Raw genomic sequence first — 55,171 nt, forward strand, 5'->3', positions numbered from 1 at the left:
CGGCGTGGATGAACTGCATCACCGCCGGGGCGCCCACCGAGGCCACATCCAGCCGGCCGGCCAGCAGGTCGGTGAGCTGCGGGCCGGTGCCGCGGTAGGGCACATGCAGCATGAAGGTCTCGCTGGCCATCTTCAGGTATTCCATCGCCAGATGGCCGGCGCTGCCGTTGCCGGCCGAGCCATAGTTGAGCTTGCCCGGGTTCTTTCTGGCAAAGGCGATCAGCTCGCGCAGGTTCTTCACCGGCAGGTCGGGGCGCACCAGGTACAGGCTGGGCACCTTGGCCAGCAGCGAGATCGGGCGGAAGTCCTTGTTCGGGTCGTAGGGCAGCTTGTCGAAGATGTACGGGTTGACCGCCAGCGTGCCGATGTGGCCCAGGATCAGCGTGTGCTGGTCGTCGGCGCGCGCCACCTCCTGCATGGCCACGTTGCCGGCGGCGCCGGGCTTGTTCTCGACGTACACGCTCTGGCCCAGCTGGCGGCCCAGCTCGAGCGCGGTGCTGCGCGCCACGATCTCCGAGCTGCCGCCCGGCGCAAAGGGCACCACAAGGCGGACGGGCTTGGCGGGCCAGGCCTGGGCACGCGCCAGGCCCGGCAGCGCCAGGCCGGCGCCGGTGGCCGTCACATGGGCCAGCCACTGGCGGCGTGAGCTGATCGGATGGGCGGGCTTCATGGGCAGGTCTCCTTGGGTCAGGGGTCTTGGGTCAACGGTAGAGCGCGGCGGCGCCCTGGTGCAGCACACGGTGGGCGGCCAGGGGGCCCAGGGCCGCGCGCAGCGGATCGAGCACCGCGGCATAGGCCGGCAGACGATCAGGGGCAAAGCTGGTGTGCGGCCAGTCGGAGCCCCACACCAGGCGCGGGCCGAACAGCGCGGCGGCGCGGCGGATGGCCGGCCACAACAGGGCATAGGGCGCGTGGGGCGCGGTGGATGGCGGCACGGGCGCCTCAGGCTGCGCGGGTGCCACGGGCTGCGCCGGCCCGGCGGCGGCGGCGCCCAGGCGATACCAGCCCGACAGCTTGAGCCAGGCGCCGCCCTCGGCCAGGGCCTGCGCGGCGGCCCAGGCCGGGTGCTCGTCGGCCAGGCCGGCATGCAGGCCGGCCAGGTGGTCGAGCACGAAGCACAGGCCGGTATCGGCCTGCCAGCGCGGCAGCATGGGCAGGGTGTCGGCCGTGACGTACCACTGCACATGCCAGCCGCGCGCGCGCAGGCGCGGCGCCAGGTGCTGCAGCTCGGCCGCCAGGGCCTGCGGCGCAGCGCCGTGGCCGGCCGGCGACACGCAGTTGAAGCGCACGCCGCGCACGCCGGCGGCGTGAAGCTGGTCGAGCGCCGCATCGCCGACATCGGGCGCCACCACCGCCACACCGCGGTGGCGGCCACCACCGGCCTGCAGCGCGCGCAGCATCAGCGTGTTGTCACAGCCGTAGACGCTGGGCTGCACCAGCACCAGGTGGCCCACACCATGCTGCGCGGCCAGCGCCTCGATCTGCGGCAGCGGCCGGTGCACCGGCTGGTAGTGGCCGGGGCGCACCGGCTGTGCGGCATCGAACACGTGCACATGGCAGTCCCAGCCGCCGGGCAGGGCGTTGCCGGCCCCGCCGTGGGCCCCATCGGCCATGGCGGGCAGATCGGGCGCGGTGGCCTGCGGCGACGGCGGCGCAGGCACCTCACTCACGGGTGATGCGCCGCTCGCGCACCACGCGCGCCCACAGCGCCTGCTGCTGCTTCAAAAACCCGCCGGCCTCGGCCTCGCCGCCGCCAAACACCTCGCCGCCCAGCGCACGCACGCGGCCCAGCAGCTCTGGCTCGGCCATGGCCTTGCGCAGCGCCGCGGCCAGCCGCGCGCGCACCGGCGCCGGCACGCCGGCGGGCGCCAGCAGCGGGTTCCATTCCAGCACCTCGTAGCCCTTCAGGCCGGCCTCGTCCAGCGAGGGCAGATCGGGCAGCACACGCGAGCGCAGCCGCGAGCTCACCGCCAGCGCGCGCAGGCGGCCCGACTGGATGTGGCCCAGCGACGAGGCCAGGTTGGCGAAGAACAGCGGCACCTGGCCGCCCATCACGTCGTTGAGCGCCGGGCCGCCGCCGCGGTAGGGGATGTGCAGCATCTCCACCCGCGCCATGGCCTCGAACAGCGCGCCGGCCAGGTGCTGGGCCGAGCCATTGCCCGACGAGGCATAGGCCAGCTTGCCCGGCTGGGCACGCGCCAGGCGCAGCACATCGGCCAGCGTGCGCGCCTCGAAGCCGGGCGTGCAGACCAGCACATTGGGAAACAGCGCCAGCACGCCCAGCGGCGCAAAGGCCGTGGCCGGCTCGTACGGCAGCTTGTCGAACAGCGCCGGGTTGACCGCGTACGACGAGGCATCCAGCAGCAGCAGCGAGCCATCGACCGGCCCGCGCGCCACCTGGGCGGCGGCCAGCGTGCCGCTGGCACCGGGCTTGTTCTCCACCACCACCGGCTGGCCCAGCGCCTCGGCCATGCGCGGGGCGATCAGGCGCGCCATCACATCGGCACCACCGCCGGCCGGGTAGCTCACCAGCAGCGTGATCGGCTTGCCGGCGGCGATGTCGCCAGCGGCCAGCACGGGCGCCGCCGGCGCGGCCAGCAGGCCGGCGCCGGCCGCCAGCAGCGCGCGGCGAGTGGGGGCATGGGCTCGGGTCATGGGGGTCCTCAGGTGATGGCCACGGTGTAGTGGAAGGCGTTGGCATCGCCCAGCGAGGCGCGCCATTCAACGCAGCGGCCGGCCAGATCAAAGGCCTGGCGCTGCACCCGCGCGCAGGGGTGGCCGGCCGGCAGGCGCAGCGAACGGGCCTGGGCGGCGCCCAGGCTGCCAAAGCCGATGCTGTCGACCGCGCGGTGCACGTGCACGCCGCAGCGCTCGGCAAACAGCGGGTAGAGCAGGTCGCCCCAGGCCGCGGCGTCGCCCTCGGCCAGCGGCGCAAACAGCGGCAGCGGCAGCCAGATCTCCTCATGCAGCACCGGCTGGCCGCCCAGGCTGCGCAGGCGCCTCAGGCGCAGCGCCGGCTCGCCGGGGCCGCTGCCCAGCGCGCGCGCCACCTCGGCCGGCGCGGCCAGCGTGTCACGCGCCAGGATGCGCGAGCGCGGCGCCTCGCCACGCGCCGCGCCAAAGCGGAAGAAGCGCAGCATCGGCGCGCCGCTGAGGCCCTGGCGCACAAAGGTGCCGCGGCCATGCACACGCTCGACCAGGCCCTGCTCGGCCAGCAGCTCCAGCGCCCGGCGCATGGTGCCCAGCGCCACGCCATGCTCGGCGGCCAGCGTCTGCTCGGCCGGGATGGCACTGCCCGGCGGCCACTCGCCACCCACGATGCGCGCCCGCATGGCCGCCGCCAGCGCGGCGTAGCGGCTCTGGCCGGGTTCGGAGTCGACAAGGCGAACGGATGACATCTCTAGTCCTCTATAGGACTAGAGTATCCGCCGCTGACTGCTGCGCCGGCCTCGGGATGAACCCGGGGCCGGGACACGGCGGCGAAGACCCGGCGCGCCAGCCTGCACCGCGAGATGCCTGCCGGCAAGCCGCGGCAGGCCTCGCTGCGCCTATGCGGGGCGCGACCGCCTGACCCGCTGCCAAACGCTGAACACCTCGTCCAGCGGGCCGCTGTGGGCCTGGGAGGGGCCTGGCGGCAGGCGCGCCTGACGCGGCGCCAGGCGGCCCTGCGGCGCACTCAGCACGCCCTGGGCCGCCGCCTTCAGCAGGCGCTGGAACGACGGGCAGGCGGCATGATCCAGGGCGGGGCATGCCGCCGCATGGCGCAGCCCCTCGCTCAGGGCCTGCAGCCCGCGCAGCATGGCATCGATCTCGTCGGCCCGGGCGGCGAGCCGGGCGCGGTCAATCTGCAACTGGCCCTCGGGCGTGAACATGGCGCGGATCTCATCCAGCGAGAAGCCGGCAGCCTGCCCCAGCGCAATCAGCGCCAACTGATCCAGCACGACTGGCGCATAGCGGCGCCGTGCACCGCCATGGGCCAGCGGTCGGATCAGGCCCTTGCGCTCATAGAAGCGCAAGGCCGACGCCGCCACGCCCGAGCGCTTTGCCACTTCAGAGATGTCCATGCGCGCTTGACTTGAAGTTGAGTTCAAGTTCTACAGTGCCATCCATCGCACCACAGGTCAAGCCAGCGCGCCCCATGAACCCACCCGACATCACCACTGCCGTCCACATCCTGCTGATCGGCATCGGCGCCACGGCCGTGCTCGATGCCTGGTTGCTGCTGTTGCGCCGCCTGGGTCAGCCGAGCGCCGGTTTCGCGCCGCTGGGCCGCTGGATCGGCCATCTGGCGCGCGGCCGCCTGACCCACCCCGCCATTGCCCAGGCCGCACCGGTGCGGCACGAGCTGGCGCTGGGCTGGCTCAGCCACTATGCGGTGGGCGTGGCCTTTGCCGCTGCGCTGGTGGCCTGGCAGGGCATGGCCTGGGTGCGCCAGCCCACGCCGCTTCCGGCCCTGGCCTTCGGCCTGGCCAGCGTGGTGGCGCCGCTGTTCGTCATGCAGCCGGCCATGGGCGCGGGCTTCGCGTCGCGGCGCACCGCCACGCCGCTGAAGAACTGCTTGCGCAGCACGCTCAACCACATGGTGTTTGGCGTCGGGCTCTACCTGTGCGCGCGCTTGCTGGCCGGTGCGCCGGCCGCTGCGCTGGCCTGAGCCGGGCCTGGCCTGCGCAGCAGCCGTGGCCCGCCACCCCATCCCCCCACCGCCGGCCACGGTCGGCCATCGCCCCCCCCAACGAAAGCACTCGCATGTTCCCCTCGCGCTTTGCCCCGGCCCTGTTCGGGCTGATCCTGTCCGGCCTGATGTCGCTGCTGGTCTCGGGCATCTCCACCGGCCGCGCCGTGGGCCTGGGCCCGGACTTCGCGGCGCTGTGGACCAGTGCCTGGCTCACCACATGCCTGGCTGGTGGCCTTTCCGGTGGTGCTGGTGGTGGCGCCGCTGGCGCGCCGCATGGTGCAGGCGCTGGTACGGCAGAGTTGAGGGCACCGGCCTGAGTGCCCCCCACCCCGCGTGCCCCCCATGCCGGGCGGGCCTGCTCAGCCCCTCAGCCCAGCGCGTGGCGCAGCAGCAGCGCCGCCAGCAAGGCCATGGTGATGCCGATCAGCCCGTCCAGCCACTGCCAGGCGCGGGGTCGCGCAAACCACGGCGCCAGCCAGCGTGCGCCAAAGCCCAGCGCGGTGAACCACAGCAGGCTGCCGGCGCTGGCCCCGGCGATGAACCAGCCGCGCAGCGCCGCCGGCTGCTGCGCACCGATGCTGCCCACCAGCAGCACGGTGTCCAGGTAGACATGCGGGTTCAGCAGAGTGAATGCCGCCGCCTGGGCCAGCACCGCGGCGCGCCGCGTGCCCTGCCCCAGCACATCGGCGGCGGCCTGCAGGCGCTGCGGCTGGCGCGCCCGGCGCAGCGCCTGCCAGGCATAGGCCGCCAGAAACAAGGCACCGGCCAGCGCCAGCGCGCGCGCCAGCCCCGGGCTGCGGCCCAGCGCCTGGGCCATGCCCAGCACGCCGGCGGCGATCAGCAAGGCATCGGCCACGGCGCAAAAGGCCACCACGCTGGCCACATGCTCGCGGCGCAGGCCCTGGCGCAGCACGAAGGCGTTTTGCGCGCCGATGGCCACGATCAGCCCCAGGCTCAGCGCCAGGGCCTGCAGAAACACCGGCACGGCGTGCGGGAGGAGTGGAATGTGATTCATGCGGTGCCCAGCTTGCCAGCCCTGGCCGGTGAAGACAAACTAAAGCTTCTAAGCCAGATGAAGCTCAACTGAATCATGCTCGATTACGCCGCCTTGTCGGCCCTGGCCGCCGTGGTGCGCGAGGGCAGCTTCGAACGCGCCGCGCAGGTGCTGCACGTGACGCCCTCGGCGGTGTCGCAGCGCATCCGCGCGCTCGAAGAGCGCATGGGCAGCGCGCTGGTGGTGCGCGCCCAGCCCTGCCGCGCCACCGAGGCCGGCCGCCGCCTGTGCCAGCATGTCGATCGGGTGGCCCTGATGGAGCAGGACCTGCGCGGCGACCTGCCCACGCTGGCCGCGCTGACGCGCGATGGCCGCACCCGGGTGCCGCTGCCGGTGGCCGTCAATGCCGACAGCCTGGCCTCGTGGTTTGCGCCGGCGCTGGCCGCCTATGCCGCCGACGCCCCGGTGCTGGTGCAGGTGGCGGTGGACGACCAAGACCACACTGCCGAGTGGCTGCGCACGGGCCAGGTGCTGGCCGCCGTGACCAGCGCCGCGCGGCCGCCGGCCGGCTGCAACGGCCAGCCGCTGGGCGCCATGCGCTACCGCGCCGCGGCCACGCCGGCCTTCATGGCGCGCCACTTTGCCGCGGGCGTGAACGCGGGCGCGCTGGCCCGTGCGCCCAGCCTGGTGTTCGACCTGAAGGATGAACTGCAGGCGCGCTGGGTGCGGCGCCAGTGCCGCCGCCCGATCGAGCTGCCGCGCCACATGCTGCCCTCGGCCCAGGCCTTCGTGGTGGCGGCGCTGGCCGGCATGGGCTGGGGCCTGCACGAGGAAGGCCTGGTGGCCGCCCACCTGCGCAGCGGCCGCCTGGTGGAGCTGGTGCCCGACACGCCGCTGGACGTGCCGCTGTACTGGCAGCATGCCCGCGCCGCCTCGGGCCTGCTGCAGCAGTTGACTGCGGCCGTGCTGGCCGGCGCACGCCAAGCCCTGCGGCCGACCCGACCGGCGCGCACTTGACGGCGGGCACTTGGCGGCGGGCACTTGGCGGCCCGCACCTGGCGGCCCGGCGCCGGCCTCTCAGCCTCTCAGCCCATTCACGCCGGCGGGCCCACCGTCAGCGCCACCTCGCCCACACCGGCCACCTGGCCGCTGAGGCGGTCGCCCGGCTGCACCGCGCCCACGCCCTCGGGCGTGCCGGTGAAGATCAGGTCACCGGGCTGCAGGTGGTAGAACAGCGACAGATCGGCCAGGATCTCGCGCAGGTTCCAGATCAGCTGGTTCACGTCGGATTGCTGCCGGGTGATGCCGTTGACCGACAGTGCGATGGCGGCGTGTTCGATCACCACGCCGGGCATCGGCAGCACGGCCGAGCACACGGCCGATTGTTCGACGTCCTTGCCCAGATCCCAGGGCCGGCCCTTGTCGCGGGCGGCCAGCTGCAGATCGCGGCGGGTCATGTCCAGCCCGCAGGCATAGCCAAAGATGTGCGCGTGGGCCTGCGCCGCCGCGATGCGAAAGCCCGCCTGGCCCACCACCAGCACCAGCTCGATCTCGTGGTGGTAGCTGGTGGTCTCGGGCGGGTAGGCCACGGTGACCCCGCTCGCCACCACGGCCTGGGGCGACTTGGTGAAGTAGAACGGCCGCTCGACGCGCTTGTCGACCGGCTTGCCCATCTCGAGCGCATGCGCGTGGTAGTTGCGGCCGACGCAGAACACGCGGTTGACCGGCAGGCGCTCGCCACGGCCGCTCACCGGCAGCGAAACGACGGGCGGCGGGGCCCAGAGGTAGGTGGGGGTCATGGGGTTCAGGGCTGAGAGCAACATGAGGAGGGGTGAGGTCAGCGCGTCTCGAGGACGCCCAGCTTGCGGTGCAGCGGCGACTCGTCGGCCACGAACACGAAGGCCGGCGTGTTGCCCGCGCGATTGCGCAGCGTGACCGGCGTGTAGCCCGGCGCACAGCAGGTGTCGGCCTCGGCCAGCGTGAAGGCTTTGGGCGGGTCGGTGGCCACCTGCACATCGACGCCGCCCTCGATCAGATGGAAGACCTGGGCCGGTGAGCTGGCCGGCAGGGTGAGCGTCTGGCCCGGGCGCAGCATCAGCGCGTGGAAGCCGAGGATGTTCTCGGCGTCGTCACCGGTCTCGGGGTTCACATAGGTGAGCTGCACCGTGGCCCGCGCGGGCTGCGCATCGGCCAGCGCCAGCAGCGCCGCGCGGGCCTGGGCCCAGGGGTAGCGCAGCATCGGGTAGCGCTGCACGGCGTCGCCGAACACCGGCGTGGGCACCAGGCCCGAACCATGGCCCGAACCATGGCAAGCACCCTGGCCCGAACCCAGGCCTGCCGGTGCGCCATCGGCCGGCTGCCCGGCGGGGGGCGCCGCCACGCCGGCATCGGCCCGCCGGTCGCGCAGGGCCTGGCGCGAACCGTTGACGTGGTAGCTGGCCTCCATGTAGTAGACCAGCGGCAGATCCAGCACGTCCAGCCACACCACGGGCGCGCTGCCGTCGTGGCCGTGCTCGTGCCACAGGCCGGTGGGCGTGAGGATCAGGTCGCCGCGCAGCATCGGGCACTGCTCGCCGTCCACCGTGGTCCAGGCGCCCTCGCCTTCCACCACCATGCGCACGGCATTGGGCGTGTGGCGGTGGCTGGGTGCCCATTCACCGGGCAGCAGCAGCTGCATGCCCAGGTACATGGCCGGGCTGGCCTTCATGTTCTCGCGCCCGTGGCCGGGGTTGGCCAGCACCAGCACGCGGCGCTCGGCCTTCTCGATGGGCGTCAGCTCGCCGGCGCGCAGCAGCAGCGGACGCAGCGCCTGGTAAGACCAGTGCGTGGCCTGCGTGGCCGGCCGCGGCCTGGCCGGCGGCAGCACGGCGCGCAGGCTGGGCCACAGCGGCACCAGGTTCAGCGCCCGCAGTTCGGCCACGTAGTCGGCCGGCAGGTCTTCCAGCCGGCCGAGAGCGAGCTCATCACCCATCGCAGTTCTCCGTCAGAAAGCAAGCCGCCTTGCCGGGCACGCGCCGCAGGCGCTGCGGGGCCGGCTCAATCGGCCAGGCAGTTGGATGCGTTCCAGCCATAAAGCCATTCCATCGCGTCGTAAAAGCGTTCGGGCGTGCGGCCCTGCCACAGCGCGTTGCGCACCAGGCGTTCCAAGCCCTTGGCGTGATAGAGGCGCCCCATCTCGCGCGAGCTGAGCACGATGCGCGCGGTGCGCGTGACGCGGCTGCGCTGGTACAGCGCGAGCGCCTGCGCCCAGTCATTGCCATGGCGGCGCAGCGCCTGGCCCAGGGTCACGGCGTCTTCAAGCGCCATGCAGGCGCCCTGGGCCATGTACTGCGTGGTGGGGTGCGCGGCATCGCCCAGCAGCGTGACGCGGCCAAACGTCCACTGGCCGATGGGCTCGCGGTCGGCGGTGGCCCAGCGCTTCCAGCTGCGGGGCAGGTCGATCAGCTGGCGGGCCCTGGGGCAGAGGCCCTGGAAGTAGCTCTGCACCTCGTCCCGGCTGCCCTCGCTGACGCCCCACTGCTCGGGCTGGCGGCTGTGAAAGGTGACCACCACGTTGTACTGCTCGCCACCGCGCAGCGGGTAGTGCACCAGGTGGCAGTGGGGGCCCACCCAGATGCTGGCGGCGTTCCACTGCAGGTCGGGCGGAAAGTCCTGCCTGTCAACCACCGCGCGGTAGACCACATGGCCGGTCACGCGCGCCGCATCACCCACGAACTGCTGACGCACCACGCTCTTGACGCCATCGGCGCCGATCAGCGCCACGCCGCGGTGGCTGGCACCGTGCTGGTCGGTCACGGTCACGCCGTCGGCATCCTGCTCGATGCGCTCGGCCCGCGTGGCGGTGAGGAACTCGACGCGGCCGCTGTCTTGCGCGCCCGCCAGCAGCGAGCGGTGCACATCCACCCGGTGGATCACCGCATAGGGGTTGCCGAAACGCTGGCGAAAGGCCTCGCCGGTGGGGATGCGGCCGACCTCGTGTTCGTCGATGGCGTCGTGCATCACCATGCAGTCGGTGTAGACGGCGCGGCTGCGCGCCTGCGGGCCCACGCCCAGCGCATCAAAGGCATGGAAGGCGTTGGGCCCGAGCTGGATGCCGGCGCCGATCTCGCCGATCTCGGCCGCCTGCTCCAGCACCTTGACTGCGAAGCCCTGGCGCACCAGGGCCAGCGCCGCGGCCAGGCCGCCAATGCCACCACCGGCCACCAGCACGGGCGGGCCCGACACCACGGAAGACGCTGCGCTGGCCATGCTGCCTGCTCCGGTTATTTAATCAGCACACTGATGATCAGTGTAGTGAAGCATCGCCGGCGCAGCACGCGGGTAAACCCGCCTCGGGGGGTGTCGGGGTGGGGTCAGCGGCCGCGCTGGCAGTCGCGCATCACCGAGGGCGAGGCGTTGAAGCCCTGGATGCGCCAGCCCTGCGGCGTCCAGGCCAGCGTCATCGCGCCGGCCACGCTGATCTCGCGGTTCTGGCGCAGGTGCAGCGGCGGCATGTCCAGGCGCGGCGCCTCGGCGGCCTGCAGCAGGCTGCCCAGGCTGAGGCGCTGCACCGGCGCCGGCACGCCGGGCACGCAGCGCGCGGCCTGGCGCATCACGCTGGCCGGCGCCGTCACCTCGTCGGGGCCCTCGACGAAGGACAGCCGGGGCAGCGACAGGCCTTGCAGCGCCGCGCCGTCGTCGCGCGCGAGGGCCTCACGCAGCGCCTGCCAGAACTGGGCAAAGGCCGCCTGGCGGTCGACTGTCACGCTGCAGCCCGGGGCCTGGGCCGCCAGCACAAAAAACGCGGGCAGCTGCAGCGCACCGCAGGCCGCCGGCTGCAGCGCGATGCGGTAGTGCGCCGGGCCGCGCTGCACGATCAGCAGCTGCTCGCTGCCCAGGCGCTCGTCGCGCCAGGCAAAGCGCCAGCGGCCATCGGCCTGCAGCACCGGCGCGCCCGAAGTGGTCAGATCGCATTCGCGCGCGCCGGCCGCCACCGCCACGCTGGCACCCAGCGGCACGCCCTGCGCGTCCAGGCTCAAGGCCACGCGGTGGCCTGGATCGGGGGTGCAGGCCAGGCGTGTGGGCAGGGCCGGGGCCGCCGGGGCCGACGACGCCGCCTGGCCGGGCTTGGCGGGCTGAGCGGCCTGGGCGGCCTGGGCAGCGAAGGGCGCGGTGAGGATCAGGCTGAGCGCAAGCAGGCCACGCAGGGTCATGGGCACAGGGGTTGGCGGGGGACGGCCGGCAGTATCGGCGAAGCGCGCACGGTCTGCCGCGCTGTTAGGCCTCGCCCTCAGGGTGCGCGGCGCACGCCCAGCGCATCGTCCAGGCGCCGCACCGATTCGGTCACCGCATCGGGCCGCGTGCCGTCGGCCTGCAGCTCGCCACGCTGGTTGCCGCCCACCACACGCACCTGGCCATCGGCCAGCACCTCGGAGACGATGGCCACATGGCCCTGCGCCGGGTTGTTGCCGCGCGGGAAGACGATGACATCGCCCGGCTGCACATGGGCCGCGTCGCGCGGCACGGCCTGGCCCCATTGCAGCCAGCTGCGCGCGGCGGCGCTGTCGGTGCCGGCCACACCGGCGCGTTGCATCGTCCAGTTGACGAAGGACGAGCACCACGAGGTCTCGTCGTCGCGCGCCCGCAGGCTGGTGGCCTGGTGGTACTCGACCACGCGCGGGTTGTCGCCCGCGCCGCGGATCTCGCGCGTGCCCAGCTCGCCCAGCGCGATGTCCAGATGGCGCGGCGTGCCCGTGGCCGCACCCGCAGGCGCCGCACCCGCAGGCGCCGCAGCGGCCGGTGCCGCAGCGGCCGGCGCGCCGGCCAGCAGGCCCTGCTGGCCCAGGGCGCTCTCGATGGCGTCCATGCGGCGCTGCTGGTCGGCGCGCAGCACGTTCTGCACCTCGGCCTCGGTGGGCGTGCGCCCGAGCCGCGCCCGGGCGATGTTGGCAAAGCCGCTGCCGGCCTGGCCGCCGCCGGCCAGCTCGAAGCGCTGGCCGGTGCTGGCATCGACAAAACTGTTCACGCGCAGCTGGGTCAGGTGGGCCGAGTCCAGCGGCTGGCCGCTCAGCGTGCCCAGCTGGGCCACGAAGCGCCTCGCGGCGCTGGGCGACTGGTTGTACAGGTCGAGGTAGGCCGAGGCCAGGCGGGCATCGGCAGGGTCGAGCCCGGCGCGCTGCGCCGCGGCCTCGTAGGCCGGCAGCGTGGCGCGCAGGCTGGCCAGCTGGCGCCGGTCGGCATCGGCCGGGCTGCTGGCCGCATGCTGGTACGAAAACGAGCCGCGGTTGTGCGCGGCATTGCCCGGATCGGCATGGCCGCCATAGGCCGGGGTGAAGCCGCCATCGGGCCGCCGCGTGCCCTCGGCGCTGCCGATGACGATGGCCGCCGCCGCATGCGAGCCCAGCGCCGGATCGGTGAAGGCCTGCAGGTCGAGCCGACCGCTGGCCGGGGTGGCCGCGGGCGCGCCCTGCACCGCGGCGGTGGGGGCCGCGGCCGCGCCTTGCACCGCGCCGGTGGGGGCCGGCGCCGGGGCTGCCGGGCCGCCGGCCGCGTCCAGGAAGGGCAGGTTGGCCCGCAGCAGGTCCATCAGCGCCACGCCCCAGCGCTCGGCAATGCCGGCCAGGGTTTCATCAGGCGCCACCTCGTGCTGGCGCTCCAGGCCGGGCGTGGCCACCGGGATCAGCAGGCGCTGGCCCACCTGCAGCCGGTCGGGGTCGCGCGGGCTGGCGCCCATGCGGCCATCGGCCAGCGCCGGGTCCAGGCCGTTGGCGCGCATCAGGGCCTCGGGCGCCACGCCGTGGCTGCGCGCGATGTCGCTGAGGGTGTCGCCGCGTTGCACGCGGTGCGTCTGCACTGGGCTCATGGGTTCTGCTCCTGCCGCCCGATGGCGGGCGCCTGCGGCGATTGAAGCCGCGCCCGGCCCGCCCCGCCAGTTGGGGCCGCCCGCAAATCGGGCGCGCCCACGCTGGGGTCAGCCGCAACGTGCCGGGCCAGGCCGGCACGGCTGCCCGGCCGCCCCCCGGGGTAAACCCATGCTTCCAGAAACACGAGGGCCGGCGCGCGCCGATTGACCCGCAGGCGACTGTTCGCCGCGCAGCCGCCGCGCTAGAAACACAGCCTGCCGGGCGCCATGCCCGCACCACGCGACGCGACCGCCAGGAGACCCCGTGCTGCACCCCTACTTCCACGCCCAGGCCACGCCCGACAAGCCGGCGCTGATCATGGCCGACAGCGGCCTGCGCATCAGCTACCGCGAGCTCGACGAGCGCTCCAACCAGGTGGCGCAGCTGTGGCGGGCCTCGGGCCTGAAGGCCGGCGACCACATCGCGCTGATGCTCGAGAACCACCCGCGCTTCTTCGAGATCTGCTGGGGCGCGCAGCGCGCCGGGCTGATCTACACCGCGATGAGCACCCGGCTCACCGAGGGCGAGCTGAGCTACATCGTCAACGACTGCGCGGCCAAGGCGGTGATCGCCTCGCAGGCCATGCAGGCCGCCGTGGCCCACCTGCCGGCGCAATGCCCGCAGGTGGGCCACTGGCTGATGCTCGACGGCGCCAGCCCCGGCTGGGCAGACTATGAAGCCGCCGTGGCGGCCCAGCCCGCCCGCCGCATTGCCGACGAGCAGGCCGGCGGCGACATGCTGTACTCCAGCGGCACCACCGGCCGGCCCAAGGGCGTGTTCGTGCCGCCGCAGGAGACCGCCATCGACGCCCCCGGGCCGATGACCGACATCCTCGGCAAGCTGTACGGCGTGACCGAGCACACCCGCTACCTCTCGCCCGCGCCGCTGTACCACGCCGCGCCGCTGCGCTACACCATGGCCGTGCAGCGCCTGGGCGGCACGGTGGTGGTGATGGAGCACTTCGACGCCGAGCGCTACCTGCAGCTGGTGCAGCAGCACCGCATCACCCACAGCCAGCTGGTGCCCACGATGTTCGTGCGCATGCTCAAGCTGCCCGAAGAGGTGCGCCAGAAGTACGACCTGGCCACGCTGCAGTGCGCCATCCATGCCGCGGCGCCCTGCCCCATCCCGGTGAAGCGGCAGATGATCGACTGGTGGGGCCCGGTGCTGTGGGAGTACTACGCCGGCACCGAGGGCAATGGCGTGACCATGGTGCATGCCAAGGACTGGCTCAGCCACCCGGGCACCGTGGGCCGCGCGGTGATCGGCGAGCTGAAGATCGTGGACGACGACAGCGGCGACGAGGCCCCGGTGGGGCAGCCCGGCACGGTGTACTTCGCCAACGGCCGGCCCTTCTCGTACCACAACGACGCGGCCAAGACGGCAGGATCGACCAACGCCAGGGGCTGGACCACGCTGGGCGACGTGGGCTATGTGGACGCCGAGGGCTTTCTGTACCTCACCGACCGCAAGGCCTACATGATCATCTCGGGCGGCGTGAACATCTACCCGCAGGAAGCCGAGAACCTGCTGATCACCCACCCCAAGGTGGCCGATGTGGCAGTGCTGGGCGTGCCGAACGAAGAGTTCGGCGAAGAGGTCAAGGCCGTGGTGCAGCCGCGCGACATGGCCGACGCCGGCCCCGCGCTGGAAGCCGAGCTGATCGCCTGGTGCCGCAGCCAGCTGTCACCGATCAAGTGCCCCAAGAGCATCGACTTCGACGCCGAACTGCCGCGCCACCCCACCGGCAAGCTCTACAAGCGCCTGCTGAAAGACCGCTACTGGGCCGGGCACGCGTCGCGGATCGTCTGACGCGGGCGGGCGGCGCCTGCCGCCGCAGGCCAGGTCAGCGCGCCGCCCGCGCCGCCTCGTAGCCCTCGTACGAGGCCTTCAGCACCGCGTGGTTGAGCAGCACCTCGGCCTTGCAGGTGCTGCCGCTGGCGTCGAAGATCTGCGAGCGCACCCAGTAGCTCTCGGTGCGCTTGCTCTCGGCCAGGGCCACGATCTCGCGGCGGATGAGATAGGGCTCGTCGACGAACAGCGGGCCGTCGACCATGCGGATCTCCAGATCGGCAAACAGGCCCACCACCGGCTGCTTCACCACAAAGCCGGCCTGGCCGTTGGTGTACTCGGCCAGCACGCTCACCATCTCCAGCGGCACGATGGCGCGGCCCCAGGGGTTGCCGCCCTCGCCCGAGGCATACCAGGGCGAGTTCTCGGTGATCTTGCCCAGCTTGTCGGCCAGCGAGAACGGGTACAGCGCGCCCATGTGCTGGCTGGCGCCCATGGTCACCGGCTCGTCGCGCACGCCACGCTGGCCCACGCGCAGATCCTGCAGGATCACCAGCGGGCCGGGCGGGCGCAGCTGGCCCAAACGTTCGGCCAGCAGCGTGGGCTGCGCGCCCAGCGTGGCGCTGGCCTCGAGCACCGGCGTGCCGTCGGCCTTCTCGGCCCAGCAGCGGGTGCGGGTGGCACCCGGCGCCGGCGGCTCGACGAAGGCGCGCACCGATTCGCCCTCGACCACCATGTTCAGGAAGTGGCAGCTGAAGCTGCCGCGCTCGAACCAGTCACGCCCCCACGCTTCAGCCAGCAGCGGCACAAACTGGCTGAAGTGCGTGGGCCCCTCGATCGGCCCGGCGCGAAAGCCCAGCTTCTCGGCCATGGCGTCGTCGTGGATCGAGGTGTGGCCGGCGTAGCTCTGCTCGGCCAGCATCTGCCGGGGCTGGCGCAGCGGGCCGCACAAGGCGATGGGGGTGGAAAAGCTCATGGGGCGGAAGACGGTGTGTTCAGACAGCCTGCGAGCTTAGGCCCGGGCCTGGCCGGGGCGCGTCACGCAGGCGCCAGGGCCACGCTGCCGTTGGCCCGGGCCGCAAAAAACCCCGGGCTCTCAGGGCCCGCCACATTGACAGCCTGGATGTGCAGGCCTAGCCTGCGGCATTGTGAAAGCGATTTCAGAAAGCGCTTTCCAGTGGGTCGCCGGTCGGCAGCAGGCCGGCGCCTTCCATCGGGACGCCAGAGCCCACGCATCCAGGAGACAACATGCTGAAGATGAAGACCATGGCGGTCATCGCCGCCGCATGCATGGCCGGCGCCGCCAGCGCCGCCACCACCCACGGCTTTGCCAACGGCGGCTTCGAGACCGATGGCGGCGGCGGCCAGATCGCCGCCGGCTGGCTGACGGCCGCCACCAACAGCCCGGCGTCGCGCTCGACCGAGGCCCACTCGGGCAGCTACGCGCTGCGGCTCAGCGCACCCAACGGCTTTGACGCATCCATCGCGCTGCAAGACTCGGTCGGCCACGGCGGCCTGCCGCCGCTGACCGCAGCCAACGTCGGCGACACGCCCTGGCTCAGCTTCTGGGCCAAGGGCGACGCCGGCACCACCGGCAATGCGTTCGTGAAGCTGCAGTACTTCACCGCCAGCGGCAACGTGCTGGCGCTGGACCGGCAGTTCCAGGCCCTGATCAACCCCGACAGCTGGTCGCAGATCAGCTTCCAGGCTGCGGCCATCCCCAGCGGCACGGGCACGCTGTTCCTGGAGATCGGCACCGCCGTCGGCCCCCTCCTGGACGGCCGCCCCAACGCCGTGCTGGTGGACGACCTGCAGTTCATGCTCACCACGGCCGCCGTGCCCGAGCCTGGCAGCGTGCTGCTGCTGGCCGCCGGCCTGGCCGGCCTGGGCGCCATCGCCCGCCGCCGCCGCTGAGCGCAGAAAGGTACGCCATGAACCTGCCTCGCCATCCCCTGTTCAGCGCCCGCGGCTGCGCGCTGCGGCAAGCGGCGGCCGTGCTGCTGCTTGCCGGCCTGGCCGCGCCAACCCACGCCGCCGGCGTGGTCGTGCTCGACACCTACGGCCCCGACATCGGCCACCTCGACGGCTGGCCCACGCCGCTGACCGCCGCCAACAGCATCGCCGTGCCCTTCCAGCTGGGCAGCGGCGCCACCGTGCAGTCCATCCTGACCGCCATCGAACGCAACACCGACTGGCCCAGCAGCGGCGGCGTGACGCTGGGCATCGCCCACCGCCAGGGCGCCACGCCCACGGCCGCGGCCTGGCTCTACAGCACCCGGCTGGAAGACCCGGCCGTCAACACCACGGTCACGCCCAGCGGCTGGGCACTGGCCGCCGGCGCGTACTGGCTGCTGGCCACGGCCGACGGCGGTTTTGCCGGCCAGTGGATCAGCGCCACCCAGGACGACAGCGGCGACTGGGCCTACACCACCGCCCCCGGCAGCTGGACGCCGCAGACCTCCAGCTTTCTCGGCATGCCCGGCGCCCGCATCACCGTGGCGGCGGCCGTGCCAGAGCCGGCCAGCGTCGGCCTGATGCTGGCCGGCGGCCTGATCGTCGCCGCGGCACTGCGCCGCTCGGCCCACGCACGCCAGGGATGAACACCATGCAATGCACCTCCCGCATCGGCCGCCTGCTCGGCGCCGTCCTGCTGGCCGCCAGCGCGGCCGCTTCGGCCAGCGTCACCAGCCCCGTGATCGGCCGGCTGCTGTGGTCGGAAGAATTCAACGGCGCCAGCCTCAACACCACGCTGTGGACCGCCTCGAACGGCAACGGCTGCCAGATCGGCCTGTGCGGCTATGGCAACCAGGAGCTGCAGTCCTACAGCCCGAACAACCTGACCATCGCCAACGTGCCCTTCGAGGCCGGCACGCGCGCGCTGGCCATCACGGCGCGACGCGAGGTCAGCGGCAGCAACCAGTTCACCTCGGGCAAGATCGACTCGTCGGGCAAGGTGCAGGTGAAGTACGGGCTGATCGAGGTGCGCATGGCCACGCCCAAGACCGGCGTCGGCCTGTGGCCGGCGGCCTGGCTGCTGGGCACCAGTCCGCAAGCCTGGCCGCGCAATGGCGAGATCGACATCATGGAACAGGGCGGCCGCCAGCCGGCCGGCCTGCCGGCCATCTCGTCCGACCAGTTCGTCGGCGCCAACGTCATCTTCCACCACCCGGACGCCTGCGTGCCGGGCAACGAGAGCTGTGCCGCATCGACCGCCTGGCAGACCAAGAACTGGTACACGCCCAGCCGCTCGCTGGCCAACCGCTTCGTGACCTACCGCCTGTACTGGACGGACACGCAGATGCGCTTCACGGTGCTGGACAACGGCCGCGAGTACGACATGTACAAGGCGCCGATCACCATCGCCTCGTCATCGCTGCAGGCGCCGTTCTACCTGCTGCTGAACATGGCGGTGGGGGGCAACTTCACCCCTGCGGCCACGCCGGCACAGGTGACGGCACCCCTGCCGGCCACGACCTATGTGGACTATGTGCGCGTCTACGAGCTCGACGGCCTGGGCGAGGTGCGGCTGGGCGTGGGCATCCAGCCCGAGGTCGGCCGCTTCGGCGTGTTCACCGACACCACGCCGGTGAACAACGGCCAGACGCTGGGCGCATCGGCCGACTTCTTCATCTGGAACACCGGCTCGATGAGCGGCGGCAGCCTGGCGCCGTTTGAAGGCACCCAGGTGCTGGCGCTGAACTACTTTGCGCCGGGCCAGTGGTTTGGCGGCGCCGTGCAGTCGCGCCAGGCGCACGACATGAGCGGCTTTCGCAACGGCAGCATCAGGCTGAAGATCAAGGCCCCCGCCAACCTCGCCTTCCGCATCGGCATCCTGGACACCTACACCAACCACGGCTGGGTCACCTTCCCGGCCAACACCACCGCCTACGGCCTGGTGCGCAATGGCGAGTGGGGCACGGCCACCATCCCGGTGGCCGAGATCGCCGGGCCGCTGGTGGCGCTGCAGTCCATGAACTCGCTGTTCGAGTTCCTGAGCGTCGACGGCGCCAACCCGGGCGCGCCCTTCCAGATGGCCTTCGACGACATCGTCTGGGACTCCGGCGTGCCGGGCAGCAGCCCGGTGAAGGTGGCCGCGGCTGCATTGCCGGCCGTGGGCGCCACGGCGGCCGCCGGCGCCCGCCCGGCCGCCCTGTCGGGCCAGGCCAGCCAGACCGGCGCCGCGATGCTGGCCTTCAGCGCGCCGGCCAGCGGCTGGGTTGACCTGCACTACAGCGTCAACGGCGGCGAGACGCGCACCGTGCGCATGGCCCAGGCCGGCGGCACCGGCCGCTACACCGCCGCAGGCCTGAAGCGCGGCGACGTGGTGGCCTACCGCTTCACGGCCTGGGACAACACCCGCCGGCTGGCCGTGGACTCGGCCTTGAAGACGGCGGTCATGCAGTAAGAGCCGCCGCCGCAGGTGAAACCCAGCGCGGCTGGCCGGCCCGCAGCGCGCACGGTGGGTCGGCGTTCATCGGGGAATCTCCGGGGTTCGGTTGGCGCCTGGGCGTCGGCCAGCGGTGGCGGCCTCGGCCTATGCTGCGCCATCGTCTGCCGGCGCGGTGCCGGCCGTGCAGCCCGGAGAAGCCCGCCATGCCCCCAGCCCCATCGAACCCGGTTGCCGATCTGCTGGCCCACCAGGTGGCCGCCCGCCACTGCCCCGGCGCGCTGGCCCTGGTGGAGCAGGCCGGCCAGGTGCTGGCGCGCGAGGCCGCGGGCCATGTGCGGCCCGATGGCGCCACCGCCATGCATGCCGGCGTGCGCTTTCGCATCGCCTCGCTGACCAAGCCGGTGGTCACCGTGGCCGCGCTGATGCTGGTGGACGAAGGCCGGCTGGCGCTGGACGCGCCGTTGGGCGAGTACCTGCCCGCATTGCGCGACCTGCGCCTGCCCGGCGGCGCCGCGCCGCAGCGCGCGCCCACGGTGCGCGACCTGATGCGCCACACCTCGGGCCTGGCCTATCCGTTCGAGATCGCCGATGCGGCGCTGCGCGAGACCTGGCTGGGCGCCGGCATCTCGGCGGCGATGAGCGGCTTCACCCCTGCCAGCTTCCAGGCCTGCGTGGCCGGCCTGCCGCTGGTGGCCGAGCCCGGCCGCGCCTTCCGCTACGGCTACGCCACCGATGTGCTGGGCTGCATCGTCGAGGCGCTCGATGGCGTGCCGCTGGGCCAGGCGCTGCAGCGCCGCCTGTTCACGCCGCTCGGCATGGCGCACACCGGCTTCGAACTGCAGCCCGGCGAGGCCGCCGACCTGGCCGAGGCCCACCCGGAGGATGCCGCCTGGCACGCCACCATCCCGCCCATCGGCCGGCGCACGCCGGGCGCGCCGTGGATCGACAGCGGCGGCGGCGGCCTGATCAGCACACTCGATGACTACGCCGCCTTCGCGCGCCTGCTGGCCGACGGCGGTGTGGCGGGTGGCGGGCGCCTGCTGTCCGAGGCGCTGATGGCCGAGATGTTTCGCAACCAGCTGCCCACGGGCGTGGACGGCCCGGCGGCCTATTGCGGCCCGGGCTACGGCTTCGGCCTGGGCCTGGCCATCCGGCTGGATTGGGGCCCGGCGGCCATGCCCAGCAGCGCCGGTGAAGGCGCCTGGTCGGGCATCAGCGGGCCGGCGCTGTTCGTGCAGCCCAGGCAGCGCTGGTTCGCGCTGATGATGGGCGCCAACATGAGCTCGCGCATGCTGTGCCGGCTGGCCTTCCGGCGCGAAGCCGGCCGCCTGTAGGCCCGGCTATCGCAAGGGCGGGCGCTGCAGCGGCAGGCGGGCCTGCACGCGGTGGCCGGTGCTGCCCAGCTCGAACGACAGGCGGCCGCCCAGCCGCGTGATCACCTGGTGGGCAATCGCCAGCCCGAGGCCGAAGCCCGGCACGCTGCGGCTGGCATCGCCGCGGGCAAAGGCCTGCAGCAGGTTCTCGGCATCGCCAGGCGGCAGGCCGACGCCGGCATCGATGACGCGGATCACGGCGTCGTCGCCATCGGCCAGCACCTCCACCAGCACCGGCGTGCGGCCATGCTTGAAGGCGTTGTCGATGAGGTTGACGATCACCCGGTCGAGCAGCAGGCCGGGCGCGCGGCGCAAGGCCAGCCGCTCGGGCGCCGCCAGGCGCAGCACGGGCAAGGGCTGCTCGAAGCGCGCCACCACCTGGCGCGCCGTGGCGGCCAGGTCGACCTCGTCCTCCAGATCGAGGTCCAGCGTGCTGGCGCGCACAAACTCCAGAAAGCTGCCGATCAACCGGTCGGCGTGATCGACATTGCGCGTGATGGCGACCACGCCATCGTGGTTGTCGGAGGTCTCGGGCAGCATCTCGGCGGCCAGGCGGATGCGGCTGAGCGGGCTGCGCAGATCGTGCGACACACCGGCCAGCAGCAGGGCGCGCTCGCGCTCGTTGCGCTGCAGGCGCTGCGCCAGCTGGGTGTAGGCGGTGTCCATCTGGACCAGCTCGGGCGGCGCGCCACGGTTCAGGCCGGCCGGTGGCGGCGGGGCCGAGGCATTGCCCGCCTCGGCGTGCACCAGCATGCGCGTGCGCAGCCGATGCAGCGGCCCGGTGACGCGGCGGGCAAACAGCCAGCTCACCCCGGCCACCACCAGCAGCAGCAGGCCGAAGGTCACCGTGGTGCGCCCGGTCCAGCGCGGCAGCACCGACGGTGCGCGGCCGCTGAACCAGACGCCGTCCGCGCGGCCGGTCTGCACATGCGTCCACAGCCGGAGCCGGCCATCGGGGATCGCCACCCAGATCTGGTCGACCACCACGCCGCGTGCGGCCAGAGCCTCGCGCAAGACCTTGGCCGAGGGCCAGCCGGTGACCTCCAGCCTCGGCCCGTGCGGCGGGCCGGCATGACTCTGGTAGCCGCCGGGCAGGCCCATCACCGGGCCGGGATGACGCGTGGGCGGCTCGACCAGCGCCCTCTTGTACAAGGGCGCCCACACCTCGGCAAACTGCGGCACCTGCAGCAGGTTGCGCTCGGTGATGACCAGCCAGCCGAAGATCATCACGCAGCACAGCACCAGCACCAGCTGCGCCAGCAGCAGGCGCATGAACAGCGAGTCAAGCCGCGCCAGGATCATCGCGTCGCGGCGGCTCGGGGGGGCTGACCCGCGGCACGAAGGCATAACCCTCGCCGCGCACGGTCTCGATCCAGTCGCTGCCCGGCGTGGCACTGGCCAGACGCCGCCGCAGCCGGCCCACCTGCACGTCCACCGTGCGGTCCAGCGGCCGGTAGGCGCTGGACTGCACCGCGTCGCTGAGCTGCTCGCGCGACACCGCCGCGCCGGGCTGGCGCGCCAGCTCCACCAGCAGCTTGAACTCGGTGCTGGTGAGCGCGACGGCGCGCCCGTCCACCAGCACCTCGCGGCGGATGAGATGGATGGTGAGCTGGCCGAAGGTCCAGTGGGTGGTCGGCAGGCTGGCGGCCGGCGCCTTGCGACGCAGCAGGGCGCGCAGCCGGGCCACCAGCTCGCGCTTCTCGAAGGGCTTGGGCAGGTAGTCGTCGGCGCCCAGCTCGAGGCCCAGCACGCGGTCGATCGGGTCGCCGCGCGCGGTGAGCATCAGGATGCCGATGGCCGGCTGCGTGGCATGCCAGCGGCGGCACAGCTCCATGCCGTTGGCGTCGGGCAGCATCACGTCGAGCAGCACCACGTCGGGCGCCTGCCGGGCCATGGCCTGCTCGGCGGCCGCGGCACTGAGCGCGGCCTGCACCTGCCAGCCCTCGGCCTGCAGCAGCCGCACCAGCATGGCCGAGAGCTCGGCGTCGTCGTCAACGATCAGGACCAGCGGTGGTGACATGGGGCAAGGCGGCTGGCTCGACCCAGGCTGGTGACAGGCCGGGCATGGTACGGCAGCGCCGGCGCCAGCGCCGCATTGCGACAGCCGCGTCGCATTTCGTCGCCAGACGTCGCCCTGCGTCGTTACATGTCTCGCACCCCCGCTTCACTGTCGCACACGCCCGCTTCACTTGGCTTGACGATGCAGACATCAACGCAGCCACCGCTCGCGGCCCGGCAGATTCTGCCGGCCCGACGCACGCCGAGGCGCTTGATGCACCCGACAAACCAGTCCACCACCGCTCAGGGAAACCAACATGCACACGCCGTACGCCGCCACCTCTTCACGTCGCCACCGGGCCAGTGCCGGCCCGGCCTGGCGCCGCCGTCCGGTGGGTCAGGCCGTCGCCCTGGCACTGCAGGCCGGGCTGCTGTGCCTGGCCGGCGGCGCACAGGCGCAGACCTTCAACGACCTGCTGGTGTTCGAGACCAGCAACCAGAGCCTGTGGTCCAGCGGTGCAGCCAGCGGCTGGCGCTATGACAGCGGCCTGATCGGCGGCACCTGGGGCGGCGGCCGCTCGGCCTCGTCGCCGGTGAGCCTGGGCATCAGCGGCATCACCGGCTCGGCCAATGCCCTGATCACGCCCGAGGTGCCCGGCTACACCATCCCCGGCGTGCCGCCGCAGCTGATCTCGCCGGCCATCCCGTCCAAGGAACTCACGCCCTATGTGGCGCCCCAGCTGATCTCGCCCGCCGTGCCGGCCACCTACATCACGGTGCCGGCGGTCAAGGTGCTGGGCGTGGTGGTCACGCCGGCCTACCAGAAGCAGGTCACACCGGCCATCCCGGCGGTCTACAGCGCGGCCATTCCGGCCACCTATTCGGTGGCCGTGCCGGCGGTGTACAGCGCGGCCATCCCGGCCGTCGTGGTGCCGGCCGTGCCCGCGGTGTATGGCGACACCCGCACCGGCGCCGCGGTGGCGGTCACGTCCTCGGGTGAGCTGGGCTTCAAGGTGCAGGCCGCGGCCACGGCCGGCGCGGTGGCCGTGAAGCTGCCGGTGCAGGCCACGCTGAACCTGCCCACGCAGTTTGTCAGCGGCCAGTCGGTGCATGTGGCCGGCACGGCCACCATCGACAGCAGCGCCAGCATCAAGGTGTCGGCCGCCTCGCTGAAGGCCTCGGTGACCGGCGTGATCCAGACCAGCAACGATCTCGGCGCCACCGGCTGCTTCGCTGGCGCCGGCTGCAGCTCCAGCAGCAGCAGCGCCGACATCGACCAGAGCTTCGAGATCGTGACGCTGAACACCGCCTCGTCGCGCACCGTGTCGGCGCTGGGCCTGCCGCTGCCCATCGTCTCGGGCGTCGATCTGCCGATCAATGTCGGGGCGCAGACGGTGGGCCATGTGGTGGTGACCCTGCCGCAAGACCAGAGCGGCGGCACCGTGTCGGGCAGCACGCTGGCGCTGGACACGCACCAGTCGGTGATCAAGGCCACGGCCGACTTCGGCGGCATCGCGCAGGCCGCGCTGGGCGTGCCGGCCGACGTGCTGCAGCCCTCGGTGAGCGCCGGCCCGGGCTCGATCGGCGGCGTGGTCGTCAACCTGCAGGGCGGGGTCGATCTGGGCATGAGCCAGTCGCTGAGCCTGGACGCCGACTTCATGGTGACGCTGACCTTCGACCAGGCCGTGACCATGACCTACCGCGGCCAGACCTTCGCGGCCAGCAAGACGGTGAGCTTCGACCTCGACGAAGGAGCCGACCTGGTGTTCACCGGCACCGTGGGCCGCCTGCTCGAGCGCACCTACAGCCTGAGCGACGACACCCAGTTGACCAACAGCACCTCGCTCAGCATCGACCCGCTGTTCGAGATCAAGGCCGCGTGTTATTCGCTCAACGTGACGGGCGTGGCCAATGTCGAGCAGTGCATGCTGGAAAAAGGCTATGGCACCACCGACCTGCTGGCCTTCACGGTCTACGAGAAGAGCTTCGAGCTGCAGGGCTTCAACGCGGTGAGCCTGACCAGCGCGGTGCCCGAGCCCGAGAGCTGGGCGCTGCTGCTGGCCGGTCTGGCGGGCGTGGGCCTGCTGGCCGGCAGGCGCCAGCGGCGCTGAGCGCCAGCGCCGGCCGCCGAGGCCGCCGTAGCCGCCGTGGCGGCCTCGGCGCCCCGGGCACTCACGGCGTGTCGCCCTGAAACCGGGCGATGAATCCGCGGTCGATGTGATCCTTCCAGTGCCAGGCCCAGGCGCCGGCGGCACCCAGCGGCCCGCGCGCGGCGATGGCGCGGCCATCGCCGGTGGCCAGCAGGGCCAGACTTTGCTGCTGCGGCCGGTGCGTGCGCAGCGCGTCGCTGCGGCCGGCCAGCGCCATGCGCAGGTTGTGCGCCAGCACCGGGCCCATGCGCACCGCATGCACCCCGGCCTTGGGCAGGGCCTGGCCCGGCCAGCTGGCGCAGTCGCCCACCGCAAACACCTGCGGATGCGACAGCGAGCGCAGCTGCGCGTCGATGCACACGAAGCCCGCCGCATCCACCGCCAGCGCGCCACGGCGGCCGGGGTCGCGCGGCCAGTCGTGGGCCTCGGCACCGGTGGCCCACAGCAGCAGGTCGCTGTGATCGTCCAGCGCCTCGCTCCAGCCGCTGCCGGTCTGCAGCGTGACACCGGCCCGGGCCAGCGCACGCTGCGCGGCCCGCTGCGCGGCCGGCGCCAGGCCCGGCAGCAGCACCGGGCTGCGGGTCAGCAGCGCCGAGCGCAGCGCGCGGTCGGGCCGCAGCTGGCGCAGCCGGTGCAGCACCGCCAGCAGCGACTCGACACCGGCCGCCCCACCACCCACGGCATGGACGACGAAGGCGCGGTCACCGGCGGCGCCCTGGCACCAGCGCGCCAGCAGCGCCTCGTAGCGCTGGCGCAGCAGGCCCAGCGGGCGCAGTGGCAGCAGCGCGGCATGCCGGGCCGGCGGCGGACGCAGCGTCGAGCCGATGTTCAGCGACAGCAGGTCGTAGGCCAGCAGCGTGCCGTCGGCCAGCCGCAGCTGGCGCTGCGCCGGGTCCAGCGCCTGCAGCTCGCCCGGCCACCAGCGGGCCCCGGCGGCACGGGCCAGCGGCTCGAAATCGATCGCGATCTGCGCAAAGCGGTAGTGGCCGGCCAGCCAGCCCGGCACCATGCCCGAGTAGGGCGCCAGCGGCTCGGGCGAGACCAGCAGCAGCTCGGTGTCGGGCAGCGGTGCCTGCGCCCAGGCGCGCAAGGCCAGCGCATGGGCGTGGCCGGCACCCACCAGCACCAGGCGCTTCATCGGGCCGGCCCGGCTGCGCCGTGCGGGTGTGGCGCCGGCCCGGCAGCAACGCCGGGCGGGTGCCATCCCGGCGGCAGATGGGCCAGATCGGCCGGCGCGTCGATGTCGGCCACCGGCGCCAGCTCGGCCCAGGCCACGCCGGCGGCACGCAGGCGGGCGCGGGTGTGGGCCATCACCTGGTCATGGCTCCAGCGCATGCCGTCAAACCAGCGCGCATCGGCCTCGCGCTGGCCCACCAGCGCATAACCGCCATCGAGCGCGGGCACGAACACCAGCGCCTGGCTGTGCAGCGCCGCCGCGGCCTGGCGCAGCATGGCCGCGTCGAGCGCCGGCGCGTCGGTGCCGATCAGCAGCACGCGCCCGGCCTGCGGCAGGTGGCGGGCAAAGGCCCGGTGCATGCGCTGGCCCAGGTCGCCCGGCCCCTGCTCGGCCAGGCTGGCCCCGCAGGCCGCGGCAGCCTGGCGCAGCGCGGCGTGGCTGGCATCGGGCGCGGCACACAGCTCCACCGGGCCCAGCGCGGCCGCGCCGGCCTGGGCCAGGGCATGGCGCAGCATGCGTTCGGCCAGCGCCGCGGCGCCATCCAGGCCCAGCGCCGGCGCCAGGCGGGTCTTGGCCAGGCCGGGCACGGGGGCCTTGGCAAACACGATCACGGTGGTGCTCACCGGTAGGCCTCGGCCAGGCGGGCCGGCGACTCGCCGCGCCAGTAGCGCCAGCGCAGCCACCACATCAGCACGATGGTGCGCCAGACGCCGCGCTGCTCCCAGCGCCGGCCCGAGGTGTGCACCTGCGCGCGCAGGCAGGCCGGGCGGCCCAGGCGCCGGAGCCGGCGCGACAGCTCGATGTCCTCCATCAGCGGCTGGGCCGCAAAGCCGCCCACCTGGTCGAAGGCCGCCCGCGTGACGAAGATCGCCTGGTCGCCGGTGGCGATGCCGCTGAGCCGCGAGCGCAGGTTCATCATCGCCGCCACCACCCGCAGCAGGCGCGCGCGGCCGTCGATGTGCACATCGAAGCGGCCCCAGCAGGCCCCGGCGGCCAGCGCCTGCAGCACCAGCGCATCGGCCCGCGGCGGCAGGCGCGTGTCGGCATGCAGAAACAGCAGGCTGCCGCCGCGCGCCTGCGCTGCGCCGGCGTTCATCTGCAGCGCGCGGCCGCGTGGCGAGGCGATCACGGCGTCCACCCAGGGCGCGGCGAGCCCGGGCGTGCCGTCGCGGCTGCCGCCATCCACCAGCAGCAGTTCGACGCCGCGCGCGCGCAGCGGTGCCAGCGCCTGCAGCGTGGCGGTGATGCCCGCCGCCTCGTCGAGCGCCGGCATCACGATCGTCAGCGCGGGGCTCATGCCGGCGGCCCGCCCGGCGTCATGCGCGCTCCCGGCCTGGGTCATCGCCGCTCCCAGGCATGCAGCCGGGCCAGCCAGCGCAGCAGGCGCTGCGGCGCGTGCGCGCGCCGCCATTCGCCGGCCACGTGCCGGTTGGCCTCGCCCAGCGTCGGGTAGGTGTGCACGGTGCCGAGCAGCTTGTTCAGGCCCAGGCGGTGCTGCATGGCCAGCACGTACTCGGCCAGCAGCTCGCTGGCGTGCTCGCCAACGATGGTGACGCCCAGGATGCGGTCGCTGCCCGGCACGGTGAGCACCTTCACGAAGCCCTGGGTGCTGCCGTCGACGATGGCGCGGTCGAGGTCGTCGAGCGCATAGCGCGTGACCTCGACGGCGATGCCGCGATCCTGCGCCTGGCTCTCGTTGAGGCCCACGCGGGCCACCTCGGGGTCGGTGAAGGTGGCGCGCGGAATCACCCGCTGATCGACCCGAAAGCGCTTGAAGCGGCCGAACAGCGCGTTCACGGCCGCGTACCAGGCCTGATGGGCCGCGGCATGGGTGAACTGCTCGGCACTGGCCACGTCGCCCACGGCATAGATGTTGGGAAAGCGGGTCTGCAGCCAGTCATTGGTGGCGATGGCCTGCTGCGCGGTGAGCGCGATGCCCAGCGCCTCCAGGCCGAAGCCGTTGACCCGCGGGCTGCGCCCCACCGCGCACAGCAGCTCGTCGTAGGCGATCACCCGCTCGGCGCCGGTCTCGCCAGGGCGGGCCACCAGCTGCCGCGCACCGGCCGCGCCCTGCACGCGCAGGGCCTGGTGGCCGGTGAGCAGGTGCACGCCATCGGCGCGCAGCGCGGCGGCAACCAGGTCGGAGACCTCGGCGTCCTCGCGCGCCAGGATGCGCGGCGCGGCTTCCAGCAGCGTGACCTGGCTGCCCAGGCGCGCAAAGCTCTGCGCCAGTTCGCAGCCGATGGGCCCGCCGCCCAGCACCAGCAGCCGGCGCGGCAGGCTGCGCAGGCCCCACACCGTGTCGCTGGTCAGGCAGCCGGCCTCGGCCAGGCCCGGCAGCGGCGGCAGGCGCGGGCTGGCCCCGGTGGCGATGACGATGTTGCGCGTGCTCAGCGTGCGCTGCGTGCCGTCGGCCAGCGTCACCGCAACCTGCCAGGGGCTCGTGATGTGCGCCCGGCCCTGCAGCACCTCGACGCCCAGGCCGGTGTAGCGCGCCACCGAGTCGTGCGGCGCGATCTGGCCGATGACGCGCTGCACGCGCTGCATCACCGCGGCAAAGTCGACCTGGGCGCTGGCGCCCACCAGCCCGAACTCGCCAGCCCGGCGCAGCTGCTGCGCCAGCCGCGCCGAGCGGATCAGGGTCTTGCTCGGCACGCAGCCGGTGTTCAGGCAGTCGCCGCCCATGCGCTGGCCTTCCACCAGCGTGACCCGGGCCTTCACCGCGGCGGCGATGTAGGCCGTGACCAGGCCGCCGGCCCCGGCACCGATGACCACCAGGTTGCGATCAAAGCGCCGCGGCCGTGGCCAGGCGGCATACAGCCGGCGCCTGTGCAGCCAGGCCACGCCAGCCCGGGCCAGCAGCGGAAACAGGCCCAGCAGCAGCAGGCTGCCCAGCAGCGCCGGCGAGACGATGTCGCCCGCGGCGCCCAGCGTCGCCAGCTGCGTGCCGGCGTTCACGTACACCGCGGTGCCGGGCAGCATGCCAAGCTGGCTGATGACATAGAAGCGCCCGGCAGCCATCGGCGTCAGGCCCATCAGCAGGTTGATCAGCCAGAACGGAAACAGCGGCACCAGGCGCAGCGTCAGCAGGTAGGCGCTGCCGTCCCGGCGCACGCCGTCCTGGATGGGCGCCAGCGCCTGGCCGAAGCGCGCCTGCACCGCGTCGCGCAGCAGGTGGCGCGCCACCAGCATCGCCAGCAGCGCCCCCAGGCTGGACGCAAAGCTCACGATCAGCAGGCCCCAGCCCAGGCCGAACATCGCGCCGGCGGCCAGCGTGAGGATCACCGCCCCCGGGATCGACAACGCCGTGGCCGCCACGTACAGCGCAAAGAAGGCGGCCGCGCTGAGCAGCGGCTGCGCCTGCACCCGCGCCTGCAGCAGGTGGCGGCTGGCCTTGAGCTGATCGAGCGTGAGCAGCGCGCCCAGCCCGTGGTGCTGCCAGGCCCACAGCAGCAGCAACGCCAGCACGCCCAGCGCCGCCCACAGCCAGGCGCGCGCCGGCCGCCGCGCAGCCGCCATCAGGCCGCCCCGGCGGGCGCAGCCTGCAGTGCCGCGGCGCCGGCTTCGAGCGCACCGCCGCAGCTGCTGCCCTGCCCGGCCGTGCAGCCGTAGCAGTGCTCGGCCACGCGGATGTCGCTGCCCAGCGCATCGTGCTGCAGCAGGTCGCGCAGCTGCGGCCGGGCCTGCGCCCCCAGGCTGGCGGGCAGGCCCAGCATCTGGTTGAAGTCGCAGTCGTACAGATCACCCTGCCAATCAACGCTGAGCAGGCTGCGGCACATCACGGTGCCCAGGTTGTCGGCGCGGTAGCTGCCGCGCAGCAGGGCCATGTAGTCTGCAAAGCGGCCCTGGCTGACCAGGGTGCTGCCAAAGCGCTGGATCGGCATGTTGGTCAGCGCAAACAGGTGGTCGAAGCGGATGCCGAAATGCTGCAGCAGCTCGCGCTTGTAGTCGGCCTCGAGCGGGCCTTGCGGCGGCGGCAGCGATGGCCCCTGCGGGTTGTAGACCAGGTTCAACACGCGGCCGCTCACGCCGTCGCCATAGCCCAGCGCATTGAGCTGGCGCAGGCCGGCAATGCTGCGATCGAACACACCGTCGCCGCGCTGGCGGTCGACATTGGCCGCTGAGTAGCACGGCAGCGAGGCCGTGACCTCGGCCTCCATGTCGGCCAGAAAGGCCGCCAGATCCTGCTGCCCCGGCTCGCTCAGGATGGTGAGGTTGCAGCGGTCGATCACCCGCACGCCCAGGGCACGCGCACCGCGCACCAGGCGGCGGAAGTGCGGGTTCAGCTCGGGCGCGCCGCCGGTCAGGTCGAGCGTGCCGACGCCGCGCACGCGCAGCACCTCGAGCACCAGCGCCACGGTGTCGCCGTCCATCATCTCGGTGCGCTGCGGGCTGGCCGCCACATGGCAGTGCAGGCAGCTCTGGTTGCAGCGGTAGCCCAGGTTGACCTGCAGCGTGTCGAGCGCCTGGCGGCGCAGCGCCGGAAAGTCGGTGGAGGCAAGCAGGGGCAGGGTGGCGTGCATGGGGCAGTGGGCGGTTGGCGTGGCGGTTGGCGTGGCGGGTGGCGGGTGGCGGGTGGCGGGTGGTGGGCGTGGTGCGGTGGGCCTGGGCCGGCGGCATGAGCGCAAGGGCCTGCCATCGTGCCAGACCTGGATGGCCGCGCAGACCCGACACCACCCGCGCCGGCGGGCCGTCGCCTGGCGTGACCGCGGCCTCGGCGGTTGAAGCAGCGGCAGCGGCCACGGCAGCCACGCCGGTTGCGGCAGTCGCGGCAGTTGCAGCAGTCGCGGCAGTTGCAGCAGCTGCGGTGCCCTCACCTTCGTGGCCGTTGGCCCCGGCCACCGGTCGGGGCCGGCCCATGCCCATGCCCATGCCCATGCCCATGCCCATGCCCAAGCTCAAGCTCAAGCTCAAGCGATTCGTTTCCGCGATTTCACAAGCTTATGTCTAGTTGCGGACAGATGCCATGCCTTGCGCCGAGGCCCTTGGCGCACCAGCGGCAGGTTGCGCCCCGTGGCCGGCCACCGCCTGCCCCGCCAGGCCGATGCCCCTGGGCGGTGCAGTGGCGGCGCGGTCGCGCTACAACCCGGCCCTGGCCCGGTGGCCCGGGCACACCGACATTCCCACCATGCGGCGGCAACACATGCAAGGGCAGCACATTCAGGCGCAACAGATGCACGGGCAATGCGCGCGCTGGCACCGCATGCACGGGCACCAGCCCCAGGCCTGGGCCTGGATCGGGGCCCGGACACTCGCCGGCGGGCTGGCCGGCCTGATCATTGGCGGCAGCCTGATGGCCGCGACCGGGCCCGCGCAGGCACAGGCACAGGCCCAGGCACAGACTGGCGCGCCACCGCCCGGCCCCACGCCGGCGCTGATGGACGGCGACGTGCTGCTCTACCGCCATGCCATCGCGCCGGGCGGTGGTGATCCGCCGGGTTGGCGGCTGGGCGACTGCAGCACCCAGCGCAATCTGGACGACAGCGGCCGCCAGCAGGCGCGCCGCATCGGCGAGGCGCTGCGCGCGCGGCCTGCGCATTGCGGCGCTGTGGGCCTCGCCGTGGTGCCGCACGCGCGAGACGGCGGCGCTGGCCTTTGCCGGTCAGCCAGTGCAAGATCAGCCGGCCTTTGCGTCCTTCTTCGACGAACCCGCCCGGCGCGAGGCGCAAACCGCCGCGGCCCAGGCGCTGCTGCGGCGCTGGCACAGCGGCCGCAGCGCGCCGGGCCTGCTGGTGGTGGTGACGCACCAGGTCAACATCACCGCGCTCACCGGCATCCATCCGGCCTCGGGCGAAGGCGTGCAGCTGCGCTGGCAGGGCGGGGCCTGGCAGGTGGCCGGGCGCATCGCGCCACCCTGAGGGCGGCCGCCAAAACCAGCGGCGCCGGCACCGGGCCACGGCGCCCACAACGGCCCGCCGCGTCAGACTGCCAGGCCGGCGCGACAGGCTGTCGCAACAAGATGCGGGGCCGCACTGATTGCCTCCGCTGGACACGGGATGCGCTAATGCGGCGAGGTATGCTTGCCCACGCATATCGACCGTCCTCCAGGAGTACCTGCCATGAGCGATTCGAAGCACGCACCGTTGTCCCGCCGCCGCGTCTTTGCCGGCGCAGGGGCCGCCAGTGCATTGGCCGGGGTGGCCGCGCTGGTCTCGCGCAGCGAACCGGCCGAGGTGGTGGCCGAGGCGGCCAAGCCGGCGCCCGAGGCCGGCGGCGGCTACCAGCTCACTGATCACGTCAAGCGTTACTACCAGACCGCCAAGGTCTGACGCCACCCCATCTGCCCTGACGGCCGCGCAGTCCGCGCGGTCCTGCCACGTCATCTGGAGAAGCCATGTTGCTGACCCGCCGCTCCACGTCAACGAGCCCGAATGCCTCGGGCCTCGTCAACAGCCTTGCACGCGGCGTTGCCCGCGCCGTGCCCACGATGGACCGCCGCGCGTTCCTGCGCCGCTCGGGCATGGGCGTGGGTGCCGGCATCGCCGCCAGCCAACTCACGCTGGTCAAGAAGGTGCAGGCCGCCGATGCCAAGGCCGCTGCCGACGGCGGCAAGAAGGTCGAGGTCAAGCGCACCGTGTGCGGCCACTGCTCGGTGGGCTGCGCCATTGACGCGGTGGTCGAGAACGGCGTCTGGGTGCGCCAGGAGCCGGTGTTCGACAGCCCCATCAACCTGGGCGCGCACTGCGCCAAGGGCGCGGCGGTGCGCGAGAACGGCCATGGCGAGTACCGGCTCAAGAGCCCGATGAAGCTGGTTGACGGCAAGTACAAGAAGATCAGCTGGGACGAGGCGCTCAACGAGATCAGCCAGAAGATGCTGGCGCTGCGCAAGGAAAGCGGCCCCGACAGCGTGTACGTGGTGGGCTCGTCCAAGCACAACAACGAGCAGGCCTACCTGCTGCGCAAGTGGATGACCCTGTGGGGCAGCAACAACTGCGACCACCAGGCGCGCATCTGCCACTCCACCACCGTGGCCGGCGTGGCCAATACATGGGGGTATGGCGCCATGACCAACTCCTACAACGACATGCAGAACGCCAAGGCGGCGCTCTACATCGGCTCCAACGCCGCCGAGGCGCACCCGGTGAGCATGCTGCATGTGCTGCATGCCAAGGAAACCGGCTGCAAGATGATCGTGGTCGACCCGCGCTTCACGCGCACGGCGGCCAAGGCCGACCAGTTCGTGCGGCTGCGCTCGGGCACCGACATCGCGTTCCTGTTCGGCGTGCTGTACCACGTGTTCAAGAACGGCTGGGAAGACAAGCAGTACGTCGAGGACCGTGTCTACGGCCTGGACAAGGTGCGCGAGGACGTGCTGGCCAAGTGGACCCCCGAGAAGGTGCTGGAAGTGACCGGCGTCGATGAAGCCACCTGCCTGCAGGTGGCCAAGACCATGGCCGAGAACCGCCCCAGCACCATCGTCTGGTGCATGGGCCAGACCCAGCACACCATCGGCAACGCCATGGTGCGCGCCTCGTGCATCCTGCAGCTGGCGCTGGGCAACATCGGCAAGAGCGGCGGTGGCGCCAACATCTTCCGTGGCCACGACAACGTGCAGGGCGCCACCGACGTCGGCCCCAACCCTGACTCGCTGCCCGGCTACTACGGCCTGGCCGAAGGCTCGTTCAAGCACTTCGCCAAGGCCTGGGGCGTCGACTTCGAGTGGATCAAGAAGCAGTACGCGCCGGGCATGATGGCCAAGTCGGGCATCACGGTGTCGCGCTGGATCGACGGCGTGATGGAGAAGAACGAGCTGATCGACCAGGAAAGCAACATCCGCGGCATGTTCTTCTGGGGCCATGCGCCCAACTCGCAGACCCGGGGTCTGGAGATGAAGAAGGCCATGGACATGCTCGACCTGCTGGTCGTCGTCGATCCCTTCCCCAGCGCCACCGCGGCCATGGCCGCGATGCCCAGCCAGGGCGCCAACGCCAAGCGCGCGGTGTACCTGCTGCCGGCCACCACGCAGTTCGAGACCACGGGCTCCTGCACCGCCTCCAACCGCAGCATCCAGTGGCGCGAGAAGGTCATCGAGCCGCTGTGGGACAGCCGCACCGACCACATGATCATGTACCAGCTGGCGCAGAAGCTGGGCTTCGACAAGGAGCTGGTCAAGAACTACAAGATGGTCAAGGGCAAGGGCGGCATGGACGAGCCCGAGACCGAGTCCATCCTGCGCGAGATCAACAAGTGCGTGTGGACCATCGGCTACACGGGCCAGAGCCCCGAGCGCCTGAAGGCTCACATGCGCAACATGAACGTCTTCGACGTCAAGACGCTGCGCGCCAAGGGCGGCATCGACAAGGAGACCGGCTACAAGCTCGATGGCGACTTCTTCGGCCTGCCCTGGCCCTGCTACGGCACGCCCGAGCTCAAGCACCCCGGCTCGCCCAATCTCTATGACACCAGCAAGCACGTGATGGATGGCGGCGGCAACTTCCGCGCCAACTTCGGTGTCGAGCGCGACGGCGTCTCGCTGCTGGCCGGTGAAGGCTCGCACTCGGCCGGCGCCGACCTGACCATGGGCTACCCCGAGTTCGATCACCTGCTGCTCAAGAAGCTGGGCTGGTGGGACGAGCTGTCCGACGACGAGAAGAAGACCGCCGAAGGCAAGAACTGGAAGACCGACCCGTCGGGCGCCATCATCAAGGTGGCTATGAAGAACCACGGCTGCCACCCCTTCGGCAATGCCAAGGCCCGCGCCGTGGTCTGGAACTTCCCCGACCCGATTCCGCAGCACCGCGAGCCGCTGTACAGCAACCGCGCCGACCTGGTCGACAAGTACCCCACGCACGACGACCGCAAGGCCTTCTGGCGCCTGCCCACGCTCTACAAGACCGTGCAGCAGAAAAACCGGGACATCGGCCAGCAGTATCCGCTGGTGATGACCTCGGGCCGCCTGGTCGAGTTCGAGGGCGGTGGCGAAGAGACGCGTTCCAACCCCTGGCTGGCCGAGCTGCAGCAGGACATGTTCGTCGAGCTCAACCCCAAGGCGGCCAATGACCGCGGCATCCGCAACGGCGAGTACGTGTGGGTCAAGACCCCGCCGATGCAGGCCGTGCCCGACTTCAAGGGCATCAAGGTCAAGGCCCTGGTCACCGAGCGCGTGGGCCCCGACACCGTCTTCCTGCCCTTCCACTTCTCGGGGCGCTGGGGCGGCGTGGATCTGGCGCCGTACTACCCCGAAGGCGCCATGCCGGTGGTGCGCGGCGAGTCGGTCAACGTGGCCACCACCTACGGCTACGACAGCGTGACGATGATGCAAGAGACCAAGACCACGGTCTGCCAGATCGAAAAAGCGACGGCATAAGGAGCACCCATGGCCCGCATGAAGTTCATCTGCGACAGCGAGCGTTGCATCGAGTGCAACGGCTGCGTCACCGCCTGCAAGGCCGAGCACGACGTGCCCTGGGGCGTGAACCGCCGCCGCGTGGTCACGCTCAACGACGGCCAGCCCGGCGAAAAGAGCATCTCGGTGGCCTGCATGCACTGCTCCGATGCGCCCTGCATGGCAGTCTGCCCGGTCGACTGCTTCTACCGCACCGACGAAGGCGTGGTGCTGCACGACAAGGACGTGTGCATCGGCTGCGGCTACTGCAGCTACGCCTGCCCGTTCGGGGCGCCGCAGTTCCCCAGCAACGGCAGCTTCGGCCTGCGCGGCAAGATGGACAAGTGCACCTTCTGCGCCGGCGGCCCCGAGGCCAATGGCAGCGAGGCCGAGTTCGAGAAGTACGGCCGCAACCGCCTGGCCGAAGGCAAGCTGCCGGCCTGCGCCGAGATGTGCAGCACCAAGGCCCTGCTGGGCGGCGACGGCGATGTGGTGGCCGACATCTTCCGCACCCGTGTGCTCACCCGCAACAAGGGCAGCGAGGTCTGGGGCTGGGGCACGGCCTACGGCAAGCCCAGCAGCGGCGCCACGCCCGCCCCTGCCAAGCCGGAGACCTCCAAGTCATGATGCGTTCGCCCATCGCCCTGCTGGGCGCCCTGGCCGCTGCCGTCGCGCTGTCGGCCTGCAGCGAGAAGCCGCAGACCGCCACCAGCCGCAAGGCCGACGACAAGCCCTGGGACAACGCCAACGCGGCCTATGTGGCCGCGGGCTTCAAGGCCGGAGACGCTGCTGCCTGGGAAACCCAGCTGCGCGTGCGCGGCCAGGCGCAGAACGAATACAACCGCACCCAGACTGCGCGCTGACCGCGCCGCTGCAAGGAGCCTCCATGCGACATGGTTGGATGCGTCAAGCGACGCTGGGTCTCGGCCTGGTGCTGGCCCTGGCCGGCACGGCCGGCGCACAGCCGGCCGCGGCAGGCGCGGCGGCCTCGGCCCCGGCGGCCGTGGCCGCCCCCGAACCCAAGCCCGAGGACACCAACGCCCAGCGCGCCAAGAGCCAGCCGGGCAACAACGCGCCGTTCTGGCGCGCCGTGCGCGAATCAGGCCAGCAGGAGGGCTACACCAGCCTGCCGGGCGCCGAGAAGGGCACGCTGATCCAGAGCTTCGTGCAGTACCCGGGCTCGCGCCTGACCAACGCCGGCGAAGCCTGGCGCCAGGTGCGCAACCAGTGGATCATTCCCTATGGCGGCTCGCTGCTGCTGATCGCGGTGCTGGCACTGGCCATCTTCTACAAGACCAAGGGCCCGCTGGGCGGCCACCAGGCCGACACCGGCCGCAAGATCGAGCGTTTCACGCCGTTCGAGCGCGCCGCGCACTGGGCCAATGCCGGGGCCTTCGTGGCGCTGGCGGTCTCGGGCATCGTGATGGCCTTCGGCAAGTTCTTCCTGCTGCCCGTCATCGGCAGCACGCTGTTCGGCTGGCTGAGCTTCCTGCTGAAGAACCTGCACAACTTCGTCGGCCCGCTGTTCGCGGTGTCGCTGCTGATCGTCATCGTCACCTTCATCAAGGACAACATCGCCAACGCGGCCGACTTCGTCTGGCTCAAGCGCGCCGGCGGCATGCTGGGCGGCAGCGGCGAGGTGCCCTCGCACCGTTTCAACGCCGGCGAGAAGGGCATGTTCTGGTGGGGCGTCACGGTGCCCGGCATCGTGATCGTGGCCTCGGGCCTGGTGCTCGACAAGCTGGTGCCGGGCTTCGGCGAGCTGCGTGGCGAGATGCAGATCGCCCACATGGTTCACGCCGTGGCGGCAATGATCATGATGACCGCGCTGGTGGGCCACATCTACATGGGCACCATCGGCGTGAAGGGCGCGCTGGGCGCCATGAAGACCGGCTGGGTGGACGAAGGCTGGGCCAAGGAACACCACGAGCTGTGGTACGACGACGTCAAGGCCGGCAAGATCCCCGCCCAACGCTCTGGACAGCCCGCCCCGGGCGGTGTGGCCGGCCCGGTGGCGCGCGCCTGACGCCGCCGGCCAACGATTCGAGGACCGACCGATGAAGCGCATCCCGACCCTGGGCGCCCTGACCCTGAGCGGCATCACCCTGCTGGCCACCACCGCCTTGGCCAAGCTGCCGCCGCTGAGCGACGAGGCCAAGGCCAAGGCCGCCGAAACCGCGGCCAAGACCGCGCACGGCAACAAGCTGGCCGAGTTCCAGCTGTGCAAGAGCATGGACCGCGTGGCCGGCGCCTACCGCGATGGCGCCAAGAAGGCCGGCAAGGCCGCCTCGGCGGCCACCGAGACGCCGGCCTGCGCCGACCCCGGCCCCTTCGTCTACACGCCGCCGGCGCCGGCCTCGGGCCCGGTGGCGGCCGCACCGGCCGCGCCTGCCGCGGTGGCAGCCACCACCGCGGCTGCCACCACGGCCGCCGCACCGGCCAAGAAGTAAGCCGCGCCCGCACCCCCGCTTGCCAAGCACCGATGCGCATGCTGCCCGAAGCCCTGGCCAACGCCGAACCGCCTGCCGGCCCTGCCGTGGCCGCCGCCGCACCGGTTCTGTCGTGCGCGCGGGTCGAACCGCTGCGCGAGATCGAGATCGTGGACGAGTACGGCGAGCGCCGGCGCATCCTGATCCCGTTCGAACGGCCGCTGACCGTCTATGTCGACAAGCGCGAGCTGGTCACGCTGATGACGCTGGGCGCCCAGCCCGAGCTGCTGGTGCTGGGCTACCTGTTCAACCAGCGCCTGGTGCAGCGGCTGGACGAGATCGCCTCGATCCAGGTCGACTGGGAGGTTGGCGCCGCGGCGGTCACCACGCACGGCGGCGTGGCCGAGATCGCGTCGCGCACCTCGCAGCGGGTGGTCACCACCGGCTGCGGCCAGGGCACGGTGTTTGGCGACGTGCTGTCGCATGTTGAATCGGTGCACCTGCCCGACGCCCGCAGCGCGCGCATCAGCCAGACCGGCCTGCGCACCCTGCTCGAGGTGGTGCGCCAGCAAGACAGCCTGCACCGGCGGGCCGGCTCGGTGCACGGCTGCGCCTTGTTCCAGGGCGGCCAGATGCTGATGTTCGTCGAGGACGTGGGCCGCCACAACGCCATCGACACCATCGCCGGCTGGATGGCGCTGCACGGTGTGGGCGGCGCCGACAAGCAGTTCTACACCACCGGCCGCCTGACCAGCGAGATGGTGATGAAGGCCGCGCAGATGGGCGTGCCCATCGTCGTCTCGCGCAATGGCGTCACCCAGATGGGCCACGAGCTGGCCACGCGCCTGGGCATGACGCTGTTCGGCCGCGCCGCCAACCGCCACTTCCTGTGCTACACCGGCTTCGAGCGCTTCGATGCCGAGCCGCTGCCGCCGGCCCAGCCGCCGGCCGTGCGCGTGGTGGCCGGTTGAGCCGCCGGCCCGCCCGGAGCCCGCGATGAACCCGAGCCGGCCGAGCCTGCGGGTGGCGGTGCTGATCGAGCGCGAGCACCAGCCCAACCGCTGGGAAGACTGGCGCCACCGCATCGCCGAGGTGCTGCTCGACGAAGGCCAGTTCGACGGTGTCAACACCGCCAGCCATGCCGGCGCCGACGGCAGCCTGGGTGCCCGGCCAGACCGTGCGCGCCTGCTGCGTGACGACGGCAAGACGGCGCAGTTTCTGCACCTGGGCCTCGACCTGGCGCTGTACGCCGACGAGGGCGAGGGCTACTACCTCAACCTCAGCAGCGGCAATCCGGTGTGGTTCGTGATGTGGCGCTGCGACGAGGCCGACCCCTCGCGCGCCTGGCCCGAGGCGGTGAGCGTGTCGTACAACGAGGCCGGCCGCTGGCTGGACGCCCAGGAGCGGGTGGACAACCTGCCGCTGCCCGCCGCGGTGCGCGACTGGCTGCAGGCCTATGCCGACCAGCACTACCGGCCCGAACCCAAGCAGCGCAAGCGCCCGGCCTCGTTCCGCGCGCCCGAGCGGCGCTGAGCCGGCCGCATCCGCCGCCCGGCCAGCCCACCGCCCGCCCCTTAGCGCCCACCGCCCCCGCCGCCCGCCCCGATGGCCGACGACGCCCCCTTCCCGTCGCGCTGGTCGCAGCGCAAGCTGCTGGCCCGCCAGGGCCAGCCGCTGCCCGAGCCCCCCGCCGCGGCGGTGCCCGCACCGGTGCCCGCGCGGGTGCCCACGCAGGTGCCCGCATCGGTGCCCGCGCCAGCCGTGCAGGCCACGGCCGATGCGCTCAGCCCGTTGCGCCGCCTGCCGCGCCGCCACCGCCCACGCTGGACGACGTGGCCCGCCTGCCGGCCGATGCCGGCGACTATTCGCGCTTTGTCGCGCGTGGCGTGCAGCCCGAGGTCAAGAACGCGGCGCTGAAGAAGCTGTTCAGCGATCCGCACTTCAACGTGATGGACGGGCTGGACATCTACATCGACGATTACGGCAAGCCCGATCCGCTGCCGGCCGCCATGCTGCGGCAGATGGTGCAAAGTCGCTTCCTCGGCCTGTTCGACGACGAAGACGAGAAGGACGGCGCCACGCCTGCCCAGCCCGGGCCGCCGGGCGCGGCGAGCCTGGCCCCCACGTCGGTCACGTCGGTCACGTCGGCCACGCCAACCCCGCTCGACCCGCACGACCCACCAGCCCCGAACGACGCGCACGACCTTTCCGCCGATCCCGTCCCTGCCCACGCCCCTGCCGCCCTGCCCCATGAAGACGCTGATCTGCGATTGCAACCACACCCTGCCGCTGGACCCGACGGCGCTGCAGCAGGCGCTGAGCCGGCGCCCGGGCACCAGCACTGAGGGCCTGGACAGCCTGCACACCGGCCTGTGCCGGCGCGAGGCGCCGGCCTTCCAGCGCGCTGCCAAGCAGGCCGCCGCCAGCGGCGACGAGCTGCTGGTGGCCTGCACCCAGGAGCAGCGCCTGTTCGTCGAGCTGAACGACCTGACCGAGGGCGCGCGCCCGGTGGCCGAGCAGCCGATTCGCTTTGTCAACCTGCGCGAGACGGCCGGCTGGTCACGCGAAGGGGCCCAGGCCACGCCCAAGATCGCCGCGCTGATTGCCGCCGCCCAGCTGCCGCCGGCCGAGCCGGTGGCCACCCACACCTACCGCTCAGGCGGGCGCTGCCTGGTGATCGGCACCGCCGAAGCCGCCGAGGCCGCCGCCGTGCGCCTGGCCGACAAGCTGGACGTGAGCCTGCTGCTCGACGGCACCGGCAGCGCGCTGGCCCAGCGCCGCGACCACGCGGTGCACAGCGGCCGCATCACCCGGCTGACCGGCTGGCTGGGCGCCTTCGACGTGGCGTGGGAGAACCACAACCCGATCGACCTCGACCTGTGCACGCGCTGCAACGCCTGCGTCGAGGCCTGCCCCGAGGGCGCGATCGGGCTCGACTACCAGATCGACCTGGCCGCCTGCACGGGCCACCGCGACTGCGTGCGCGTGTGCGACACCGCCGGCGCCATCGACTTTGCCCGCGCACCGCTGGCCGGCGACGAGCGCTTCGACCTGATCCTCGACCTGCGCGCCGCGCCGGCCTTTGGCCAGCACCAGCCGCCGCAGGGCTATTTCCATGTGGCACCGGGGGCCGACCATGAGCGCCGGCTGTTCGAGGCCCTGCTGGCGCTGCGCGAGCTGGTGGGCGAGTTCGACAAGCCCAAGTTCTTCCACTACGACAAGCGCCTGTGCGCGCACAGCCGCAACCAGCAGACCGGCTGCAGCGCCTGCATCGATGTGTGCTCCACCCGCGCCATCCGCAGCGACGCGCTGCTCAAGGGCAAGACCGGCGGCCGCATGCCGCTGCCGGCCGCCACGCCGGTGGGCCCGGGTGGCGGCCCCACCGGCGGCGTGATCGTCGAGCCGGCGCTGTGCGTGGGCTGCGGCGCCTGCAGCACCGTGTGCCCCAGCGGCGCGATGCGCTTTGCCTACCCGGGCCCGGCCCACCAGGGCCAGCGTCTGCGCACCCTGCTGGGCACCTATGCCGCGGCCGGCGGGCGCCATGCCGCGCTGCTGCTGCACAGTGAAGGCGCGGGCCTGCGCCTGATCGACGAACTGGGCCGCGCCGCGCGGCTCGACAAGAGCCTGCACGGCCTGCCGGCCCGCGTGATCCCGGTGCCGCTGTGGCACACCGCCAGCGTGGGCCTCGAGCTGTGGCTGATGGCCATCGCCCAGGGTGCCTCGCAGGTGATGGTGCTGCTCACCGCCGAAGAGGCGCCCGAGTACCGCCAGGCGCTGGCCGAGCAGATGGCGCAAGGCCAGGCGCTGCTGGCCGGCCTGGGCTACGGCGACGGCCACCTGCGCCTGATCGAGGCGCGCGATGCCCGCGACCTGCCGGCGCTGGACGCCGCCCTGCGCTGCGCACCGGCGGCCACCGTGCGCCAGGCCGCCAGCATGGCCGCCCAGGCCGACAAGCGCGGCACGCTGGAGCTGGCGCTCGATCACCTGCGCGTGATGGCCCCCACGGCGCCGCCCGAGGCCATTGCGCTGCCCGCCGCCGGCGCGGCCCTGGGCAGCCTGCGGGTGGACACCGAGCGCTGCACGCTGTGCCTGTCCTGCGTTGGCGCCTGCCCGTCCAGCGCCCTGGCCGACAACCCCGAGCGGCCGCAGCTGCGCTTCATCGAGAAAAACTGCGTGCAGTGCGGCCTGTGCGCCAGCACCTGCCCCGAGCAGGCCATCACCCTGCAGCCGCGGCTGTGGCTGGCCGACGAGGGCCGCGCGCGCAAGGCCACGCGGGTGCTGCATGAGGTGCCGCCCTATGCCTGCGTGAGCTGCGGCAAGCCCTTCGGCACCCTGAAGGCCGTGGAAAACATGGTGGCCAAGCTGGCCGGCCACAGCGCCTTCCAGGGCGCGGCGCTGCAGCGCCTGAAGATGTGCCAGGACTGCCGCGTGGTCGACATGTACAGCAACCCCAACGAAACCAGGATCACCGACCTATGAGCGCCCCCCAGCGCCAGCCGCAAGGCGTTTCAGACAGCGCCGGCAACAGCCCCGCAGACGGCGGCGCCGGCATCCGTGCGCTGGGCTTTGCCAGCATGGACGACCACGACGAGCTGGCCCGGGCCGAGCTGTACGGCCTGTTGTCGCGGCTGTGGTTCGCGCCGCCCGATGCCGAGCTGCTGACCCAGTTCAAGGTGGCCGTGACCGAGGCGCCCGAGCCCGGTGGCCACCTCGAGGCACCGTGGCAGGCCCTGGTGGCCGCCATGCGCGCCACCACGGCCGACGCCGCGGCGGCCGAGTACGAGGCGCTGTTTGGCGGCGTGGGCAAGCCCGAGATCTTCGTCTACGGCTCCTACCACCTGGCCGGTTTTCTCAACGAGAAGCCGCTGGCCGCGCTGCGCGCCGACTTGGCCCTGCTGGGCCTGGGCCGCGACGAGCAGCGCAGCGAGACCGAGGACCACATCGCCTTCGTGTTCGAGGTGATGCGCTGGCTGATCGCCGGCGACGACGTGGCGGTGTGCAACCTCGAGCAGCAGCGCCGCTTCTTCCGCAGCCATGTGCAGACCTGGGTGGAGGCCTTGTGCGAGGCCGTGGCGCAGCACCCGCGCGCGCGCCTCATGCGCGAGCTGGCGGCGCTGACCCGCGCCTTCGTCGAGGTCGAGGCGCAGGCCTTCGACATGATCGAGTGAGCGTCCGGCCATGATCCCCACCGAACACATCACCGGCCTGGTGCTGGCCGGCGGCCGCGGCAGCCGCATGGGCGGCGTCGACAAGGGCCTGCAAAACTACAACGGCCTGCCGCTGGCCCTGAATGCCGTGCTGCGCCTGGGCCCGCAGGTGGGCGCCCTGATGCTCAATGCCAACCGCAACCTGGGCGCCTACGAGGCCATGGGCGTGCCGGTGTGGCCCGACCCCCTGCCCGACCATCCCGGCCCGCTGGCGGGCTTCATGGCCGGGCTGGAGCAGTGCGAGACGCCCTATCTGGTGACCGTGCCCTGCGACTCGCCGCGCTTTCCCACCGATCTGGTGGCCCGCCTGGCGATGGCCCTGAGCGCGGCCGATGCCGAGATCGCGATGGTGGCCACGCCCGAAGACGGCCGCGTGCAGGTGCAGCCGGTGTTCTGCCTGATGAAGGCCGAGCTGATGGAAAGCCTGGTGCGCTTCATCCAGGGCGGTCAGCGCCGGATCGACCGCTGGACCGCCCAGCACCGCTGCGTGGAGGTGCTGTTTGACGACGCCGGGGCCTTCGTCAACGCCAACACGCTGGACGAGCTGCAGCGCGTGCAGGGCGCTTGAGCGGCCGCCGCAGCTAGGCGGGCTGAAAGCCGGCCAGCGCGCGTGGATCGGGAATGCGGATGTCGCGCTTGTCGATCTCGATCAGGCCTTCGGCCTCGAGCTCGTGCAGCACGCGCGAGAAGTACTCCGGCGTGATCGACAGGCGCGAGGCGATGGTGGCCTTGCTGGCCGGCAGCGACACCGTGACCTGGGCGCTGCTGGCGCCGTCGTCATCGTCGGGCTGCTCGCGCAGCAGGTAGCCGATCACGCGCTGCATGCCGCTGTGCAGCGCATAGGCCTGCACGTCGCTCACCAGGCCGTGCAGGCGGCGTGACATGCCCGCCAGCATGCGCAGCGCAAAGCGCGGGTCGCGGTCGATCTCGCCCAGCACGGCGCGCTTGTCGACGGTGAGCAGCAGCGTGTCGGTCAGCACCTGGGCGTTCACGAAGCAGGGGCGGTCGGTGAACATCAGCGCCTCGGCAAAGCTCTGGCCGGGGCCGATCAGCTCGATCACCTTCTCCTGGCCGGCCGGCGAGATGGCAAAGAGCTTGACCTGGCCGACCACGGTGACATGGAAGGCCTCGCAGGGGTCGCCCACGCGAAACACCGAGTCGCCACGCGCCATGCGGCGCAGCGTGCAGCCCTGGGCCAGGTGCTCCAGCTCATGCGGGCGCATGTCGTTGAAAAGGGGCAGCACCGACAGGTAGCGCGGTACATCGAACGAGCGGGCTTCCATGGTCTGTGTCTCCCGACAACAAGCCCTGACAGCGGGCTTGAGGGGGCGGATTCTTCGCACACGCGCCCGGCATGGTCTTGCGTTTGGTCAAGTCCGGGCGGGCCGGCGCGGCCCCGGCACCGAGCCCGGGGGCCGGTGTGACAGCGCCGCGCCGGCGGCCTGGTCCGTTCAGCGCATCAGCTGGGCCTGCAGCATCGGCAGGCGCCTGACCAGCTCGGCCGGCCGGCGCACCAGCAGCCAGCCCTGCCGGCCAAACAGGTAGGGCAGGTAGTCGTGCGCGCGGTCGTCGATGGTCACGGCAAAGGGCAGCAGGCCGGCGGCGCGCGCGGCCTGCACCGCATGGCGGGTGTCTTCGAGGCCGTAGCGGCCCTCGTAAAGGTCCAGGTCGTTGGGCTTGCCATCGGTCAGCAGCAGCAGCAGGCGCTGGCGCTCGGGGCGCCGTGCCAGGCGCTGCGTGGCCACGCGGATGGCCGCGCCCATGCGGGTGTAGTAGCCGGGGCGGATGGCGGCCACGCGCTGGCGGGCCGCGCTGTCCCAGCGCTCGTCGAAGTGCTTGAGGTGCTGCAGCCGCACCTGCTGGCGCCGCACCGAGCTGAAGCCGAACATCTCGAAGGCATCGCCGGTGGCCGACAGCGCTTCGCCAAAGACCTGCAGCGCGTCGCGCACCACGTCGATCACCCGCTGCGCCCGGCCCTGCTCGTCCACGCCCGGCACGTAGGCATCGGTCGACAGGCTCAGGTCGGCCAGCAGCAGCGTGGCCAGGCTGCGCGCCTGGCGGCGGCGCTGCGCGTGCACCGGCGGTGCGGCATCGGCCGGCCCGCCGGCTGCGGCCCGCGGCGCGGCGCCGGCGGCGTGGCGCACCCAGGCGTCCAGATCCAGCTCGTCGCCGTCGCGCTGGGCGCGCTGCCAGGCCGGGGCCGCCCGCAGGGCCTCGAGCTGGCGGCGCGCCCGGGTGGCGGCCAGCTGCAGGGCCGGGCCGGGCGCCGGGCCGGGTGCGGCATCGGCGCCGACGGTGAACCACTGCGCGCGGCAATGGCCGGCGCGCAGCACGCGGCGCCTGAAGTCCCACTCCGGCAGCGCCAGGCCGTCGCCCAGCGGCAGGTCGTCGGCGGCGGCGCTGGGCAGGTCGAGGTCGAACTTCACCCGCGAGGCGCTGCTGCGGCCGTCGCGGGCCAGGCTCAGATGATCCAGATCGGCGGCGGCGGCCAGCGCATCGGGGTTCTCGTCGTCGTCGGTGGCGCGGTCCACGCGCACCAGCTCCGACCAGCTCAGCAGGGCCTCGGCCCGGAAGGGCAGGATCAGCGCCGCGCGGCGGCGTTCGTCGTCCACCCGGCGGGCGCGGCGCCGGGTGGCGTCGTGCTGGGCCGGGGTGGGCGCCGGCGTGGCCGCAGACGGCTCGCCGGGCGGCGCGGCGGCGGCCCCGGCCTCGGGCGTGCCGCTGGCATGCCACCACAGCCACACCGGCGCCACCTGGGCCGGCAGCACATCGGCCACGGCCGGGTCGGCCAGGTGGGTCAGGTCGGTCAGGTCGACCGGGGCCGCCAGCGCCTGCGCGCGCAGGGCGGCCTGCACCCGGGCCTCGGCCGGTGCGCCGCGCGCATCGGGCCGCTGCGCCAGCTGCGCCGCCACCAGGCGGCCATGGCGCCCGGCCAGACCGGGAAACACCTGCAGCGCACGCTGCGTCGCCAGCTGGTTGTCGCCGATCCAGCTGCCCGCCGCACCCGGCTGGTACACCGCCGCCACGGCCGCCAGCCAGACATACAGGTCGCGGTTGAGCGCCCGGCTGTCAAACACCGCCAGCTCGGGCGGCAGCGCCAGCACCTCGGCCGACCACTGCGGCAGCGGCGCCCGCGTGCCGGCATGGGCCAGGCGCTGCAGCCAGTGGCGCGCGCCGGCCGCCCCGGCCACCGCGGTGTTGCCGGCCGGCACCAGGCGCGCCGCCGCCGCGCCGCCGCCGGCGCGCAGCAGCAGGCCGAGCAGCGGCCGCATCTCGGCCAGCGTGACCACGGCCGCGGCATGCCGTGGCTCGGCGGCCCGCGTGATCGCGCGGTGCCACAGGGCGCCGATCCACTCTTCCATGCTCAGTCGCGCCGCTCGAGCGGTCGGGCCAGTGCGGGCCCGCGCTGGCGCAGGGTTTCGCGCAGGGCCCGCTCGCCCACGGCCCAGCCCAGCAGGGCCGGGCGCTGCTGCGCGCCCTGGCTGGTCTGGCAGGCGGCCAGGCAGCGCCCGCACTGCACGCACGAGAACATCATGCGTTTGATGTCGCGCGGATGCAGGCGCATCGGGCAGGCGTGGTCGCAGGCCGACCCCGGCGCGGGCGTGCAGCTGCGGCAGTCGCGCGCCGCCTCGCGGCGGAAGGCCACCACCATGCCGCGCGGGTTGGCCATCCAGGCCAGGCTTTGAAACAGGCCGACCGCGCAGCCGAAGCGGCAGAACAGGTGCCGCGCCAACGCGAACTCCAGCGTGAACAGCGTGGTGGCGATGAGCAGAAAGCGGCTCTGGTTGGCGCTCATGCGGCCCTGCAGCAGGCCCGACCACAGCTCGGCCGGCGGCAGCAGATAGCTCAGCAGCGTGATGGCCCAGACAAAGCCCATCAGCAGGCAGGCCAGCGCGAACAAGGGCCACCAGCGCCGCTGCGGCGCCCGGGCCGCCGGCGGGCCGCGGCGCTCCCACAGGCTGAAGCGGCCGCAGGCGCGGTGCAGCAGGTGGTTCAGCGCCTCCACCATGGCGAAGTGCGGGCACAGCCAGCCGCAGTACAGCCGGCCGTGGCGCCAGGCCACCGCCAGAAAGCCGGCCACCAGCAGCACCGCCGGCAGCAGGCCGCGCCACAGCATGGCCAGCGCGGTTTCGCTGGCCGTGGCACGGCCTTGCTGGAAGGCCTCGATGCCCAGCGACCAGCGCTGACCCAGCACCCACAGCTGGGTCTCGTGCAGATCGAAGCGCAGCCAGTCGAGTGCCGGCGCCAGCAGGAACAGCGCGAAAAACGCGCCCTGGAAGATGCGGCGGCGGCGCTGCAAGGCGCTTCAGCCCAGCACGGCCCGCACCAGCTCGTCGAGCGCCGCCACGGTGTCGGCATCGTCCGAGAGCGCCTGCACGATGGCCGCGCGGCAGGCCTGCTGCAGCGGCAGGCCGCTGGCCGTCAGGCGTGCGGCCATCACCAGCAGGCGGGTGCTGGCGGTCTCTTCGAGGTCGTGCTCGGTCAGGCGCCGCAGCGCCTGGGCCAGGGCCACCAGCCGGGCCGCGGTGGTGGCGTCCACCCCGCCCTCGGTGGCCACGATGGCGCACTCGACCTCGCTGGCCGGGTAGCCGAACTCGAGCGCCACGAAGCGCTGGCGCGTGCTGGGCTTCAGGCCCTTCAGCAGGTTCTGGTAGCCGGGGTTGTACGAGATCACCAGCATGAAGCCCGGCGCCGCCGCCACCCACTCGCCGGTGCGCTCGATCGGCAGCATGCGCCGGTCGTCGGCCAGCGGGTGCAGCACCACGGTGGTGTCCTTGCGCGCCTCGACCACCTCGTCGAGGTAGCAGATGGCGCCCTCGCGCACCGCGCGGGTCAGCGGGCCGTCGCTCCAGCGGGTGTCGCCGCCGGCGATCAGGTGGCGGCCCACCAGGTCGGCCGCGCTGAGGTCGTCGTGGCAGCTCACCGTGACCAGGGCCCGGCCCAGGCGCGCGGCCATGTGCTCGACAAAGCGGGTCTTGCCGCAGCCGGTGGGGCCCTTGATCAGCAGCGGCAGGCCGCAGCGCGCGGCATGCTCGAACAGCCGGCATTCGTCGGCCTGCGCCGCGTAGTACGGCAGGCCGTCGGCGGCCGCGCCGGGGCCGCGCTGCAGCACGCGGGCATCGCACAAGTCCATCACCGTCTCCTGCCGGGCCGGCGCCGGATCAATGGCCGCGCAGCGGGCTGGCGGGGCTGGTCATCAGGCCCGCACCGCCGCTGCGGCCGGCCGCCGCACGCTCGTCGGCCGACTCGCCGATGAAGAAGCTGGCCAGGTAGGTGATCAGGCCGACCAGGAAGCCCACGCCACCCACCAGGCGCAGCCAGTAGAAGAACACCAGCTGGTCCTGCGTGGCCATGAAGCCCATCGCGCCGCTGGTGGGCAGGCGCTGCAGCCACACCTGCAGGATGCCCGCGCCGGTGAGCGCCAGCACCATCACGCCCATGCCGATGGTCATGATCCAGAAGCTCCACATCTCGACACTCTGGGCGCGCCGCGGTGCCGCCTCGCGGCCGCGCAGCATCGGCATGGCGTAGCTGATCATCGCGATGACCACCAGCACGTAGGCGCCGTAGAAGGCCAGGTGGCCGTGGGCCGCGGTGATCTGCGTGCCGTGGGTGTAGTAGTTGACCGGGCTCAGCGTGTGGATGAAGCCCCACAGCCCGGCGCCCAGAAAGCCCATCACCGAGGTGCCCACGGCCCACAGCAGGGCGGCCTGGTTGGGATGCTCGCGGCGGCGGCGCTGCACCATGTTGAAGGCGAACACCGTCATCATGAAGAACGGGATCGGCTCGAGCGCCGAGAAGATGCTGCCGATCCAGGTCCAGTAGCCGGGCAGGCCGATGAAGTAGTAGTGGTGGCCGGTGCCCAGGATGCCGGTGATCAGCGCCATCGCGACGATGACGTACATCCACTTGTCGATCACCTCGCGGTCAACGCCGGTGGTCTTGACCAGCACGAAGGCCAGCAGCGAGGCCAGGATCAGCTCCCACACGCCCTCGACCCACAGGTGCACCACCCACCACCAGGCCATCTTGTCCTGGACCAGGTTGCTGGGGTTGTAGAACGAGAACAGGAACAGCAGGGCCAGCCCGGCCAGGCCCATCATCAGCACCAGGGTGATGCTGGTCTTGCGGCCCTTGAGCACCGTCATGCCGACGTTGAGCAGGAAGCCCAGCGCCACCACCACGATGCCCAGCTTGGTGGGCAGCGGCTGCTCGAGAAACTCGCGGCCCATGGTCTGCAGCAGCTCGTTGCCGGTCAGCTCGGCCAGCTTGGCATAGGGCACGACCAGATAGCCGACGATGGTGAGCGCCCCGGCCACCAGAAAGATCCAGAACAGCGCGATGGCCAGCTTCGGGCTCCACAGCTCGGTCTCGCTTTCTTCCGGCACCAGGTAGTAGGCGCTGCCCATGAAGCCGAACAGCAGCCACACGATCAGCAGGTTGGTGTGCACCATCCGCGCCTGGTTGAACGGGATGTAGGGGAACAGGAAGTCGCCGACCACGTACTGCAGGCCCAGGCTGATGCCGAACACGATCTGGCCGACGAACAGCGCCAGGGCGGCCACGAAGTAGTACTTCGCGACGGCCTGCGACTTGAATTTCAGGGTTGCGGGTTGCATCTCAAATCTCCTAGTGGCTCAGCTGCCCACCCACGCCCGGCCCTTGCATGGCCGGGCGGTGCGGCAGGCGTTCCTCCGTCCGCAGGGACGGACTCACGTCCGGCCTTACCCTTCGATGTTGGGCGGCCACTTTTCGGTGTTGATCTTGCTGCTCCAGTCGAGGAACTGCACCAGGTCCTCGAGCTGCTGCTCGCTCAGGTGGAACTGCGGCATCTGCCGGCGGCCGGGCACGCCGGTGGGCTGCGCCTTCATCCAGGCCTTGACGAACTCGGCGCCGCGGCGCGGCACCACGTTGCCCAGCTCGGGGGCGAAGTAGGCGCCCTCGCCCAGCAGCGTGTGGCAGCCGATGCAGTTGCGCGTTTCCCAGATGAGCTTGCCGCGCTCGACCGCCGGCGTCAGTGCCGCCTGGTTCGAGCGCTGCGGAATCTGCCGCGCGCTGTCGGTCACCAGCGCGATGAACAGCAGCACGAAGAAGGCCGTGCCGCCGTAGAAGATGTTGCGGGCCATCTGCTTGGTGAATCCACCACGACCGCCCCCTGTTGCGCCTGCGCCCATCGCCGGCCTCCTGCTCTGCTGAATGTGACAGGGGCACAGCCTAGTGAAGCGCCCGGCTTCGTTCCTTGAACCGGTTCAAGATTGGCCGCGCGCTGCCGGCCCGCAGCGCCCTGCAAGGCCGCAGTTGATCCGCATCAAGTCGGCCACGCCGCGCCTTGGGCACAGTGCGGCATCGATGCTTCACACCCTGGCCTGCTGCCGGGCGTGGCATCCGGCCCCCAGCCTGTAACGGCGCAGGCAACGGGGGCGCCCATGGGGTTTGCTGCGCATGCACCGCGTGCGACACCGCCCCTGACCCGTTCACCCCACCACGCTGGCGATGGCGGCCCGCAGCACGTCCGGAGCACATCCCGGGCGCAGCGGCCTGCGCCGCCGCATGGCCGGACGGCCGCAGCAGCGTGCGGCCGCATACCTCGACAACGCGGCAACGCGACAACGCGAAGCAGACATGACACCGACCGAACGCTCAGTTTTCCTGTTGTGCAACGAGACGGCCTGAGGCATGAGCATCCTCGGCGTCATCGTGCGCATCCGCCCCGAGCACCGCGACAGCACCGAGCAGGCGCTGCGCGCCCTGCCCGGCGTTGATCTGGCCCTGCCGCCCGAGGCTGGCGACGGCCGGCTGGTGGTGGTGATCGAAGACAGCCAGGGCCGGCCCGCGGCCGCCACCATGGCCGAGGTGGCGCTGTGGCCGCAGGTGCTCGGCACTGCGCTGGTCTACGAGTACTCGGGCCCCGACCTGCCCGAGGCGGCCACCACGGTGCAGGGCTATGCCGACTGGCGCAACGGCCTGGCCGATTTGAGGGCGCACAAGCCCGACGACCCGGCGCCGCCCACCCCCGAACGTGCTTGAACCAGTTCAAGGACAAGACCCCACTGGCCCCACAGCATTGCGGCCACTCCGAACGACGTCCAACGCCCACACGCACCACGCCATGCAAGCCAACCGCCGCGACTTCATCAAGACCCAGGCCCTGACCGCCACCGCCGCGGTGGCGGGCATTCCGATCGTGGTGCACGGCGCACCCGCCGCCACCGCCAGCGCGCCGCCGGCCAGCGATGGCGCGGTGCGCTGGGACAAGGCGCCCTGCCGCTTCTGCGGCACCGGCTGCGCGGTGATGGTGGGCGTGCAGGACGGCAAGGTGGTGGCCACGCAGGGCGACCCCGAGTCGCCGGTGAACCGCGGCCTGAACTGCATCAAGGGCTACTTCCTGTCGAAGATCATGTACGGCAAGGACCGGCTGACGACCCCGTTGCTGCGCAAGAAGGACGGCAAGTACGACAAGAACGGCGACTTCGTGCCGGTGAGCTGGGACGAGGCCTTCGACCTGATGGCCGCCAAGTGGAAGGACACCCTGGCCAAGGACGGCCCCACCGGCATTGCCATGTTCGGCTCGGGCCAGTGGACGGTGTGGGAGGGTTATGTTGCCTCCAAGCTGTGGAAGGCCGGCTTCCGCTCGAACAACCTCGACCCCAATGCCCGCCACTGCATGGCCAGTGCGGTGGCCGGCTTCATGCGCAGCTTCGGCATCGACGAGCCGATGGGCTGCTACGACGACATCGAGCAGGCCGACGCCTTTGTGCTGTGGGGCAGCAACATGGCCGAGATGCACCCCATCCTGTGGAGCCGCATCACCGACCGCCGCCTGTCGAACCCGCATGTCAAGGTGGCCGTGCTGTCCACCTACGAGCACCGCAGCTTCGACCTGGCCGACATCCCGATGGTGTTCTCGCCGCAGACCGATCTGGCGATCCTGAACTACATCGCGCACTACCTGATCTCGAACAAGAAGGTCAACGCCGAGTTCCTGAAGAAGCATGTCAACTTCAAGCAGGGAGAGACCGACATCGGCTACGGCCTGCGACCGGCCCATGCGCTGGAGAAGGACGCCAAGAGCAACGGCTACGCCGGCGCCGACGGCAAGCCCAAGGGCAACCCCAACGATGCCAAGCCGATCTCGTTCGACGAGTACGCCAAGTTCGTCAGCGACTACACCGCCGAGAAGGTGAGCCAGCTGTCGGGCGTGCCGGTCAAGCAGCTCGAGGAACTGGCCAGGCTGTATGCCGACCCCAAGGTCAAGGTGGTCAGCTTCTGGACCATGGGCTTCAACCAGCACACCCGCGGCACCTGGGCCAACAACCTCGTCTACAACATCCACCTGCTCACCGGCAAGATCAGCCAGCCGGGCAACAGCCCGTTCAGCCTGACCGGCCAGCCCAGCGCCTGCGGCACGGCGCGCGAGGTGGGCACCTTTGCCCACCGCCTGCCCGCCGACATGGTGGTCACCAACCCGCAGCACCGCCAGCACACCGAAGAGATCTGGGGCCTGCCCGAAGGCACCATCCCCGACAAGATCGGCCTGCACGCCGTGGCCCAGAGCCGCGCGCTCAAGGACGGCAAGCTCAAGTGCTACTGGGTCACCACCAACAACAACATGCAGGCCGGGCCCAACATCAACGGCGAGATGTACCCCGGCTGGCGCAACCCGGCAGCCTTCGTGGTGGTCAGCGACCCCTACCCGACGGTCAGCGCGATGGCCGCCGACCTGATCCTGCCCGCGGCCATGTGGGTGGAGAAGGAAGGCGCCTTCGGCAATGCCGAGCGCCGCACCCAGTTCTGGCGCCAGCAGGTCAGCGCGCCGGGCCAGTCGCGCAGTGATCTGTGGCAGATGATGGAGTTCAGCAAGCGCTTCAAGGTCGAGGAGGTCTGGCCCGCCGAGCTGATCGCCAAGAAGCCCGCGCTGAAGGGCAAGACGCTGTTCGACGTGCTGTTTCGCAACGGCAAGGTCGACAAGTTCCCGCTGGCCGAACTGGGCAAGACCAACGGCCAGTACATCAAGGGCTACACCAATGCCGAGAGCCAGGCCTTCGGCTTCTATGTGCAAAAGGGCCTGTTCGAGGAATACGCCGAGTTCGGGCGCGGCCACGGCCATGACCTGGCCCCGTTCGACACCTACCACGGCGTGCGCGGCCTGCGCTGGCCGGTGGTCGACGGCAAGGAGACGCTGTGGCGTTTCCGCGAGGGCTACGACCCCTATGTGAAGGCTGGCGAAGGCGTCAAGTTCTACGGCCACAAGGACGGCAAGGCGGTGATCTTCGCCCTGCCCTACCAGCCGGCCGCCGAGAGCCCCGACAAGGACTTCGACCTGTGGCTGTGCACCGGCCGCGTGCTGGAGCACTGGCACACCGGCACCATGACCCGCCGCGTGTCCGAGCTGCACCGTGCCGTGCCCGAGGCGGTGCTGTTCATGCACCCCGACGACGCCAAGGCGCGCGGCATCCAGCGCGGCATGCAGGTCAAGGTGGCCTCGCGCCGCGGCGAGATCGCGCTGCACGTCGAGACCAAGGGCCGCAACAAGGTGCCGCGCGGCCTGGTGTTCGTGCCCTTCTTCGACGAAGGCAAGCTGGTCAACAAGCTGACCCTGGATGCCACCTGCCCGATCAGCAAGGAAACCGACTTCAAGAAGTGCGCGGTCAAGGTGGTGCGGGCGTGAGCCTGGCCCACCCCCGTGGCGCCCGCGCGGCCTGCCCTTCGAGGGGGCCACGCCAGCAGCCCGGCCGGGCCGGATCTGCGGCCTGCGCCGGGTAACAGCCCGACTCCGAGAAACACCATGGCGATCAGTCGACGGCAGGTGCTGCAAGGCGCCGCCAGTGCCACCACCGCGGGCCTGATGGCCGGCGGTGCGGCGCTGCTCGCGCGGCCGGCGCTGGCCCGGCCGGCGCAGGCCCTGCGGCCCCCCGGTGCGCTGGCCGAGCACGACTTTCTCGGCGCCTGCGTGCGCTGCGGCCTGTGCGTGCGCGACTGCCCGCCGCAGAACCTGCGGCTCAGCACCGGTGACCGCGGTGTGGCGGTGGACGTGGCCATCGGCACGCCGTTTTTCGTGGCGCGCGACATCCCCTGCGAGATGTGCGAGAGCCTTCCCTGCGTCAAGGCCTGCCCCACCGGGGCGCTGGACCCTGCACTGACCGACATCACCCGGGCGAAGATGGGCGTGGCGGTGCTGATCGACCAGGAGAACTGCCTGAACTTCCTGGGCCTGCGCTGCGATGTCTGCTACCGCGTGTGCCCGGTGATCGACCAGGCCATCACGCTGGACAAGATCAGCAACCCGCGCAGCGACCGCCACGCCATGCTGCTGCCCACCGTGCATGCCGAGGCCTGCACCGGCTGCGGCATGTGCGAGAAGAGCTGCGTGCTCGAGCAGGCCGCGATCAAGGTGCTGCCGATGGCCATCGCCCGCGGCGCGCCGGGCCGGCACTATCGCAAGGGCTGGGACAGCGCCAACCGCCAGGGCCAGCCGCAGTACGACCTGCCGGTGCAGAACCTGCCCGCCCAGCCGGTGCCGGGTGACCTGGGCCCGCTGCGCAGTGGCAGCGCCGCCTACGACCCGGCCGGCGCCACGGCCCGCAATGCCCGCCAGGCCAGCCAGGCCGCACCGGCCGCACCCGCCGCACCTGTGGCACCTGTCGCCAGCGAGCGTGCCCGATGAACGCCGCGTCGGCCAGCCAGACCGCTGGACAAACACCCCCCCGTCCGGCGCCCGTGCCGGCGCCCGGCCGCGAGGCCGTGCAGGCCAAGGGCTGGTGGCGCGCGCACCGCCTGCTGCTGCTGCGGCGCCTGTCGCAGCTGGCCATCGTCACGCTGTTTCTGCTGGGCCCCTGGGCCGGGCTGTGGATCGTCAAGGGCAACCTCGCCAGCAGCCTGACGCTGGGCGTGCTGCCGCTGACCGATCCGTTCGCCCTGGCCCAGGTGCTGGCCACGCGCCACGTGCCCGAGCTGAGCGCGCTGCTCGGCGCGGCCATCGTCATCGCCTTCTACGGCCTGGTGGGCGGCCGCGTGTTCTGCAGCTGGGTGTGCCCGGTCAACGTGGTCACCGATGCCGCGGCCTGGCTGCGCCGGCGCCTGCAGATCGGCGGCGGCCGGGCGCCGCGCGGCCCGCTGCGCCTGTGGCTGGCCGGCGCCGTGCTGCTGGCCAGCGCCATCACCGGCCTGGCCGTGTGGGAGAGCGTCAACCCGGTGGCCATGACCCAGCGCGCGCTGATCTTTGGCGGCAGCCTGGCCTGGGGCGCCACCGCGGCGGTGTTCCTGTTCGATCTGGCGGTGATGCCGCGCGGCTGGTGCGGCCATGTCTGCCCGGTGGGCGCGGCCTACGGCCTGATCGGCCACAAGAGCCTGCTGCGCGTGGCGGCCACCCACGCCAGCCGCTGCAACGACTGCGCCGACTGCTATGCCGTGTGCCCCGAACCCCAGGTGATCGTGGCGCCCCTCAAGGGCAAGCAGGGCCACGGCCCGGTGATCACCGACCGGGACTGCACCAACTGCGGCCGCTGCATCGATGTCTGCGGCCCCGATGTCTTCCGCTACACCCACCGATTCGACACGAAGAGGGACTGACCATGCGACTCCCCACCCTGGCCCCCACCCTGGCCAAGATCCTGCTCGCCGCCACCCTGGTGGCCCTGGGCGCCCACAACGCCTCGGTGCAGGCCGCCGATGCGCCGGTGAAGATCCAGGCGCTGCGCGGCGGCACGCCGCTGACCCAGGACAACCCGCCGCAAGGCGGCCACCAGGAGCGCGACCGCGCGCCGATGGACCGCGACTTCGT

At 72.2% G+C, this 55,171-nt stretch carries 51 protein-coding genes and 1 pseudogene (2 of these 52 running past the window's edge); 27 read left to right on the plus strand and 25 right to left on the minus strand.

Annotated elements, in window-relative coordinates:
• The 5 genes from N4G63_RS25985 to N4G63_RS26005 form a co-directional block, all read right to left on the minus strand.
• Nucleotides 1-670, minus strand: partial view of a Bug family tripartite tricarboxylate transporter substrate binding protein gene (locus tag N4G63_RS25985; RefSeq protein ID WP_314600662.1) — the 5' portion only. The gene continues 326 nt to the left of window position 1, outside the view; the window shows 670 of its 996 coding nt (coding positions 1-670); it begins with the start codon at nucleotides 668-670; the stop codon falls past the left edge of the window.
• Between the two features lie 31 nt (nucleotides 671-701).
• Nucleotides 702-1,670, minus strand: a complete 969-nt coding sequence (locus tag N4G63_RS25990) for an amidohydrolase family protein (protein ID WP_314600663.1) — start codon at nucleotides 1,668-1,670, stop codon at nucleotides 702-704.
• A complete protein-coding gene (locus N4G63_RS25995) occupies nucleotides 1,663-2,655 on the minus strand; it encodes a tripartite tricarboxylate transporter substrate binding protein (protein ID WP_314600664.1) in 993 nt (330 codons plus the stop codon). Before N4G63_RS25995 ends, N4G63_RS25990 begins: the two co-directional genes overlap by 8 nt.
• An 8-nt stretch (nucleotides 2,656-2,663) precedes the next feature.
• Nucleotides 2,664-3,398 carry a GntR family transcriptional regulator gene (locus N4G63_RS26000; protein WP_314600665.1) on the minus strand — a complete coding sequence of 245 codons (735 nt, stop codon included), beginning with the start codon at nucleotides 3,396-3,398 and terminating at the stop codon, nucleotides 2,664-2,666.
• 150 nt (nucleotides 3,399-3,548) lie between these two features.
• A complete protein-coding gene (locus tag N4G63_RS26005; protein WP_314600666.1) occupies nucleotides 3,549-4,064 on the minus strand; it encodes a helix-turn-helix domain-containing protein in 516 nt (171 codons plus the stop codon).
• 74 nt (nucleotides 4,065-4,138) lie between these two features.
• Between N4G63_RS26005 and N4G63_RS26010 the strand changes: the two genes are divergently transcribed.
• A complete protein-coding gene (locus N4G63_RS26010) occupies nucleotides 4,139-4,651 on the plus strand; it encodes a DUF2938 domain-containing protein (RefSeq protein ID WP_314600667.1) in 513 nt (170 codons plus the stop codon).
• A 95-nt stretch (nucleotides 4,652-4,746) separates the two neighbouring features.
• A pseudogene (locus N4G63_RS26015) lies at nucleotides 4,747-4,978 on the plus strand (DUF2798 domain-containing protein).
• Between the two features lie 64 nt (nucleotides 4,979-5,042).
• Here the strand turns inward: N4G63_RS26015 and N4G63_RS26020 are convergent.
• The gene (locus N4G63_RS26020) at nucleotides 5,043-5,690 is read right to left on the minus strand and encodes a LysE/ArgO family amino acid transporter (RefSeq protein ID WP_314600668.1); all 648 of its coding nucleotides are present in this window, start codon (nucleotides 5,688-5,690) and stop codon (nucleotides 5,043-5,045) included.
• 75 nt (nucleotides 5,691-5,765) lie between these two features.
• Between N4G63_RS26020 and N4G63_RS26025 the strand changes: the two genes are divergently transcribed.
• Nucleotides 5,766-6,686, plus strand: a complete 921-nt coding sequence (locus tag N4G63_RS26025) for a LysR family transcriptional regulator ArgP (protein WP_314600669.1) — start codon at nucleotides 5,766-5,768, stop codon at nucleotides 6,684-6,686.
• A gap of 77 nt (nucleotides 6,687-6,763) precedes the next feature.
• Here the strand turns inward: N4G63_RS26025 and N4G63_RS26030 are convergent, their stop codons facing one another.
• The 5 genes from N4G63_RS26030 to N4G63_RS26050 all read right to left on the minus strand — a co-directional run bounded on the left by N4G63_RS26030 (nucleotide 6,764) and on the right by N4G63_RS26050 (nucleotide 12,510).
• Complete coding sequence (locus N4G63_RS26030) at nucleotides 6,764-7,468, minus strand: fumarylacetoacetate hydrolase family protein (RefSeq protein WP_314600670.1); 705 nt, start codon at nucleotides 7,466-7,468, stop codon at nucleotides 6,764-6,766.
• A 38-nt stretch (nucleotides 7,469-7,506) separates the two neighbouring features.
• Entirely contained in the window at nucleotides 7,507-8,640 is a 1,134-nt protein-coding gene (locus tag N4G63_RS26035) for a cupin domain-containing protein (protein WP_314600671.1), read from the minus strand.
• Between the two features lie 65 nt (nucleotides 8,641-8,705).
• A complete protein-coding gene (locus tag N4G63_RS26040; RefSeq protein ID WP_314600672.1) occupies nucleotides 8,706-9,917 on the minus strand; it encodes a 3-hydroxybenzoate 6-monooxygenase in 1,212 nt (403 codons plus the stop codon).
• Nucleotides 9,918-10,021: 104 nt separating this feature from the next.
• Complete coding sequence (locus N4G63_RS26045; protein ID WP_314600673.1) at nucleotides 10,022-10,861, minus strand: hypothetical protein; 840 nt, start codon at nucleotides 10,859-10,861, stop codon at nucleotides 10,022-10,024.
• 77 nt (nucleotides 10,862-10,938) lie between these two features.
• The gene (locus tag N4G63_RS26050) at nucleotides 10,939-12,510 is read right to left on the minus strand and encodes a TIGR02594 family protein (RefSeq protein ID WP_314600674.1); all 1,572 of its coding nucleotides are present in this window, start codon (nucleotides 12,508-12,510) and stop codon (nucleotides 10,939-10,941) included.
• A 307-nt stretch (nucleotides 12,511-12,817) separates the two neighbouring features.
• On the opposite strand from N4G63_RS26050, the gene N4G63_RS26055 reads away from it, so the two are divergent.
• Nucleotides 12,818-14,362 carry an AMP-binding protein gene (locus N4G63_RS26055; protein ID WP_314600791.1) on the plus strand — a complete coding sequence of 515 codons (1,545 nt, stop codon included), beginning with the start codon at nucleotides 12,818-12,820 and terminating at the stop codon, nucleotides 14,360-14,362.
• Nucleotides 14,363-14,396: 34 nt separating this feature from the next.
• Here the strand turns inward: N4G63_RS26055 and N4G63_RS26060 are convergent, their stop codons facing one another.
• Complete coding sequence (locus N4G63_RS26060) at nucleotides 14,397-15,317, minus strand: hypothetical protein (RefSeq protein WP_314600675.1); 921 nt, start codon at nucleotides 15,315-15,317, stop codon at nucleotides 14,397-14,399.
• A 272-nt stretch (nucleotides 15,318-15,589) separates the two neighbouring features.
• Between N4G63_RS26060 and N4G63_RS26065 the strand changes: the two genes are divergently transcribed.
• The 4 genes from N4G63_RS26065 to N4G63_RS26080 all read left to right on the plus strand — a co-directional run bounded on the left by N4G63_RS26065 (nucleotide 15,590) and on the right by N4G63_RS26080 (nucleotide 20,065).
• On the plus strand, nucleotides 15,590-16,255 hold the full coding sequence (locus tag N4G63_RS26065; RefSeq protein ID WP_314600676.1) for a PEP-CTERM sorting domain-containing protein: 666 nt from the start codon (nucleotides 15,590-15,592) through the stop codon (nucleotides 16,253-16,255).
• 17 nt (nucleotides 16,256-16,272) lie between these two features.
• On the plus strand, nucleotides 16,273-16,941 hold the full coding sequence (locus tag N4G63_RS26070; RefSeq protein ID WP_314600677.1) for a PEP-CTERM sorting domain-containing protein: 669 nt from the start codon (nucleotides 16,273-16,275) through the stop codon (nucleotides 16,939-16,941).
• Between the two features lie 5 nt (nucleotides 16,942-16,946).
• On the plus strand, nucleotides 16,947-18,746 hold the full coding sequence (locus tag N4G63_RS26075) for a glycoside hydrolase family 16 protein (RefSeq protein WP_314600678.1): 1,800 nt from the start codon (nucleotides 16,947-16,949) through the stop codon (nucleotides 18,744-18,746).
• 188 nt (nucleotides 18,747-18,934) lie between these two features.
• Nucleotides 18,935-20,065: a serine hydrolase domain-containing protein gene (locus tag N4G63_RS26080; RefSeq protein WP_314600679.1), complete on the plus strand. Its 1,131-nt coding sequence runs from the start codon at nucleotides 18,935-18,937 to the stop codon at nucleotides 20,063-20,065.
• A gap of 6 nt (nucleotides 20,066-20,071) precedes the next feature.
• On the opposite strand, the gene N4G63_RS26085 is transcribed toward N4G63_RS26080, so the two are convergent.
• Together N4G63_RS26085 and N4G63_RS26090 are read right to left on the minus strand one after the other, a co-directional pair.
• The gene (locus N4G63_RS26085; protein ID WP_314600680.1) at nucleotides 20,072-21,406 is read right to left on the minus strand and encodes a sensor histidine kinase; all 1,335 of its coding nucleotides are present in this window, start codon (nucleotides 21,404-21,406) and stop codon (nucleotides 20,072-20,074) included.
• A complete protein-coding gene (locus tag N4G63_RS26090; protein WP_314600681.1) occupies nucleotides 21,387-22,124 on the minus strand; it encodes a response regulator transcription factor in 738 nt (245 codons plus the stop codon). The genes N4G63_RS26085 and N4G63_RS26090 overlap by 20 nt, the downstream gene beginning before the upstream one ends.
• Before the next feature lie 295 nt (nucleotides 22,125-22,419).
• Between N4G63_RS26090 and N4G63_RS26095 the strand changes: the two genes are divergently transcribed.
• Entirely contained in the window at nucleotides 22,420-24,213 is a 1,794-nt protein-coding gene (locus N4G63_RS26095; RefSeq protein WP_314600682.1) for a PEP-CTERM sorting domain-containing protein, read from the plus strand.
• A gap of 61 nt (nucleotides 24,214-24,274) precedes the next feature.
• Here N4G63_RS26095 and N4G63_RS26100 read toward each other — a convergent pair whose 3' ends face one another.
• The 5 genes from N4G63_RS26100 to arsS are packed head-to-tail and all read right to left on the minus strand — an operon-like array spanning nucleotide 24,275 to nucleotide 29,952.
• Nucleotides 24,275-25,390 (minus strand): slr1591 family oxidoreductase, encoded by a 1,116-nt coding sequence (locus tag N4G63_RS26100; protein WP_260791087.1) that lies wholly within the window; start codon nucleotides 25,388-25,390, stop codon nucleotides 24,275-24,277.
• Nucleotides 25,387-26,052, minus strand: a complete 666-nt coding sequence (locus N4G63_RS26105; RefSeq protein WP_260791085.1) for a TIGR04282 family arsenosugar biosynthesis glycosyltransferase — start codon at nucleotides 26,050-26,052, stop codon at nucleotides 25,387-25,389. Before N4G63_RS26105 ends, N4G63_RS26100 begins: the two co-directional genes overlap by 4 nt.
• Complete coding sequence (locus N4G63_RS26110) at nucleotides 26,049-26,771, minus strand: TIGR04283 family arsenosugar biosynthesis glycosyltransferase (RefSeq protein ID WP_260791083.1); 723 nt, start codon at nucleotides 26,769-26,771, stop codon at nucleotides 26,049-26,051. Before N4G63_RS26110 ends, N4G63_RS26105 begins: the two co-directional genes overlap by 4 nt.
• On the minus strand, nucleotides 26,768-28,948 hold the full coding sequence (locus N4G63_RS26115) for a dihydrolipoyl dehydrogenase family protein (protein ID WP_260791081.1): 2,181 nt from the start codon (nucleotides 28,946-28,948) through the stop codon (nucleotides 26,768-26,770). Before N4G63_RS26115 ends, N4G63_RS26110 begins: the two co-directional genes overlap by 4 nt.
• On the minus strand, nucleotides 28,948-29,952 hold the full coding sequence (gene arsS, locus N4G63_RS26120; protein WP_260791079.1) for an arsenosugar biosynthesis radical SAM (seleno)protein ArsS: 1,005 nt from the start codon (nucleotides 29,950-29,952) through the stop codon (nucleotides 28,948-28,950). Before arsS ends, N4G63_RS26115 begins: the two co-directional genes overlap by 1 nt.
• 882 nt (nucleotides 29,953-30,834) lie before the next feature.
• Between arsS and N4G63_RS26125 the strand changes: the two genes are divergently transcribed.
• The 13 genes from N4G63_RS26125 to mobA all read left to right on the plus strand — a co-directional run bounded on the left by N4G63_RS26125 (nucleotide 30,835) and on the right by mobA (nucleotide 42,958).
• Nucleotides 30,835-31,287: a histidine phosphatase family protein gene (locus N4G63_RS26125; protein WP_260791077.1), complete on the plus strand. Its 453-nt coding sequence runs from the start codon at nucleotides 30,835-30,837 to the stop codon at nucleotides 31,285-31,287.
• 201 nt (nucleotides 31,288-31,488) lie between these two features.
• Entirely contained in the window at nucleotides 31,489-31,698 is a 210-nt protein-coding gene (locus N4G63_RS26130; RefSeq protein WP_260791075.1) for a formate dehydrogenase, read from the plus strand.
• A gap of 65 nt (nucleotides 31,699-31,763) precedes the next feature.
• A complete protein-coding gene (locus tag N4G63_RS26135; protein WP_314600683.1) occupies nucleotides 31,764-34,736 on the plus strand; it encodes a formate dehydrogenase subunit alpha in 2,973 nt (990 codons plus the stop codon).
• 9 nt (nucleotides 34,737-34,745) lie between these two features.
• Nucleotides 34,746-35,381 carry a formate dehydrogenase FDH3 subunit beta gene (gene fdh3B, locus N4G63_RS26140; protein WP_260791073.1) on the plus strand — a complete coding sequence of 212 codons (636 nt, stop codon included), beginning with the start codon at nucleotides 34,746-34,748 and terminating at the stop codon, nucleotides 35,379-35,381.
• Nucleotides 35,378-35,617 (plus strand): hypothetical protein, encoded by a 240-nt coding sequence (locus tag N4G63_RS26145; protein ID WP_260791064.1) that lies wholly within the window; start codon nucleotides 35,378-35,380, stop codon nucleotides 35,615-35,617. Before fdh3B ends, N4G63_RS26145 begins: the two co-directional genes overlap by 4 nt.
• Nucleotides 35,618-35,655: 38 nt before the next feature.
• Nucleotides 35,656-36,780 carry a formate dehydrogenase subunit gamma gene (locus N4G63_RS26150; protein ID WP_260791062.1) on the plus strand — a complete coding sequence of 375 codons (1,125 nt, stop codon included), beginning with the start codon at nucleotides 35,656-35,658 and terminating at the stop codon, nucleotides 36,778-36,780.
• Between the two features lie 31 nt (nucleotides 36,781-36,811).
• Entirely contained in the window at nucleotides 36,812-37,204 is a 393-nt protein-coding gene (locus N4G63_RS26155) for a hypothetical protein (RefSeq protein ID WP_260791055.1), read from the plus strand.
• Between the two features lie 38 nt (nucleotides 37,205-37,242).
• Nucleotides 37,243-38,154 (plus strand): formate dehydrogenase accessory sulfurtransferase FdhD, encoded by a 912-nt coding sequence (locus tag N4G63_RS26160; protein ID WP_260791053.1) that lies wholly within the window; start codon nucleotides 37,243-37,245, stop codon nucleotides 38,152-38,154.
• A gap of 25 nt (nucleotides 38,155-38,179) precedes the next feature.
• Entirely contained in the window at nucleotides 38,180-38,716 is a 537-nt protein-coding gene (locus tag N4G63_RS26165) for a DUF3305 domain-containing protein (protein ID WP_260791050.1), read from the plus strand.
• Nucleotides 38,717-39,015: 299 nt separating this feature from the next.
• Nucleotides 39,016-39,528: a DUF3306 domain-containing protein gene (locus N4G63_RS26170; protein WP_443112115.1), complete on the plus strand. Its 513-nt coding sequence runs from the start codon at nucleotides 39,016-39,018 to the stop codon at nucleotides 39,526-39,528.
• Entirely contained in the window at nucleotides 39,434-41,662 is a 2,229-nt protein-coding gene (locus N4G63_RS26175) for a 4Fe-4S binding protein (protein ID WP_314600684.1), read from the plus strand. The genes N4G63_RS26170 and N4G63_RS26175 overlap by 95 nt, the downstream gene beginning before the upstream one ends.
• Before the next feature lie 95 nt (nucleotides 41,663-41,757).
• Entirely contained in the window at nucleotides 41,758-42,351 is a 594-nt protein-coding gene (locus N4G63_RS26180) for a TorD/DmsD family molecular chaperone (protein WP_314600793.1), read from the plus strand.
• 10 nt (nucleotides 42,352-42,361) lie between these two features.
• On the plus strand, nucleotides 42,362-42,958 hold the full coding sequence (gene mobA, locus N4G63_RS26185; protein WP_314600685.1) for a molybdenum cofactor guanylyltransferase MobA: 597 nt from the start codon (nucleotides 42,362-42,364) through the stop codon (nucleotides 42,956-42,958).
• Between the two features lie 13 nt (nucleotides 42,959-42,971).
• Here mobA and N4G63_RS26190 read toward each other — a convergent pair whose 3' ends face one another.
• The 6 genes from N4G63_RS26190 to N4G63_RS26215 all read right to left on the minus strand — a co-directional run bounded on the left by N4G63_RS26190 (nucleotide 42,972) and on the right by N4G63_RS26215 (nucleotide 49,517).
• Complete coding sequence (locus N4G63_RS26190) at nucleotides 42,972-43,673, minus strand: Crp/Fnr family transcriptional regulator (RefSeq protein WP_314600686.1); 702 nt, start codon at nucleotides 43,671-43,673, stop codon at nucleotides 42,972-42,974.
• 168 nt (nucleotides 43,674-43,841) lie between these two features.
• Nucleotides 43,842-45,752: a nitric oxide reductase activation protein NorD gene (locus tag N4G63_RS26195; RefSeq protein ID WP_314600687.1), complete on the minus strand. Its 1,911-nt coding sequence runs from the start codon at nucleotides 45,750-45,752 to the stop codon at nucleotides 43,842-43,844.
• A 2-nt stretch (nucleotides 45,753-45,754) separates the two neighbouring features.
• Nucleotides 45,755-46,690 (minus strand): 4Fe-4S binding protein, encoded by a 936-nt coding sequence (locus N4G63_RS26200; RefSeq protein WP_314600688.1) that lies wholly within the window; start codon nucleotides 46,688-46,690, stop codon nucleotides 45,755-45,757.
• Nucleotides 46,691-46,696: 6 nt separating this feature from the next.
• Nucleotides 46,697-47,524: a CbbQ/NirQ/NorQ/GpvN family protein gene (locus tag N4G63_RS26205; protein ID WP_314600689.1), complete on the minus strand. Its 828-nt coding sequence runs from the start codon at nucleotides 47,522-47,524 to the stop codon at nucleotides 46,697-46,699.
• Between the two features lie 28 nt (nucleotides 47,525-47,552).
• The gene (locus N4G63_RS26210; RefSeq protein WP_314600690.1) at nucleotides 47,553-49,010 is read right to left on the minus strand and encodes a cbb3-type cytochrome c oxidase subunit I; all 1,458 of its coding nucleotides are present in this window, start codon (nucleotides 49,008-49,010) and stop codon (nucleotides 47,553-47,555) included.
• A gap of 105 nt (nucleotides 49,011-49,115) precedes the next feature.
• On the minus strand, nucleotides 49,116-49,517 hold the full coding sequence (locus N4G63_RS26215) for a c-type cytochrome (RefSeq protein ID WP_314600691.1): 402 nt from the start codon (nucleotides 49,515-49,517) through the stop codon (nucleotides 49,116-49,118).
• 550 nt (nucleotides 49,518-50,067) lie between these two features.
• On the opposite strand from N4G63_RS26215, the gene N4G63_RS26220 reads away from it, so the two are divergent.
• The 5 genes from N4G63_RS26220 to N4G63_RS26240 all read left to right on the plus strand — a co-directional run.
• Nucleotides 50,068-50,418: a chaperone NapD gene (locus tag N4G63_RS26220; RefSeq protein ID WP_314600692.1), complete on the plus strand. Its 351-nt coding sequence runs from the start codon at nucleotides 50,068-50,070 to the stop codon at nucleotides 50,416-50,418.
• A gap of 82 nt (nucleotides 50,419-50,500) precedes the next feature.
• On the plus strand, nucleotides 50,501-53,059 hold the full coding sequence (gene napA, locus N4G63_RS26225) for a nitrate reductase catalytic subunit NapA (protein ID WP_314600693.1): 2,559 nt from the start codon (nucleotides 50,501-50,503) through the stop codon (nucleotides 53,057-53,059).
• A gap of 117 nt (nucleotides 53,060-53,176) precedes the next feature.
• Nucleotides 53,177-54,055, plus strand: a complete 879-nt coding sequence (napG, locus tag N4G63_RS26230; protein ID WP_314600694.1) for a ferredoxin-type protein NapG — start codon at nucleotides 53,177-53,179, stop codon at nucleotides 54,053-54,055.
• On the plus strand, nucleotides 54,052-54,960 hold the full coding sequence (napH, locus tag N4G63_RS26235) for a quinol dehydrogenase ferredoxin subunit NapH (protein ID WP_314600695.1): 909 nt from the start codon (nucleotides 54,052-54,054) through the stop codon (nucleotides 54,958-54,960). The genes napG and napH overlap by 4 nt, the downstream gene beginning before the upstream one ends.
• Nucleotides 54,961-54,962: 2 nt before the next feature.
• Nucleotides 54,963-55,171, plus strand: partial view of a nitrate reductase cytochrome c-type subunit gene (locus N4G63_RS26240; protein WP_314600696.1) — the start only. The gene runs 265 nt beyond the window's last position; 209 of the gene's 474 nt are visible here — the first part of the coding sequence; its start codon is at nucleotides 54,963-54,965; its stop codon lies beyond the right edge, outside the window.

Origin of the sequence: Aquabacterium sp. OR-4, assembly GCF_025290835.2 — a bacterium.
In the GTDB taxonomy this organism is placed as follows: Bacteria; Pseudomonadota; Gammaproteobacteria; order Burkholderiales; family Burkholderiaceae_C; genus Pseudaquabacterium.

What these genes read in the sequence shown, in the direction of transcription:
- N4G63_RS26215 (WP_314600691.1), bottom strand. Translation starts at nt 49,517, where the DNA reads ATGGCCCGCAACATCTTCTACGGCGGCACGGCCTTCTTCGTGCTGCTG.
- N4G63_RS26130 (WP_260791075.1), top strand. Translation starts at nt 31,489, where the DNA reads ATGAGCGATTCGAAGCACGCACCGTTGTCCCGCCGCCGCGTCTTTGCC.
- napH (WP_314600695.1), top strand. Translation starts at nt 54,052, where the DNA reads ATGAACGCCGCGTCGGCCAGCCAGACCGCTGGACAAACACCCCCCCGT.
- N4G63_RS26010 (WP_314600667.1), top strand. Translation starts at nt 4,139, where the DNA reads ATGAACCCACCCGACATCACCACTGCCGTCCACATCCTGCTGATCGGC.
- N4G63_RS26035 (WP_314600671.1), bottom strand. Translation starts at nt 8,640, where the DNA reads ATGGGTGATGAGCTCGCTCTCGGCCGGCTGGAAGACCTGCCGGCCGAC.
- N4G63_RS26190 (WP_314600686.1), bottom strand. Translation starts at nt 43,673, where the DNA reads ATGGAAGCCCGCTCGTTCGATGTACCGCGCTACCTGTCGGTGCTGCCC.
- N4G63_RS26110 (WP_260791083.1), bottom strand. Translation starts at nt 26,771, where the DNA reads ATGACCCAGGCCGGGAGCGCGCATGACGCCGGGCGGGCCGCCGGCATG.
- N4G63_RS26090 (WP_314600681.1), bottom strand. Translation starts at nt 22,124, where the DNA reads ATGTCACCACCGCTGGTCCTGATCGTTGACGACGACGCCGAGCTCTCG.
- fdh3B (WP_260791073.1), top strand. Translation starts at nt 34,746, where the DNA reads ATGGCCCGCATGAAGTTCATCTGCGACAGCGAGCGTTGCATCGAGTGC.
- N4G63_RS26180 (WP_314600793.1), top strand. Translation starts at nt 41,758, where the DNA reads ATGGACGACCACGACGAGCTGGCCCGGGCCGAGCTGTACGGCCTGTTG.
- N4G63_RS26135 (WP_314600683.1), top strand. Translation starts at nt 31,764, where the DNA reads ATGTTGCTGACCCGCCGCTCCACGTCAACGAGCCCGAATGCCTCGGGC.
- N4G63_RS26000 (WP_314600665.1), bottom strand. Translation starts at nt 3,398, where the DNA reads ATGTCATCCGTTCGCCTTGTCGACTCCGAACCCGGCCAGAGCCGCTAC.
- N4G63_RS26115 (WP_260791081.1), bottom strand. Translation starts at nt 28,948, where the DNA reads ATGGCGGCTGCGCGGCGGCCGGCGCGCGCCTGGCTGTGGGCGGCGCTG.
- N4G63_RS26175 (WP_314600684.1), top strand. Translation starts at nt 39,434, where the DNA reads ATGAAGACGCTGATCTGCGATTGCAACCACACCCTGCCGCTGGACCCG.
- N4G63_RS26220 (WP_314600692.1), top strand. Translation starts at nt 50,068, where the DNA reads ATGAGCATCCTCGGCGTCATCGTGCGCATCCGCCCCGAGCACCGCGAC.
- N4G63_RS26025 (WP_314600669.1), top strand. Translation starts at nt 5,766, where the DNA reads ATGCTCGATTACGCCGCCTTGTCGGCCCTGGCCGCCGTGGTGCGCGAG.
- N4G63_RS26205 (WP_314600689.1), bottom strand. Translation starts at nt 47,524, where the DNA reads ATGGACTTGTGCGATGCCCGCGTGCTGCAGCGCGGCCCCGGCGCGGCC.
- N4G63_RS26100 (WP_260791087.1), bottom strand. Translation starts at nt 25,390, where the DNA reads ATGAAGCGCCTGGTGCTGGTGGGTGCCGGCCACGCCCATGCGCTGGCC.
- N4G63_RS26075 (WP_314600678.1), top strand. Translation starts at nt 16,947, where the DNA reads ATGCAATGCACCTCCCGCATCGGCCGCCTGCTCGGCGCCGTCCTGCTG.
- N4G63_RS26150 (WP_260791062.1), top strand. Translation starts at nt 35,656, where the DNA reads ATGCGTCAAGCGACGCTGGGTCTCGGCCTGGTGCTGGCCCTGGCCGGC.
- N4G63_RS26195 (WP_314600687.1), bottom strand. Translation starts at nt 45,752, where the DNA reads ATGGAAGAGTGGATCGGCGCCCTGTGGCACCGCGCGATCACGCGGGCC.
- N4G63_RS26060 (WP_314600675.1), bottom strand. Translation starts at nt 15,317, where the DNA reads ATGAGCTTTTCCACCCCCATCGCCTTGTGCGGCCCGCTGCGCCAGCCC.
- N4G63_RS26080 (WP_314600679.1), top strand. Translation starts at nt 18,935, where the DNA reads ATGCCCCCAGCCCCATCGAACCCGGTTGCCGATCTGCTGGCCCACCAG.
- N4G63_RS26165 (WP_260791050.1), top strand. Translation starts at nt 38,180, where the DNA reads ATGAACCCGAGCCGGCCGAGCCTGCGGGTGGCGGTGCTGATCGAGCGC.
- N4G63_RS26095 (WP_314600682.1), top strand. Translation starts at nt 22,420, where the DNA reads ATGCACACGCCGTACGCCGCCACCTCTTCACGTCGCCACCGGGCCAGT.
- N4G63_RS26160 (WP_260791053.1), top strand. Translation starts at nt 37,243, where the DNA reads ATGCTGCCCGAAGCCCTGGCCAACGCCGAACCGCCTGCCGGCCCTGCC.
- N4G63_RS25995 (WP_314600664.1), bottom strand. Translation starts at nt 2,655, where the DNA reads ATGACCCGAGCCCATGCCCCCACTCGCCGCGCGCTGCTGGCGGCCGGC.
- N4G63_RS26125 (WP_260791077.1), top strand. Translation starts at nt 30,835, where the DNA reads ATGCCATCGCGCCGGGCGGTGGTGATCCGCCGGGTTGGCGGCTGGGCG.
- N4G63_RS26020 (WP_314600668.1), bottom strand. Translation starts at nt 5,690, where the DNA reads ATGAATCACATTCCACTCCTCCCGCACGCCGTGCCGGTGTTTCTGCAG.
- N4G63_RS26045 (WP_314600673.1), bottom strand. Translation starts at nt 10,861, where the DNA reads ATGACCCTGCGTGGCCTGCTTGCGCTCAGCCTGATCCTCACCGCGCCC.
- N4G63_RS26085 (WP_314600680.1), bottom strand. Translation starts at nt 21,406, where the DNA reads ATGATCCTGGCGCGGCTTGACTCGCTGTTCATGCGCCTGCTGCTGGCG.
- N4G63_RS26065 (WP_314600676.1), top strand. Translation starts at nt 15,590, where the DNA reads ATGCTGAAGATGAAGACCATGGCGGTCATCGCCGCCGCATGCATGGCC.
- N4G63_RS26145 (WP_260791064.1), top strand. Translation starts at nt 35,378, where the DNA reads ATGATGCGTTCGCCCATCGCCCTGCTGGGCGCCCTGGCCGCTGCCGTC.
- N4G63_RS26040 (WP_314600672.1), bottom strand. Translation starts at nt 9,917, where the DNA reads ATGGCCAGCGCAGCGTCTTCCGTGGTGTCGGGCCCGCCCGTGCTGGTG.
- mobA (WP_314600685.1), top strand. Translation starts at nt 42,362, where the DNA reads ATGATCCCCACCGAACACATCACCGGCCTGGTGCTGGCCGGCGGCCGC.
- N4G63_RS26005 (WP_314600666.1), bottom strand. Translation starts at nt 4,064, where the DNA reads ATGGACATCTCTGAAGTGGCAAAGCGCTCGGGCGTGGCGGCGTCGGCC.
- N4G63_RS26155 (WP_260791055.1), top strand. Translation starts at nt 36,812, where the DNA reads ATGAAGCGCATCCCGACCCTGGGCGCCCTGACCCTGAGCGGCATCACC.
- napA (WP_314600693.1), top strand. Translation starts at nt 50,501, where the DNA reads ATGCAAGCCAACCGCCGCGACTTCATCAAGACCCAGGCCCTGACCGCC.
- napG (WP_314600694.1), top strand. Translation starts at nt 53,177, where the DNA reads ATGGCGATCAGTCGACGGCAGGTGCTGCAAGGCGCCGCCAGTGCCACC.
- N4G63_RS26050 (WP_314600674.1), bottom strand. Translation starts at nt 12,510, where the DNA reads ATGAGCCCAGTGCAGACGCACCGCGTGCAACGCGGCGACACCCTCAGC.
- N4G63_RS26070 (WP_314600677.1), top strand. Translation starts at nt 16,273, where the DNA reads ATGAACCTGCCTCGCCATCCCCTGTTCAGCGCCCGCGGCTGCGCGCTG.
- N4G63_RS26030 (WP_314600670.1), bottom strand. Translation starts at nt 7,468, where the DNA reads ATGACCCCCACCTACCTCTGGGCCCCGCCGCCCGTCGTTTCGCTGCCG.
- arsS (WP_260791079.1), bottom strand. Translation starts at nt 29,952, where the DNA reads ATGCACGCCACCCTGCCCCTGCTTGCCTCCACCGACTTTCCGGCGCTG.
- N4G63_RS26210 (WP_314600690.1), bottom strand. Translation starts at nt 49,010, where the DNA reads ATGCAACCCGCAACCCTGAAATTCAAGTCGCAGGCCGTCGCGAAGTAC.